Genomic DNA, 55,539 nt, shown 5'->3' on the forward strand with positions numbered 1-55,539 from the left:
AACGACGGCGCGGCTGCCGTGCTGCTGATGAGCGCGGACAAAGCCAAGGCGCTCGGCTTGCCAGTGCTGGCCCGAATCGCCAGCTACGCCAACGCCGGCGTCGATCCCGCGATCATGGGCATTGGCCCGGTATCGGCCACCCGCCGCTGCCTGGACAAGGCCGGCTGGAGCCTGGGCGACCTGGACCTGATCGAAGCCAACGAAGCCTTTGCCGCGCAGTCACTGGCGGTGGGCAAAGAGCTGGAATGGGACACGGCCAAGGTCAACGTCAACGGCGGCGCGATTGCCATCGGCCACCCGATTGGCGCGTCAGGCTGCCGTGTGCTGGTGACCCTGCTGCATGAAATGATCAAGCGTGACGCCAAGAAAGGCCTGGCCACCCTGTGCATCGGTGGCGGGCAAGGTGTAGCCCTGGCCCTTGAACGCAGCTGATTTCAAAGAGCAACATGGAAAAGGCCCGGTTCCACGAAAACCGGGCCTTTTCTTTATCGGTCAGTCCCGCGCCTGGGGCACCGCAAACACCGCATTTGCCCGCACCACCACCTTCTCCCCGACCTGCACGCTGACCGTGGCAAACGCCATCTGCCGCCCGCGCTTGTGATGCTCCAGACGCACCTCGACCCACTCCCCTACCTGCACCGCGCCGAGATAGTCCAGGGTCATGCTCGCCGTGATCAACGGCAGCGGCGGCTCGCTGGAAAACGCCATGGCGTAGCCCATGCCCACATCCGCCAGGGTGGCCAGCACGCCACCGTGCACGGTGCCGCGTCCGTTGGCGTGGCGGTTGTCGGCGCGCAGGCCGATTTCCAGCTGCAAGCCTTCACCTCGGCTATACACCGGGCCAAGCAGGTCCAGGAGTGGGCTGCTTCGACGCAGCGGGGTAAAGCCTTCGGGGATGGCATGGGCAGTCATGTCAGGTTCTTCCTTGGGGACAAGGCTGGAGGTGTATCCCACCGCAGCCATCCGGACCATCAACATCAGCCCGGTAAATCCCCGGTGATAAGCCTAACGCTTCATGCAACGCTGATAACGCTCATCCACGCGCTTGGCGAACCAGGCGGTGGTGAGGTTGCGGGTGATCTTCGGGCTTTTCAGCACGATGCCCGGCAGGATCGCCCGCGGCACCGGTTTGCCGGCGGCCTTGTCGGCCAGGGCGAACACCCGCTGGTACAGGGTGGTGTCTTCAAAATCCAGGCGCTCGCCCTGCTCCAGCTGGCTGCGGATGCTCGGGTTGCGCATGTCCAGCGCCTTGCCCAGTGAGCGCACTGCCAGCTCGGTGGTGCCTGGCAGGAACGAGCCGTAGTTGATCAAATCACCGTCCAGCGCCAGCGTGGTACCCGAGACCCGGCTGACCGCTGCCTGGAATGCGGCGTTGCGGCTGGCGTACCAACCGGCATTGAAATCGGCGAAGCGGTACAGCATCTGGTCGTAATTCACCGGGTAGCCCAGCAGATGGGTGATGCCAAAGTACATGCCGCCTCGGCGGGTAAACACTTCCCGGCGGATGCTGCCATCCACGGTGTAGGGATAATCCCGGGCCTGCTTCTGTGCGAAGTCGATGCTGACCTGCATCGGGCCTGCGGTATGCACCGGGTTGAAGCCGCCAAACAGCGTATTGCCCAAGGGCACGACACTGATGAAGTCGTCAAAGATTCCACTCAAATCCCGCTCGGTGCGCGCAGCGTTCAAGCGCTCGGCGTAGGACTTGCCGGTGGGCGAGCGCAGTTGCAGTGCCGTGCGCACCAGCACCGCCGGCACGTGGACTTTAGCGGCGCGGCGCAGGATTTCGTCCTGGGCGATCTTGCCCATGTTCGGGACCGGCGGGTCGACCTGATAGGTGGACTCCTGCTCGGTCACGGCCAATACCGCGCAGATGTTCTCCGTACCGGGGTAGATTTTCTGCGTGTTGAAGGCGGTGTAGATGTCCTGGGCCCAGCCGCCACGATCCGGCACGCTGGCCGGCATCAGCCGCACGATCTGCGCTTTCACCTCGGCTTCGCTGCGCTCCGGCAGTTGCTGGGTGCGCTGGCTGGAGCAGCCGGCCAGTACCAATAAGGTGGTAAGGCACAGGATGAGGCGAGATGAACGCATGGGGCTTCCTTGGGCGACAATGGGCCAGTCTTGGCAGATATCGACCGGTAAGTCTAACCGGGGTTCGCCGACCTGCCGCACTCGCCAAAAAAACCGCAACGTGAAAGGATCAGGCTCCCGTCGTTCCTACAAGGAGTTTGAATGCCATGCTTAGCCTGAACTTCCTGATCACCTGCCTGATCGTCGTGCTCATTCCCGGCACCGGCGTGATCTTCACCGTGTCCACCGGACTGACCGCCGGCAAGCGCGCCAGTGTGTTCGCCGCGCTGGGCTGCACCGCCGGGATCGTCCCGCACTTGTTGGCCTCCGTGCTTGGGCTGTCCGCCCTGCTGCATACCAGCGCCCTGGCGTTCGAAGCCCTCAAGTATGCCGGCGCCGCCTACTTGCTGTACCTCGCCTATGCCACCTGGCGGGACCGCTCGGCCTTTGCCATGAACGACGCACCGACGATTTCCAGCGCCCACAGCCTGATGGTGCGAGGCCTGTTGCTGAATATTCTGAACCCCAAGCTGACGATTTTCTTCCTTGCGTTCCTGCCGCAATTCGTCACCCCGGGCGCGGGCGCACCGGCCCTGCAAATGCTGTTGCTGAGCAGTGTATTCATGGCGATGACGTTTGCGGTGTTTGTGATTTATGGCCTGCTGGCCAATGTGTTCCGCCACGCGGTGATCGAATCGCCACGTGTACAGAACTGGCTGCGCCGCAGTTTTGCAGCGGCGTTTGCGGGGTTGGGGCTGAACCTGGCGTTTGCCCAGCGCTAAGTTTCAAGCAGCCGCGAACAGCCTTCTGTGGCGAGGGAGCTTGCTCCCTCGCCACAGGTTACTTAGATCCCGGCAAGTGCCAGGTCCATCGCGAAGTAGGTGAAGATCAAGTCCGCACCGGCGCGCTTGATCGAGCCCAGGGTTTCCCGCACTACGCGGGCTTCATCGATCGCACCCGCCTGGGCGCCGAACTTGATCATCGCGTACTCGCCGCTGACCTGGTACGCCGCCACCGGCAAACGCGAGGCTTCGCGGATGTCGCGGATGATGTCCAGGTACGCGCCGGCCGGCTTGACCATCAGCGCGTCCGCACCTTCTTGCTCATCCAGCAACGATTCGCGCACCGCTTCGCGGCGGTTCATCGGGTTCATCTGGTAGCTCTTGCGATCGCCCTTCAGCGCGCTGCCGCCGGCTTCGCGGAACGGGCCGTAGAGCGCCGAGGCGAACTTGGTGGAATAAGCCATGATCGGGATATGGCTGAAGCCTGCTTCATCCAGGGCCCGGCGAATGGCCTGGACCTGCCCGTCCATCGCGGCAGACGGCGCGATCAAATCGGCACCGGCACGAGCGGCAGCCACAGCTTGCTTGCCAAGGTTGACCAGGGTGCGGTCGTTGTCGACTTCGGCGCCGTGCATCACGCCGCAATGGCCGTGGTCGGTGTATTCGCAGAAACAGGTATCGGACATCACGATCATTTCCGGCACCGCATCCTTGATGATCGAGGACATGCGCGACACCAGGCCACGCTCTTGCCAGGTGTCACTGCCCGAGGCGTCCAGGTGGTGGGACACACCGAAGGTCATCACCGACTTGATCCCGGCTTTCGCATAGCGTTCGATCTCGCCGGCCAGCTTCGACTCGGGAATGCGCTGCACCCCGGGCATGCTGGTGATCGGCACGAAGTCGTCGATTTCTTCTTCAACGAAGATCGGCAGCACCAGGTCATTGAGGGTGAATTCGCTTTCCTGGAACAGGCCACGCAACTCCGGGGAGCGGCGCAGGCGGCGTGGACGGGCTTCGGGGAACTGGCTGGACATTGATGCTCCTGAAAAAAGGCAGGCCAAAAATCTTTGGGGCGAAAGCTTATGCCTCGTGCACCGCAGAGCACAAACGCCAAGTGCGGAACAGTTTATTGCAGGCTTGGTAACAATTGCATTGATCTAGAGCTGTAGACGGCCTTCAATGCAAACGGCAACCGCGCCGCCGACCCAGATTTCCTCGCCGCTGTGTTCAATGCGGATTCGCCCGGCGCGGCCCATGGCGGTGCCCTGGCTGACCACATAGCGGCTGGGCGCCAACCCCTCGCCCAGCAACCACTGGGCGACACCGGCGTTCAGGCTGCCGGTGGCCGGATCTTCCGGAGCGCCGTCGCCGGCAATAAAGGCCCGCACCTCAAACTGCGCCTCATCGCCATCCCGCTCGGGGTTCCACGGGGCGATCACGCCCACGGCCAAGCCCTGCAACTGCGAATAGTCCGGCCGCAGTGCCAGTACCTGCTCGCGATCCGCCAGCATCACCGCCAGCCAGCCCGCGCCGTTATCCACCCACTGGCTGCGCAAAATCGCACCGGGCTCAAGGTCCAGGGCCCGACGCACGCGCTCGACCAATTCAGCTTCCAGCGGGCCGGAACGCAGCAACGGTGGCGCGATAAACGCCAGTTCATCGCCCTGGCGGCGGATGCGCACCAGGCCGATCTCACACTCCTGGATGATCTCCTCCCCAGCGGGTTGGCCACCGGCCAGCAACCAGGCATGGCAACTGCCCAGGGTCGGATGGCCGGCAAACGGCAATTCCTTGAGGGTCGTGAAGATCCTTACGCGGTAGTCCGCTCGTGGATCACGGGGCTTGAGCAGGAAGGTGGTTTCGCTGAGGTTGGTCCAGTTGGCGAAATCCGCCATCTGCTGGTCGTTCAGGCTGTCGGCGCCCAGCACCACGGCCAACGGGTTGCCCTTGACGGCCACGCTGCTGAAAACGTCCAGTTGTTTGAAGTCGAAAGAAGCCATGCCGGTCCTTATGCTGGGATGTTCAAGCCACGGATCACCGCCGGCCGGGCGACAAACCCGTCCAGGGCCCGCAGTACGTTCGGGAAGTCGGTAATACCCACCAGGTCGCCGGACTCATAGAAGCCGATCAGGTTGCGAACCCACGGGAAGGTGGCGATATCGGCGATGCTGTACTCGTCACCCATGATCCAGGTGCGGCCCAACAGGCGCTTTTCCAGCACGTCCAGCAAGCGGCGCGACTCGGCGACGTAGCGGTCGCGCGGGCGCTTGTCTTCGTAGGCCGCGCCGGCGAATTTGTTGAAGAACCCCACCTGGCCGAACATCGGCCCGATACCGGCCATCTGGAACATCAGCCACTGGATCGTCTCGTAACGCATCGCCGGGTCTTCGGGAAGCAATTCACCGCTCTTCTCGGCGAGGTAGATCAGGATCGCGCCCGACTCGAACAGGCCCAGCGCCTGGCCGCTCGGGCCATTGGGGTCGATGATCGCCGGGATCTTGTTGTTGGGGTTCAGCGACAGGAACTCGCTGGAAAGCTGGTCCTGGGTCTCGAAACTGACCTTGTGCGCCTCGTAGGGCAGGCCGATTTCCTCGAGCATGATCGACACCTTGACCCCGTTGGGCGTGGGCAACGAATACAGCTGCAGACGCTCGGGATGCCGGGCCGGCCATTTGGCGGTGATGGGGAAGTCTGAAAGTGAGTTCATCATGGGACTCCTGATAAAAGTAGGAGAGTAGTGGTTCAGTGCCTATCGTGCATCCGTCTTAATTCAGCAACATCTGCGGGTTAATCTCCTGCACACGGCAAGGATGCCGCCCCATCTCCCCCGCGAAACGAACCAAACTGCCTTGGGGGACTCTTAAAGAGCGCCCGATGGCTGGGCTTGCTTGCCCTGAATCCCTGCACCGAGACTTAGAACCATCATGACCATCAAGCCTCTGTGCCTTGCGAAACGCTTCAAACGCTACTCCTACATCCTGCTGCCGGTATTGCTGGTGAGCGCCGCGGTCGGCCTTAGCCTGGAATCGCGGGTCAGCCGCGCCCAGCCGGTCGACGGCGTGCAAACCCTGGTGTTCCTGCGCCATGGCGAGAAACCTGCCGGGGGCCTCGGCCAACTCAACTGCCAAGGCCTTAACCGTGCGATGAACCTGGCCACCGTGCTGCCGGAAAAATTCGGCAACGCCAACTACGTGTTCGCACCCAACCCGACCCGCAATGTCGAGGAAGGCGAGAAAGACAACTCCTACAGCTACATCCGCCCGTTGATGACCATCAGCCCCAGCGCGATCAAGCTCGGGTTGCCGGTCAACATCAAGTTCTCGGCCAATGACACCAGCGCCCTCGCTGACGAACTGGTGGAGGACAAATACCACAACGCCGTCATCTACACTGCCTGGTCCCATGGGTATCTGCCGGACTTGATCAACAAGGTGGCAAGCGAGGCCGTCGGTGAAAAACATGTGATTACCGACGATTGGTCCGGCAGCGATTTCGATAGCTTGTATGTGTTGACCCTGACCTGGCACAACGGCAAGGCCTCGCTGCTCAGCCGCAACTACAAGCAAGGCCTGGACAATGGCCAGCAGACTTGCCCGGACGCAACGCAAGTCAGCGCCGATATCTGACCGCCCCCGAAGACCCGTGGCGAGGGAGCTTGCTGTGGCGAGGGAGCTTGCTCCCTCGCCACAGCAAGCTCCCTCGCCACAGTGCTTCGGAGGCGGCCTTGTACAGCGTATGATGTTGCGCTATTGACTCACCTGCGGATCATCTACATGTCCAACCTCTCCTCCACCCAGCCTGCCCGGGGCTGGTCCTTCTGGTGGAAACCAGCGCTGTTCCTGCTGGTGGCCTGCGTCGGCCTCTACTACGTGAAATGGTCGCCCTACTACGCCAAGGCGTTTATCGCGGCAGACAACCACAGTATCGGCGCCTCGATTCTCAACGACCAGCAAAGCGCGCCACTGGCCGCGGCGCTGGCCTATGCCCAGGTGTATTTCCTGGCGATCTGGAAGGCTGCGGTGCTGGCGGTCATTCTCGGCTCATTGCTGCAGGTGCTGATCCCACGGGACTGGCTGCTGCGCCTGTTTGGCCGTGCCGGGCTGGGATCTACCCTGCGTGGCGGGCTGTTCGCCCTGCCGGGGATGATGTGCAGTTGCTGCGCCGCTCCGGTGGCGGCCGGTATGCGTCGGCAGAAAGTCTCGGTCGGCGCGGCGCTGGCGTTCTGGATTGCCAACCCGGTGCTGAACCCGGCGACACTGGTGTTCATGGGCTTTGTGCTGGGCTGGGGCTTTACCGCGCTGCGGTTGGTGGCCGGGATCGTGCTGGTGGTGGGTGTTTCGCTGGTGGCGCAACGCATCGCGCGGCCGGAGCAGGTACCGGAAGCCGCGCTCGACGCCGTGGCCCAGGCCAGCCATGCCGAAACCGAACCGTTCCTGACCCGCTGGCTGCGCACCCTGTGGCAGCTGTTCTGGAGCACGATTCCGGTGTACATCCTGGCGGTGCTGATCCTTGGCGCGGCGCGGGTCTGGCTGTTTCCCCACGTGGACGGCGCCATGGCCAACAGCCTGGTGTGGCTGGTGCCTCTGGCGATTGTCGGCACGTTGTTCGTGATCCCGACCGCCGCCGAAATCCCCATCGTGCAGACCATGATGACCCTCGGCATGGGCACCGGCCCGGCCGTGGCCTTGCTGATGACACTGCCGAGCGTGAGCCTGCCGTCGCTGCTGATGCTGCGCAAGGATTTCGATGCGCGGGTGCTGGTGACCGTGGCCGGGCTGACGATGCTGATGGGGGTGGTGTGTGGGCTGATCGGGGCGTTTATCCTGTAGTGATTGGGTGAGTTTGAGGGCCTCTTCGCGAGCAAGCCCGCTCCCACATTCGACCGCATTCCTAGAGGATAAATGCGGTCGAATGTGGGAGCGGGCTTGCTCGCGAAGGGGTCGGCAAACTCAATCAATCACGTACGCCGAGCGAGCCTGTCCCGGAAATACTCCACCACCGCCGCTTGCTCTCCCGCAAACTCGATGCGTGCGCCTTTGCTTTCCCGCTGGAACGCGTACATCGGGTCGTAATACTCACGCAACAACCCCTCAATCCAGCCGCGGTGCAACTCCACCGCGCCGCTGCTGGCTTGTTCTGCCAATGCTTCCTGCATGATCGCGTGCAACCGCGCAAACCGCTCGCCGCCCAGGCGCTTGTGGATATTGCCCAGGCTCTGGGTCAGGCGCTCGGCAAACAGTTCCTGGCCAGTGTCGCCAAACACCGCGACAAACTCGGCGCAGAGGTCCACCACATAATCCTTCAGGATGCGCTCCACCCGGCCTTCAACGCTGTCTTCCAGCCAGACCATCGGGAAGCCCTGCATGCCTTTGTGCAGGGGCAACGGCAGCGCGCAGCTGCCGATCATGCGGCTCTCATCCTCGACCACAAACTGCTCGATACCGGCGGCACGCTTTTTCAGCAGGTCCACCGCCAGGCGGTTTTCGAAGTCGATGTTGGAAGGTTGCGCCGTGGCGCGTTTGCCGAAGCTGGAACCGCGATGGTTGGCGTGGCCTTCCAGGTCCAGGGCGTTGTTCAACTGGCCGAGCACTTCGGTCTTGCCGGTACCGGTCATGCCACCCAACAGTACGAAGTCGCATTGCGCGGTGGCGCTTTCAACCGTGTCGAGCAGGAAAGTCCGCATGGCCTTGTAGCCACCGCCCACTCGCGGATAGTCGATACCCGCCTCGGTTTTCAACCATTGCTGGGCAATCTGCGAACGCATCCCGCCGCGAAAGCAGTACAGCAGACCATCCGGATTGGCCTGGGCAAAACGCGCCCAGTGTTCGATACGTTCGGCCTTGATCGCCCCGGACACCAGTTCGTGCCCGAGAACAATGGCCGCCTGCTGGCCTTGCTGCTTGTAACAGGTGCCCACCCGTTCGCGCTCGTCGTCGGTCATCAACGGCAGGTTGACCACCCCGGGAAACGCGCCCTTGATGAACTCGATCGGCGCGCGGGTATCCATCATCGGCCGGTCGTTGAGAAAGATATCGCGGTAATCGGTGATGTCGATGGGCATCAGAACACCTCTACCGCGTTGGTCTGTCGCTCAACCAGTTCGCCGATCGGCTCAAGGTTCAGGCCCAGCTCCGCCGCCACGGCGAGGAATTCGGCATTGCCTTCGGAGGTGACCGCCACCAGCAGCCCGCCGCTGGTTTGCGGGTCGCACAGCACGCGCTTGTGCAGTTCGTTAAGGCGCCCCAGCTTGCTGGCGTAGCTGTCGAAATTGCGCAAGGTGCCGCCGGGGACGCAGCCCTGTTCCAGGTAGTACTCAACCCCGGGCAGGCGTGGGACTTTTTCGTATTCGATGCGGGCAGTTAATTGGCTGCCGTCAGCCATTTCCACCAGGTGGCCCAACAGGCCGAAACCGGTGACGTCGGTCATGGCCGTGACACCGGCCAGCTTGCCAAAACGGCTGCCGGGTTTGTTGAGGGTGCACATCCAGTCACGGGCCAGGCCCACGTCGGCCTCGCGCAGCTTGCCCTTCTTCTCGGCCGTGGTGAGGATGCCGATGCCCAGGGGTTTGGTCAGGTACAGCTGGCAACCGGCGGTGGCGGTGTCGTTGCGCTTCATGTGGCGCTTCTCCACCAGCCCGGTGACGGCCAGGCCGAAGATCGGCTCGGGGGCGTCGATGGAGTGGCCGCCGGCCAGGGGAATCCCGGCAGCGTCACACACGGAACGGCCGCCGCGAATCACTTCCCGGGCAATCTCCGGAGCCAGCACGTTGACCGGCCAGCCGAGAATCGCGATGGCCATCAACGGATCGCCGCCCATCGCATAGATATCGCTGATGGCATTGGTGGCGGCAATGCGGCCGAAGTCGAAGGGGTCATCGACGATCGGCATGAAAAAGTCGGTGGTGGACACCACGCCGCGCTCCTCGTCGATGGCGTACACCGCCGCGTCATCGCGCGAAGCGTTGCCTACCCAGAGCTTGGGGTCGAGGTTCTGTGCGCCACTGCCGGCGAGGATCACTTCCAGTACCTGAGGTGAGATCTTGCAACCGCAACCAGCACCGTGGCTGTATTGGGTCAGGCGAATCGGCTCGTTCATGGGTATCCCTCAAGGCGTCAAGTGGGCGGATTCTAGCAGACAGCAAAAGGCCGACTGCATGCAGTCGGCCTTTATGTTCAGCCCTTAGTGTTTGGCAGCAAGCCGTTTATGCCGGTTGCGTCGCATCATGTTCAGGCATTCGATAGCCGCCGAGAACGCCATGGCCGCATACACATAGCCTTTTGGCACATGGGCGCCGAAACCTTCGGCGATCAGCGTCATACCGATCATGATGAGGAAGCCCAGGGCCAACATCACAATGGTCGGGTTGTCGTTGATGAACTTGGCCAGCGGCTCGGCCGCCACCAGCATCACGATCACCGAGACCACCACGGCAATGATCATGATCGGCAAGTGCTCGGTCATGCCCACGGCGGTGATGATGCTGTCGATGGAAAACACCATGTCCAGCAGCAGGATCTGGCCAATCGCCGAGGCGAAGCCCAGGGTCACGCTCGGCGCGCCGGTGTCCACATGCTCCTTCTCGGGGTCCATGCTGTGATGGATCTCGGTGGTAGCCTTCCACACCAGGAACAGGCCACCGGCGATCAGGATCATGTCTTTCCAGGAGAACGACTGCCCCAGGATGTCGATGACCGGCTCGGTCAGCTGCACGATAAAGGCGATGGTGCTCAACAGGCCCAGACGCAGGATCAATGCCATGCTGATGCCGATGCGGCGGGCCTTGGCCCGGTGCTTCACCGGCAACTTGTTGGTGAGAATCGAGATAAAGATCAGGTTATCGATCCCCAGCACGATCTCCATGACGATCAGGGTGGCCAGTGCGATCCACGCGGTCGGGCTGGCGGCCAGTTGTAAAAGGTATTCCATAGGTCATTCCTGGTGTTGTGTGCGGGTATCAGGTTTCTTGGGAGGTGGACTCAGCCTTGCTGTCTTCCTGTTCCGGCTTGTCCGGCTTGCCTTGCGGCGGTGCGATCAAGCCCTTGGTCGCGTCACTCAACGCCTGTTCGGCGGCCTGGTGGGTGTCGTCAATCACTTGCTTGGCCGACTCGGTGGCCTTGCCCAGCAGTTGTTGCGCGCTTTTTTCCGCTTGGTCACAGCCACTGAGCATGACTAATGAAAGCCCAAGTAACGCCGTTGCGCCCAGGGAATTGAGTTTCATGATGCGTTCCTCGTTAGAACCGTCGGGTCCAAGTAGTGGCCCCTCGATAGCGACGCATTCTATGCAGGGGAACACTTCAGGAAAATTCGTATTTTTTTCGTTTATACTTCGGTTTTAACGAAGTATTGGCCGCCATGCTTAATTACCGACAACTGCACTACTTCTGGGTCGTCGCCAAGACCGGCAGCATCGTGCGCGCCTGCGAGCAACTGAACCTCACGCCGCAGACCATCAGCGGGCAGATCAGCCTGCTGGAACAGACCTTTGGCGTGGCATTGTTCCAGAAGGTCGGGCGCCAGCTGGAGCTGACCGAAGCCGGGCGCCAGGCGCTGCCCTATGCCGAGCAGATGTTCCAGCTGGGCAATGAGCTTGAAGCGATGTTGCGTACCCAGCCCAATGAGCAGCAGATCCTGTTCCGGGTTGGCGTCGCGGATGTGGTGCCCAAGTCCATCGTCTATCGGCTGATTGCGCCAACCATGGAGTTGAGCGAGCCGATCCGCATCACCTGCCGTGAAGACAAACTCGAACGCTTGCTGGCGGACCTGGCGATCCAGCGCCTGGACCTGGTGATCTCCGACAGCCCGATGCCGCCGCACCTGGACATCAAGGGCTACAGCCAGAAGCTGGGGGAATGCGGCATCAGTTTCTTCGCAACCCAGGCATTGGCTGACCAGCATCGCGGCGATTTCCCACAATGCCTGCAGGGTGCGCCGCTGTTGATTCCGGGGGCGGAGACGGTGGTGCGCAGCCGTTTGCTGCGCTGGTTTGCCGAGCAGCAGATCCAGCCTCGGATTGTCGGGGAATTTGACGACAGCGCGTTGATGCAGGCCTTTGGCCAATCCGGCAGCGGGATTTTCATCGCGCCGAGCGTGATTGCCGACGAGGTGGAACGCCAGTATGGCGTGGCGCTGATCGGCCAGACGGATGCGGTGACCGAATCGTTTTATGCAATCTCGGTGGAGCGCAAGGTCAAGCACCCCGGCATCGTGGCGATTACCGAAGGTGCCAGACGGGAGCTGTTCACTTCCCTGCCCTGAAGGCTCAGGCGCAGACGGCGCGGGTCTTGGCGGTCATCAGCCACAGCGCCAGCAGGATCGACAACAGGATAAAGCCCGCCGCGGCAAACCCGAGGCTGCCCAGGCCCAGGGTGTCGATCACATGCCCGCCCACCAGCGCCCCCAGGCCAATCCCCAGGTTGGCCCCGGCAATGTTCAACGAGGCGGCAAACGCCGGCGCATGGGGTGCGGCCTTCATCAGTCGCACATGGCTGACCAGAAACAATGCCGCCTGGGTCACGCCCCATACCGCCATCGCCGCCGCCAACCCGATCGTGGAATGGATGGCGGGCACCAGCGCCACCATGCCGGCGATCATGAAACCGCAGAACACCATCGACGCAATCAGCGGATGACGGTCGACCATGCGCCCGCCCAAAGAGTTACCGATCAGGCCGACCGCGCCAAAGCCCATGAGGCACCAGCCCACTACCGTGCCGTCAAAACCCGCCAGGCGTTCGAGAATGTCTGCCAGGTAGGTGTAGGCGGTGAACATCCCGCTGAACACCAGGATCGACAGCAGGATATGGCCCTGCATCAGCGGGCTGCGCAAGATCTTGAACTGCGAGCGCAGGCTGACCTGGTCGTGCTTTGCCCGGGTCTTCGGCAGGTAGATAAACAGCAGCAGGGCCTTGGCGAACGCCACCACCGCGAGAATGCCAAAGGCGGTGCGCCAGCCGAACATATCGGAAATCAGCGTGCCCACCGGGATCCCGAAGACCGTGGCACACACGATGCCGAAGCCGATTTTTTCAATCGCGCGACCGGCGAAGTCCGGCCCCACAATGTCCACCGCTGTTTCGCTGGCCAGGGCCCAGAACACCGGCAGCCCCAGTGCCGGGATCAACCGGGCCAGGGACATGACCCAGATATTCGAGGCCATCGCCGCCAGAGTGTTGGCCAGGCCGAACATGATCAGGATCGTGATAAACAGCCGCTTGCGCTCGAACCGGGCGAAATATGCGGTGAGGAACGGGCCAAACGCCGCCACGGTGAAGGCGAACAACGTCACCAGCAACCCGGCCTGGGACACGCTTACATCGAGGTCCCGGGCGATGGAAGGCAACAGGCCGACGATGATGAACTCTGTGGTCAGCACGGTAAAACCGGCTGCCGACAACAGCAGGATCGGAAACAGCATTAAAAACTCCAGAAAACAGCGACATCAACGACAGCCCGGAGGGCCCGCTGATAGAGAAGAAATAAGAGGATGGGCAATGTTAACAGAATGTGTCCCATCGTGGTGACGGAACGCCGCACCCGGATTAGACGTTTCCTACAGATGTTAGACTTCGCCCCTGCCAGATTCATGCTGCCTAGCTGCATCTATTAAAAAAACCAGAGACAACCTTTTTATGACTGCTGCCCCTTCCCTCTTTCAACGCCTGATGTCTATCAGCCTGGTCACCCAAATTGTCATCGGCCTGATCGCCGGTATCCTGTTGGCCCTGCTGTTGCCCGACGTCGCACAAGCTACCGGGTTTATTGGCAAGGTCTTTGTCTCGGCGCTCAAGGCCGTCGCGCCCATCCTGGTATTTGTGCTGGTGATGGCCTCGATTGCCAGCCACAAGCACGGCCAGGAAACCCATATCCGCCCGATCCTGTTCCTGTACCTGCTGGGCACGTTCGCTGCCGCCGTGGTCGCGGTGATCGCCAGCACGCTGTTCCCCTCCTCGCTGGTGCTGGCCACCCACGATGTGGCCGTCAGCCCTCCCGGCGGTATCGGTGATGTGTTGCAAAGCCTGTTGCTGAGCGTGGTGGACAACCCGGTCAACGCGCTGATGAACGCCAATTTCATCGGTATCCTGGCGTGGGCCATCGGCATGGGCATCGCCATTCGCCATGCCAGCGACACCACCCGCACCGTACTGGGCGACCTGTCCAACGGCGTCACGCTGATCGTGCGCATGGTGATCCGCTTCGCGCCCCTGGGGATTTTCGGCCTGGTGGCCTCGACCCTCGCCACGTCCGGCTTCGGCGCCCTGCTGGGCTACGCACACCTGCTGTTGGTGTTGATCGGCTGCATGCTGTTCGTCGCGCTGGTGATCAACCCGGCCATCGTGTTCTGGAAGCTGCGCCGCAACCCTTACCCACTGGTGCTGATGTGCCTGCGGGAAAGCGGGATCACCGCGTTTTTCACCCGCAGTTCGGCGGCCAACATTCCGGTCAACCTGGCGTTGAGCAAGCGCCTGGGCCTGCATGAAGACACCTACTCGGTGTCGATCCCGCTGGGCGCCACCATCAACATGGCCGGCGCAGCCATCACCATCACCGTGCTGACCCTGGCCGCCGTGCACACCCTGGGCATTGCCGTGGACATCCCCACCGCCGTGCTGCTCAGCGTGGTCGCGGCGGTGTGTGCCTGCGGCGCGTCGGGGGTTGCCGGGGGCTCGCTGCTGTTGATCCCGCTGGCGTGCAGCCTGTTCGGCATTCCCAGCGAAATCGCCATGCAGGTGGTGGCCGTGGGCTTCATCATCGGCGTGTTGCAGGACTCGGCGGAGACCGCACTGAACTCGTCCACCGACGTGTTGTTCACCGCTGCCGCGTGCCTGGGCAAGGAAGAACAAGCCGCGTAGACCTTGCGCGCACAAAAAAGCCCGGGGCGGTTCGTGAATGAATCGCCCCGGGCTTTTTATTACAAGGCTTAGAACGCGCCCATGTAGTCGCGCTTGCCCACTTCCACGCCGTTGTGACGCAGCAAGGCGTAAGCGGTGGTGACGTGGAAGAAGAACTGCGGCAGGCCGTAGCTCAGCAGGTACGACTGGCCGCTGAAGCGCTTCTCTTTCGGGGTGCCAGGGCGAGTGATGATCTCGATGCCTTCTTTACCGTCGACCTGGGCCGGGGTGATGGTGTCGATAAACGCCAGGACCTTGGCGATCAGCGCTTGCAGGTCGGCGAAGGTGACTTCTGTATCGTCGTATTTCGGAACTTCGATTTCAGCCAGGCGGGCAGAAACGCCTTTGGCGAAGTCGACGGCGATCTGCACCTGGCGCACCAGCGGGAACATGTCCGGGTACAGGCGTGCCTGCAGGAAGGCGTTCGGGTCGATGTTCTTGGCGGTGGCGTGGGCCTCGGCCTTGTTCAGCACATCGCTCAGGGCGTTGAGCATTTGCTTGAAGACCGGGAGGGAAGCGGCGTACAGGGAAATAGTCATGACAGTCTCGACAGTTGTGGCAGGGTTTGAAACAGCCGCGATTATAGACATGCCGACCACCGGCGCCGCTTGTCTTTTATTTTTTCAGGATTAGGCTAGTGAGCTCACTGCATTAGGGAAAGCGCGATGACCACCGAGCACGACACCACTTCCGAAGAACCGCGCCTGAACAGCACGGAAATCCGCATCCTTGGCTGCCTGATCGAAAAACAGGCCACCAGCCCTGAAACCTACCCGTTGACCCTCAACGCGCTGGTGATCGCCTGTAACCAGAAAACCAGCCGCGAACCGGTGATGAACCTCAGCCAGGGCCAGGTTGGCCAGAGCCTGCGGGCCCTGGAAGGCCGCGGGTTTACCCGGCTGGTGATGGGCAGCCGCGCCGACCGCTGGGAGCATCGGGTGGACAAGGCGCTGGAGCTGGTGCCGGCCCAGGTGATTCTCAGCGGGTTGCTGTTCCTGCGGGGGCCGCAGACGGTCAACGAACTGCTGACCCGCAGCGGGCGCATGCATGACTTTGAAGACGCCGAGCAGGTGGTGCATCAACTGGAACGCCTGATCGCCCGTGGGCTGGCGTTGTTGGTGCCGCGTCAGTCGGGGCAGCGGGAGGATCGGTACATGCACGCCCTGGGCGACCCGGCGGACATTGAAGCGATCCTGGCGGCACGTGGGAATCCGGTGGAGCGTGGTGCGGGAAGTGGGGTTTCCCTGGAGCGTATCGAAGAGCTGGAAGCGCGGATTGCGGCGCTGGAAGAGCGCCTTTCGCGGCTCGAATAATGTTTGTGGTGAGTGGACTTCTGTGGTGATGGAGCTTTTGTGGCGAGGGAGCTTGCTCCCGCTGGAGTGCGTAGCGCTCCCATTTTCTTGGGGCTGCTGCGCAACCCAGCGGGAGCAAGCTCCCTCGCCACAAAAACTCACTCTCCAAAGCAAGCTCCCTCGCCACAGCAAGCTCACTCTCCACACCGCCAGCGGTGATGCTCAGCTCCGGGCAAATGCCACCGCCGCCTGAAACTGTTCATCCGTCGGCCGCACGCCGGTGTAAAGCACGAACTGCTCCAACGCCTGGATGGCGATCACTTCCAAACCGGTGATCACTCGTTTGCCCTGGGCCCGTCCACGCAGGATCAGCGGGGTTTCCGAGGGAATCGCCACCACATCGAAGACCGTCTCGGCCGCATCAACCGCGTCAGCTTCAAACGCCAACTGATCCGCTTCCGCCCCTCCGGTCATGCCAATCGGCGTGACGTTGACCAGCATCTGCGGGCGCAAGGCACCCAACTGCGCCTGCCACTCATACCCCAGGCTCTGGGCCAGCGCCCGGCCCGCTTCTTCATTGCGCGCCACGATCACGCCCTTGGCGTAGCCGCCATCGTGCAAGGCACTGGCCACCGCCTTGGCCATGCCGCCGCTGCCGCGCAGGGCGAAGGTCGAGTCCTTGGGCACCTGGTGCTTGTGCAGCAGTTGCTCGATGGCGATGTAATCGGTGTTGTAGGCCTTCAAATGCCCGTCGGTGTTGACGATGGTATTGATTGACGCAATGGCCCGCGCCGAATCGTCCAGCTCATCCACCAGGGCAATACAGGCTTCCTTGAACGGCATCGACACGCCACAACCCCGAATGCCCAAGGCCCGAATGCCACCGACGGCGCCCGGCAGGTCCTGGCTACTGAAGGCCTTGTAGTAGAAATTCAACCCCAACTGCTCGTACAGGTGGTTATGAAAGCGCAGGCCAAAGTTCCCGGGGCGCGCCGACAGTGACATGCACAGTTGGGTGTCCTTGTTGGGGTTCATCTGCATCGGTAACTCCTTGAAGCCATTCCAGAGGCGGTTTCGGATAGACGGAATACCCGCGCCGGCGGGTTGTCATGGATCATACGCACTGTGCCCGGCCACTTGTGTAAGCCAACCGATACAGACCTTACACAACCTTTACCTATCGGCTGTGCTGTTTTTTAGAAATACGCTGTCTTAAAAGTATCCCCGCGACAATCCTTGAGTCGATTGATTGCAGACCATGAGCGCAGGGGCTAACCGAGGAATGACCATGATTCGTAAACTCCCCAAGATCGCCTTGCTGATCGGCGCACTCGCTATGGCAGGACAGGCCTCCGCCCACGGTGGTGGTTGGGGTGCTCCGCTCGCACTGGGAGCCGTTGTTGGTGCAGTGGTAGGCGGCTCGATCGTCGCCAGTCAATCGCGGCCGGTCTACGTGCAACAACCGGTGTATGTCCAGCCGCAGCCGGTGTATGCCGCTCCGCCGCCGGTCTACTACGCACCGCCACCGCCTGTGTATGTGCAACAACAGGTTTATTATCGCCCGGCGCCGGTCTACTACGGCCCACCGCGCGGCTACTACGGCCCTCCACACGGCTATTACGGTCGCGGCTGGTAAGCCTCAACTGACACACCTGAACAGGCTCCGCCCTAAAAGCGGGGCCTTTTTTTGGCCTGCAGGTCTGAATAAATCTCGCCAAGGTCGTTATAAGGACAATGGCTGTGGCCAAATCCCACATCATTGATCTCAATAGGCGCTTGCCCGAACGGGGCCTGCGCTGTCATGTTTGTGTCTCAAAAGGCTTCCACTATCAACACTGTCCGACCAATAACAACAAGGACGATTGCCCATGCCCACGCAAAACCCACATCGCACCGCCGGCCTCTGCACCTCGAGCAAGGTCTATAGCGTACTGACGGAGCTCAAGGCCCTGGAAGGCCATCGCAACGCCAAGTTCCTGTCCTTGCTGACGGAAAACCTGGTGCGCAAGGGCCTGCTCAGTGAACAGGAAGTGGTGCATATGCTCGACCAGGTGGTCGACTGACTGAGGGTCGCTCGATAACAGTGATGTCGACTATCGAGCAGGTTGATTTTCCCTGAAGGCCTACGCACCGTAATGTCACCTCCATAGCGTATCGGAGGTCATCATGCCCACTATTCAAATCATGTCTGTCATCGGCAGTGCCGTTCCCGCCTCTCTGCGGGAGCTTGGCTTGCTCGCCTGCTGGTACCTGGTACGCGATGGCGAAGCCATCAGCGGCCCACTCACTTCACTACCGGCCGCCCAGGCCCTGTCGGTCAAAATGGCGCATTGCTTTCATGCCTAAGGCAGTTGCACCCGCGGCTTGGTTTCCACAAACAGCGCCCAGCTGGACATGAACAACGCAGCAATCAGTGGCCCGATGACAAAGCCGTTCAAGCCAAAGATCGACAGGCCGCCCAAGGTTGAGATAAGGATCAGGTAATCCGGCATGCGGGTGTCCTTGCCCACCAGGATGGGCCTTAGCACATTGTCCACCAGCCCGATCACAAATACCCCGAACAACCCGAGCACCACGCCCTGCCAGATCGACCCGCTCAGCAGGAAGTACGCCGCCACCGGCCCCCACACGATCCCCGCGCCCACCGCCGGCAGCAGCGACAGAAACGCCATCAACACCGCCCAGAGCAACGCGCTGGGAATGTCCAGGAACCAGAAGATCAAGCCACCCAACGCGCCTTGCGTGACCGCTACCAGCACGTTGCCTTTCACCGTGGCACGCACCACCCGGTTGAACTTCAATTGCAGGCGACGCTTCTGCGGTTCGGCCAGCGGCACCGCGGTGCGCACCTTGCGCACCAGCTCGGGGCCATCGCGCAGCAGGAAGTACAGCAAGTACAGCATGATGAAAAAACTCACCAGGAAATCAAACGTGCCCTGGCCGAAGCTGAACGCCTGGGTCGCAAAAAACTGGCTGCCCTGCATCGCACTCTTGACGATCTTCTCCCGCAGGCCTTCCAGGTTGCCCATGCCGAAGCGGTCCAGCAGATGCTGGAAATACGGTGGCAGGAAGTTCTTGAACTGCTCGATATACCCGGCAACGTCGAGCTTGCCGCTCTCGACGTTCTTGTAAAGCGTCGCGCCCTCCTGCACCAGCAAGGCACTGGTGATGATCACCGGCAGAATCGCGATTATCAGGCACACCGTCAGGGTTGCCAGGGATGTGAGATTGCGGTTCCAGCCAAAACGTTGCTGGAAGCGCCGTTGCATCGGCGCAAAGATGATCCCCAGGATCACCGCCCAGAACACCGCGCCGTAGAACGGCAGCAAAATCCAGATAAACGCGATGGTCACCAGGGCGAGCAGTAACAGCAGGGTTTTGAATTGCAGGTTGGTTTGGTTCATGTCCGGTCCATGTCTAAAACACCAGGCGCTCATGTGCGCCTTGATGTTTAGTCCACTGCAAATCCCGCGAGTGCCCTACTTATTAGACCTGGATCAATAAACTGCGCACCCGGCCCGGCTACCCTGCCGCCCTTTTGCGACCCGAACCCATGCCTCCCGTTATCGCCCCCGAACTGCTCGCCCCCGCCGGCACCCTGAAAAACATGCGTTATGCCTTTGCCTACGGTGCCGATGCCGTCTACGCCGGGCAACCGCGCTACAGCCTGCGGGTGCGCAATAACGAGTTCGACCACGCCAACCTCGCCCTCGGCATCCAGGAAGCCCAGGCCCAGGGCAAGCGGTTCTATGTGGTGGTCAACATAGCGCCTCACAACGCCAAGCTGAAAACCTTCCTCAAGGACCTTGCCCCGGTGATCGCCATGGGCCCGGATGCGCTGATCATGTCCGACCCGGGCCTGATCATGCTGGTGCGCCGGCACTTCCCGCACATGCCGATCCACCTGTCGGTGCAGGCCAATACGGTGAACTGGGCCAGCGTCGAATTCTGGCAGGCGCAGGGCATCTGCCGAATCATCCTGTCGCGGGAGTTGTCGCTGGAGGAAATCGACGAGATTCGCCAGCAAGTCCCCGCCATGGAGCTGGAAGTATTTGTGCACGGCGCGCTGTGCATGGCCTATTCCGGGCGCTGCCTGCTGTCGGGCTACATGAACAAGCGAGATGCCAACCAGGGCACCTGCACCAACGCCTGCCGCTGGAAATACCAGGCGACGCCTGCGGTGGAAAACGCCGCCGGCGACATCGTGCAGCACTATGCGCCCGAGCCGACCCTGGGCCTCGGCGCGCCCACCGACCAGGTGTTCCTGCTGCAGGAGGCCAATCGCCCCGACGAACAGATGCCCGCCTTCGAAGATGAACACGGCACCTACATCATGAACGCCAAGGACCTGCGGGCGGTGCAGCACGTCGAGCGGCTGACGCGCATGGGCGTGCACTCGTTGAAGATCGAAGGCCGCACCAAATCCCACTTTTACTGCGCCCGCACCACCCAGGTATATCGCCAGGCGATTGATGACGCGGTGGCCGGGCGCGACTTTGACCGGGGCTTGATGACCAACCTCGAATCCCTGGCCCAGCGCGGCTACACCGAGGGTTTCCTGCGCCGGCACGTGCACGATGAGTATCAGAACTATCAGAACGGCAGCTCGGTGTCCGAACGCCAGCAGTTCGTCGGCGAACTGACCGGTGAACGGCGCGGCGAACTGGCCGAGGTCAAGGTCAAGAACCGTTTTGCCGTGGGCAATCACCTGGAACTGATGACCCCGGCGGGGAATTTCCACTTTGACCTGGGCTCATTGCACAACGCCAAGGGCGAGGCCATCGCGGTGGCGCCGGGTGACGGGCATACGGTGTATTTGCCGATCCCGGCGGAGATGGACCTGCGTTTCGGCCTTTTGATGCGCGACGTTTAACTTCGCCAGACACCTCAATGAGTGTGAGACAGCTTGTTGTGGTGTGGGAGCTTGCTCCCTCACCACAGCACTCTCCTTCACCACCACAAGCTCCTCACCACAAAAAGCAGGGCGTACGCGCACTAGGTTCATTTGCAAAGTAGAATTGGCGGTTCTGCGTACCGCCACCTTCTCTTGAGCGGTCACCCTCTTTTTTACGGAGATCGCCTTGCGTCTGTTTCATACCTCCGACTGGCACCTTGGGCAAAACCTGCACGGCCAGGAACGCGACTTCGAACACGCCTGCTTCCTCGACTGGCTGCTGGGCCAGTTGGGCCTGCATCGCCCTGACGTGCTGTTGATCGCCGGCGATATTTTCGACACGGTCAACCCGCCACTCAAGGCCCAGGAGCGGCTGTACGACTTCATCATCAGCGCCCATGAGCAAAACCCTGCACTGACCATCGTGATGATCGCCGGCAACCACGACTCCGGCTCGCGCATCGAACTGCCGGCGCCGTTGATGCGCCGCCTGCGCACCCACGCCCTGGGACGGGTGCTGTGGCTGGATGACGGACAACTGGATGTCGAACGCCTGCTGATTCCATTGCCCGGTGCCGACGGTGAAATTGCCGGCTGGTGCCTGGCATTGCCGTTCCTGCGCCCGGCCGAAGTGACCGGCGCACAACTGGGGGACGATTACCTGCGGGGCATCGGCCAGGTTCACGAGTGGCTGATTGCTGCCGCCAATGCCAAGCGCCAGCCGGGCCAGGCACTGGTTGCCATCAGCCATGCGCACATGGCCGGCGGCTCGGTGTCGGAAGACTCCGAGCGCAGCCTGATCATCGGCAATGCCGAAGCGCTGCCGGCCAGCCTGTTCGATGCCAGCGTCAGCTATGTGGCCCTCGGCCATTTGCATAAACCCCAGCGGGTGAATGGCGAGGAGCGGATTCGCTACTGCGGCTCGCCGATTCCGCTGTCATTCTCGGAAATCGGCTACCAGCACCAGATCCTCGACGTGCAACTGGACGGCGAAACCCTGGTCAGCGTCGAATCCCGCCTGATCCCGCGCTCGGTCAACCTGCAACGCCTGGAAGCCGCGCCCCTGGCCGACATCCTCAAGCAACTGACCGACCTGCCCGACATCGACCTGCTGGCCGAAACCCAGCGCCAACCGTGGCTGGAAGTGCGGGTGCGCCTCGACGAACCGCAACCCGACCTGCGCCAGCAGGTGGAAAACGCCCTGCAAGGCAAGGCCGTGCGCCTGGTGCGCATCGCCGCTGAATACGCAGGCAGCGGAGGCCGTGAAGACAGCCAGGAAGACCGCCTGATCGAACTCGACCAGCTCACGCCCCAGGAATTGTTCAGCCGCGCCTGGCAGGAAAGCTACGGCAGTGAAGTGGACGAACAGACCCTGAAGGACTTCGCCGTGCTGCTCCAGGAAGTGCAACAGGAGGGCGAACAGCCATGAAGATCCTCGCCATTCGCCTGAAAAACCTCGCCTCTTTGGCGGGTCCGTTTGAAATCGACTTTACCGCCGAGCCCCTGGCCAGCGCCGGGCTGTTCGCGATTACCGGGCCCACCGGCGCCGGTAAAAGTACCTTGCTCGATGCGCTGTGCCTGGCGCTGTTTGGCGCCGTGCCGCGCCTGGGCGATACCGGCCAGGCAAAAATGCCGGATGCCGACACCGATATTTCCATCGGTGACCCACGCACCCTGATTCGCCGGGGCACTGGCGGCGGTTATGCCGAAGTGGATTTTGTCGGCGTCAGTGGCCGTCGCTACCGCGCCCGCTGGGAAGCCAACCGCGCCCGGGACAAGGCCAGCGGCAAGCTGCAAGCCAGCCGGCAAAGCCTGATCGACCTGGACAGCGAGCAACTGCTGGCCAGCCAGAAAACCGAATACAAGACCCAGCTGGAATTGGCCCTGGGCCTGAACTTCGAGCAGTTCACCCGCGCGGTGTTGCTCGCGCAAAGTGAGTTCAGCGCGTTCCTCAAGGCCAACGACAACGAGCGCAGCGAACTGCTGGAAAAGCTCACCGACACTGCGCTCTACACCCAGCTCGGTCGCCGCGCCTTCGACAAGGCCAAGGACGCCCGGGACGCCCACAAACACCTGCAGGACCAGGCTACCGGCGTCACCCCGCTGGCCCCCGAGGCCCGCGCCGAACTCGACGAACAGCTGGCCTCCGCACAGCAACAGCTCAAGACCCAGCAGGCGCAACTCAAGCAACTCGAGTTGCAGCACACTTGGCTGAAGGAACTGCGGGAATGGCAGGAGCGCCAACAAGGCGCGGTCGAGCAACTGCAACAGGCCCAGCAACACTGGGCAAGCCAGGGCCCGCAGCGCCTGGACCTCAGCCGCCTGGAACAACTGGCGCCGCAACGTCACCACTTCGCCCGCCAGGCCGAACTGACCACGCAGCTGCAGCCCCTTGCCGCGCAGATCCAGCAGCACCTTGAGCAACAAACCGCGCTGCACACCCGCCAGACCCAACTGCAACAGCAACAGGCCGACGTGCAAGCCACCCTCGCCCAGGCCCTCAAGCAGCAGGCCGACGCTGTGCCCTTGCTGCGCCAGGCCTTCGAGGAGCAAACCACCCTCGCCCACTTGACCCGCGAGCTGGCCAAACGCAGCGAAGAGAAACAGCTGGGTGAAGCTGCCTGCGTGGAAGGCCAGGCGACGTTGACCGGCTTGCTCGACAAGCAAAAAGTTGTCGCCGAGCGCCTGCACCGGCTCGCCGCAGAGCTTGAACGCAGCGCCGCCCTCGCGCCGTTGAGCGAGGCTTGGAGCGCCTACCGCGACCGCTTGCAACAGCTGATGCTGATCGGCAATCGCCTCAATAAAGGCCAGGCCGAACTGCCACAACTGGAAGAGCGCGCCACCCGTCTCGGTGAAAAATGGACCGAGCAACGCGAAGCCCTTGACCTGCTGTACCACGAAGCCGGCGCCGAGCCCCATGCAGTGGCCGAACAGATCCAGTTGCTCGGCAGCCTGCTCCAGGACAACCGCAAGCAACATCGCGCGTTTGAAGACCTGGCGCGGCTGTGGAATAGCCATCAGCAACTCGACAGCCAGAGCCAAGCCCTGACGCAAAAGCAGACCCTCGCCCAGCAACAACGCGAACTGTTGAACCAGAGCGGCTTGCAGGCCAAGGCCGAGTTGGCCGTCGCCGAACAGACCCTGACCGTCACCAAGCAACTGCTGGAGCGCCAGCGCCTGGCCCGCAGTGCCAGCGTCGAGGAATTGCGCGGCCAGCTGCAGGATGAGCAGCCGTGCCCGGTGTGCGGCAGTGTCGAGCACCCGTATCACCAGCCCGAAGCCATGCTGCAAAGCCTGACCCGCCACGACGAAAGCGAAGAAGCCAACGCGCAGCAAGCCGTGGATGTGCTCAAGGAAAAACTCACTGACCTGCGTGGCGAAGTGGGCGGCCTGATCGCCCAGCAAAAGGAATTCCTGCAACAACAGGAGCAACTCGCCAGCCAGTTGCAGGCCTTGCTGCCAAGCCTTGAAGCCCATCCGCTGTCGGCCTCGCTGTTCAACCAGGACGCGGCCAAGCGCGACGCCTGGCTCGCCCAGCAACTGAGCCAGCTCAGCCAGAGTCTCACCCAGGACGAGCAACGCCAGAGCGCCCTGCTCAACCTGCAACAGAACGCCGGGCGTTTGCAGCAACAACTGCAAGCCGCCCAGGACGCCAGCCAACAGGCGCGCCAGTTACTGATCGACCAGCAACGGGAACTGTCCAACGACCGCGAACGCCTGGACGAAGAACTCAACGCCTTCGCCAGCCTGCTGCCCACCGAGACCCTCGAAGGCCTGCGCAGCGAGCCGGCGGCGACCTTCATGTTGCTCGACCAGCAGGTCAGCCAGCGCCTGGAACAGCTCGACAACCAAAAGGAAGAATTGGCCGAGCAGCTACAGCGCCAGCAAGCCATCGAGAAAGAGCAGGACCGCCAGCAACACCGCCAGCAGCAGCTGGAGACTTTGCACAAACAGCTCGCCGAACAGAGCGCCCTGCAACACGCGGCCGAGGAAAAGCTCGCCGGTCTGCTGGGCGAAAGCCCCAGCGCCGAGCACTGGCAACAGCAACTGGACCAGGCCGTCGAGCAGGCTCGCCAGCATGAGAGCGAGGCCAACCAGCAGTTGCAGGACACCCGCAACCAGTTGATCCAACTGGCCGCCGACCTCAAGTCGCTGCAAGAGCGCCAACAATCCCTGGACACCGAGCACCTGGCCCTCAGCACGCGCCTGAACGACTGGCGCGCGTTGCACCCGGAACTCGATGACGAAGGCCTGGCGCGCCTGGTGGCCTTCGATGAGCCGCAGGTGGCCGAGCTACGCCAGCAACTGCAACACAGCGAAAAAGCCATCGAGCAGGCCAAGGTGTTGCTGCAAGAGCGCGAACAGCGGCTCAAGGATCACCAGGCGCTGCACAACGGCAACCTCGACGCCGAGCAACTGGACAGCGCCCTGGCCGAACTCAATGCCGCGCTGATCATTGGCGAAAAACACTGCGCCGAACTGCGCGCCCAACAGGCCGACGACCAGCGCCGCCAGGATGCCAACCAGGCCTTGGCGGCCGAGATCGCCAAGGCCTACGACGAATGGCAACGCTGGGCACGCCTGAATGCGCTGATCGGTTCGGCCACCGGCGATACCTTCCGCAAGATCGCCCAGGCCTACAACCTCGACCTGCTGGTGCACCACGCCAACGTCCAACTGCGCCAACTGGTGCGCCGCTACCGCCTCAAGCGCGGCGGCAGCATGCTCGGCCTGCTGGTACTCGACACGGAGATGGGCGACGAACTGCGTTCGGTGCATTCGTTGTCGGGTGGCGAGACATTCCTGGTGTCGCTGGCGCTGGCCTTGGGCCTGGCGTCGATGGCGTCGAGCACGTTGAAGATCGAGTCGCTGTTTATCGACGAGGGCTTTGGCAGCCTCGATCCCGAGTCGCTGCAACTGGCAATGGACGCCCTCGACGGCTTGCAGGCCCAGGGCCGCAAGGTGGCGGTGATTTCCCATGTGCAGGAAATGCACGAGCGGATTCCGGTGCAGATTCAGGTCAAGCGCCAGGGCAATGGCTTGAGCACCCTGGAGGTCAAGTGAGCAAGGCCGTGTTGTATTCGTTCCGCCGTTGCCCCTATGCAATGCGGGCGCGGATGGCCCTGCGGTATTCAGGGCTGGCGGTGCAGATCATCGAGGTCAGCCTCAAGGCCAAGCCGGCTGAGATGCTGGCGTTGTCACCCAAAGGCACGGTGCCGGTGCTGAGCGTGGATGGCCGGGTGATCGATGAAAGCCTGGCGATCATGCGCTGGGCACTGGCAAAGAACGATCCTGAGGGTTGGTTGCTTGGGGATGATCGGGCGACGCAGGCGCTGATTGAAGAGAATGATCAGGGCTTCAAACATCAATTGAATCGATACAAGTATGCCGAGCGCTATCCGGAGTATCCGATGGAGCATTATCGGGCCGAGGGTGAGGTGTTTTTGATGAAGCTGGAGGGGTTGCTGGCGGAGCGGGAGTATTTGCTGGCCGGGCATTTGAGCCTGGCGGATGTGGCACTTGCACCGTTTGTGCGGCAGTTTGCCCATGTGGATCGGGAGTGGTTTGGCCAGGCGCCGTATCCGCGGTTGCGAGCTTGGTTGCAGCGGTTTCTGGAATCGCCGTTGTTCATCGCCGTGATGGCAAAAATCTGAGACTGTCGCAGGACAAAATGTGGGAGCGGGCTTGCTCGCGAAGGCGGTGTATCAGTCAGCCCATGTATAGACTGACCCGGCGCTTTCGCGAGCAAGCCCGCTCCCACATTTGATCTTCATCAGCTTCAAGATCAGTTCTGGATTTTGTGGTCCAGCGCTGCGTAGAAGTTGGCGCTTTGTTGCAGGTATTTCTGGGTGTAGGCGCTGGTGCTGGTTTTTTTGCTGCTGATTTCAACACTGGCGCTGGCTGGCAACGCTACGGTGGCGGAAACAGCGGAAGCGGCGATGATCGAGAAAAGATTGAAGTTCATGTCGGTAACCCTTGTGTTCGGTTGGCTTGGTGGCCTGTGTTGGCCTTGGAACCAAACTTACGCCCGAGGGGATAGCCTTAGAAATTCATTGAAACACTAGCCGCTATTAATAGTATTAATACAACAAGTCAGGCCCCGCACTGCGGGGCCTGTGGCTTATTGCCGCACCAGGAACTTGAGGTCGCTGGGGGCATCAATCGCCAGTTTCTGCACGGTTTTGCCCAAAAGACCGGTCTTGGGATCGCGCTCGACGACCACAATCTCGTTGCTCTTCTGGTTGGCGATCAGCAGGAACTTGCCGCTGGGGTCCAGGGCGAACTCCCGGGGATGGTCGCCTTCCACCGATCGGCGCTGGATCTCTTTGAGCTGCGCAGTGGCCGGGTCGATGGCAAACACCAACATCTGGTTGGCGGTGCCACGGTTGCTCACGTAGAGGAACTTGCCGTCGCTTGAGGTGTGCAGTGCAGCACCGGCCTTGTCGGACACCGGCTGGCCATCCGCGAAGTTGACCAGTTGCTTCTGGGTCAGCTTGCCATCGTTGTAGTCGAACACCGCCACTTGTGCGCTCATCTCGGTGGTCAGCCACGCGTGCTTGCCGTCTGCGGTGAACAGCAGGTGCCGCGGGCCGCTGCCCGGTGGCAATTGCACAAACGCAGGGTCGGCCGGGGTCAGCGGCAGTTCGTGGTTGGCCTTGGGGTCGTAGTGGTAGGCAAAGATCTTGTCCGCCCCCAGGTCCTGGACAAACACGTATTTGCCGTCCGGCGAAGACACTACCGAATGCACGTGGTTGGACGCCTGGCGCTCCGGGTTGACCCGGCTGGCCGGGTGCCCGCTCAACTGCACCGGCGGCGACAGCTTGCCCTGGGCATCTACCGGCAACACCGCGAGGCTGCCGCCCGGATCTTCCAGCACCGAATAGTTGGCCACGAACAGGTAGCGCCCGTCACTGGCCAGGCTGGAATGGGTCGGCTCGTTGCCCAGGCTCTGCACCTGGTTGATCAGGGTCAGTTGATGGTTCTTCGGGTCGATGCTGTAGCTGCTGACGCGCCCCACCGGGTCTTTTTGGCCCGGGCCGTTTTCGTTGACCACAAACAGGTGCTTCTGGTCCTTGGACAGGGTCAGCCACGACGGGTTGGCCGCCTTGGCGGCGAGCACCGGCTGGCCGTTGAACTGCCCGGTACGGCTGTCGAACTGCAAGCGGTAGATACCTTCACTGGTGCCGGCGGTGTAGCTGCCCACCAGCAACTCATAGGTGTCCACCGGCGCAGCCTGGACCGACATTGCGCCTACGCTGCCGGCCATCAGCAGGGGCCAGAATTTACGCATCATCATCCGCTTCATCCTCGTCATTATTGTTGCCGGTGACGCCGCTCATGCAGACCAGGCGGTGTTCGCCCTTGTCATCGGTAAGTGTCCAGCTTTGCAGGGTTTGATCAAAGGTCGCCGCCTTGACTTGCTCCAGGGTGAAACTCCAGCGCTTCTCGACGCGACCGTCCATGCAGATGATCGATAACGTCTGGTCATCCAGGCTGAAATCGAAGCTGTGCAGGCCATCGATTTCGACCATCTGGCAGTCTTCAAAAGCGTCGGGCAAGGTAGCGGTGTCGGCAGTCATAACCATCAATCATCAAGAGGAAAGACCTCATGATAGGTCAAATCGTTGCATCGGCCTAAGCCCGCGCAATGCAAAACGCCGTGGCACAGGCCACGGCGTTTTGGCAAACAGCGTTGGATCAGTGGGCGAACAGCGAATTGCCCTTCTGCCCCGCCAGCTTCTCGGGCTTGATCAGGAAGCGTGCCAGCGCCGGCAGCAGCCACAGCGCGCCGAACATGTTCCACAGCAGCATGAAGGTCAGCATCAGCCCCATGTCGGCCTGGAACTTGATGGCCGAGAAGATCCAGGTGCATACGCCGATTGCCAGGCACAGGCCGGTGAACAGCACGGCTTTACCGGTGGACTTGAGCGTCTGGTAATAGGCTTCCTGCAACGGCAGGCCGGCCCGCAGGAAACTCTCCAGGCGGCTGTAGATGTAGATGCCGTAGTCCACGCCGATCCCCACCCCCAGCGCCACCACCGGCAAGGTCGCGACCTTGACACCGATGCCCATGAACGCCATCAGCGCGTTGCCCAGCACCGAGGTCAGCACCAGCGGCAGCACGATGCACAGGGTCGCCGCCCACGAGCGGAAGGTGATCATGCACATGGTGGCCACGCACAGGTACACCAGGATCAGGATGGTCAGCTCGGACTCCTTGATCACCTCGTTGGTGGCCGCCTCGATCCCGGCGTTACCGGCGGCGAGGATGAATTCCAGGCCGTCCTTGTTGTTCTCTTTCGCGAAGTCCTGCACCGCATGCACCGCGCGGTCGAGGGTTTCGGCCTTGTGGTCGTTGAGGAACACCAGCACCGGCGCCAGCGAACAGTTGTTGTTATACAGGCCATCGGCACGGGCAATGGAGTTGTTCAGCACGTCCGGGTTGCGCGACAGGGTTTCCCATTTCAGGTTGCCCTCGTTCATGCCCTTGATCATCTGCTTGGACACGGTCACCAGCGAGATGGCCGACTGCACGCCCTCGGTGTTCTGCATCTTCCACATCAACTGGTCGATGGGCGCCATGGCTTCATACCGCGAGCAGCCTTCGGGCGGGGTCTTGACCATCACCACCAGCACGTCGGAGCTGGTGGAGTAGTTGTTGATGATGAAGTTGTTGTCCTTGTTGTAGCGCGAGTCAGGACGCAGTTCGGGTGCACCCTGGTCGAGGTCACCGATCTTCAGGTTCTGGCTGTACCAGAGGCCGCCACCGAAGGCGATCAGCGCCAGGGCTATCGACACCGGCGCGACCTTGGGGCTGGCGAACTTCGACAGCAGGCGCCAGAACGGGTGTTCGCGGTGCGCATCCTTCTTGCTCTTGGCGATGGCGCGCTTGCTGATGCCGACATAGGAGATCGCCACCGGCAGCAGGATCAGGTTGGTGAACACGATGACCGCCACCCCCACCGAAGCACCGATTGCCAGCTCGCGGATCACGCCGATATCGATGATCAACAGGGTGATAAAACCGACCGCATCGGCGAGGATCGCGATCATGCCCGGCAGGAACAGCTGGCGGAAGGTACGCCGGGCCGCGGTCAGGGCGTTGTCGGCATCACTGGATTGCAGGGCGATGCCGTTGATCTTCTGTACGCCGTGGGAAATACCGATGGCGAAGATCAGGAACGGCACGAGCATCGAGTAGGGATCCAGCCCGAAACCCAGGGCATGCATCAGCCCGAGCTGCCAGATCACCGCCACCAGCGTGGTGCTCAACACCGCGACGGTACTGCGCAGGCAGTTGGTGAACCACAGCAGCAGCACCAGGGTGATGACGAAGGCGATACCGAAGAACATCACCACCATCACCAGGCCGTCGATCAGGTCGCCGACCTTCTTGGCGAAACCGACAATGTGGATCTTGACGTTGGGGTTCTGCGCTTCGAACTTGTCGCGGATCTTGTCTTCGAGCTCATGGGAGAACTTGCGGTAGTCCAGGGCCAGCAGCTTGCCCTGGTCCTGGGGATCCGGGTAGGACTCCAGCAGCGGAATGTCGACGATGCTCGACTTGAAATCGTTGGCCACCAACCGCCCGACCTGCCCGGACTTCAGCACGTTGTTGCGCAACTGGTCGAGGCTTTCCGGCGAGCCGTTGTAGCTCTGCGGGATCACTTCACCGCCGGCAAAGCCTTCTTCGGTAACTTCGGTCCAGCGCACGCTGGGGCTCCACAGGGACTTGAGGCCGGAGCGGTCGACGCCGGAGATGTAGAACACCTCGTCGTTGATCTGGCGCAGGGTCTCCATGTACTCCTTCGTGAAGATGTCACCGTCCTTGGCCTCCACCGAAATGCGCACCGTGTTGCCCAGGTTCGCCAGGTCATTGCGGTGCTCCATCATCCTCTCGATGAAGGGGTGCTGGAGGGGGATCATTTTTTCGAAGCTGGTGGACGGGCGAATCAACGTCGCCTGCCAGAACAGGAAAATACTCACCAGCAGGCAGATCGTGATGACTGCCGGGCGGTTATTGAAAATCAGGCGCTCGAGAAACGTGGCCTTGTCGTTGTGATGACTGCTCATTGTGTCCCCGCCTTCTTATTGTTTTGTCGGCTCGGCGCCGGTTGGACTGGCCACGCGAACGCCGCCCTGCCCCGCCAGAATCAAGTTGCCGTTGCCCGCCGCGGTGACCGCCGACAGCGAAATGCGGTCCGGGCGATTGAATACGCTGAAGGTCAGGCCGTCGTCGTGGCTGACCACCACGCTGCCACCGTTGCCCACCACCACGATGGAACCGTCGTCCAGCAGGGTCGCCCCCGACAAACCGAATTCCAGCGCGCCACGAGTGGCGTTCAGCTCCACCGGCTCCCAGGTGCTGCCAAAATCCGTGGAGCGGAACAGGTTGCCACGCAGGCCGTAGGCCAACAGCGTCTGCGCCTGGGCGGTGCCGATCACGCCGAACAGCGAGCCCTCGTAGGGGCCTTCGAGTTTTTCCCAGGTTTGCCCCTCGTCATGGGAGCGGAACATGCTGCCCTGCTCACCGACGATAAACAGCCCGGCGTCTTTCACCTGGGCGATGGCGTTGAGGTGGTATTGGTCTTCGTTGTCGAGGCGGTCGCTGACGTCGTCCCAGGTCTTGCCCCCGTCGGTGGTTTCGATCAGCGCACCGTAGGCACCCACGGCAAAGCCGTTGCTGGCGTCCTTGAACCAGACGTCGAGCAGCGGTGCTTCGCGCTTGAGGTCCTGGAATTGTTGGGTCCAGGTCACGCCGCCGTCGGTGGTGGCGAGGATCTGTGCGTCATGGCCCACCGCCCAGCCGTGTTGGTCGTCGGCGAAAAATACGGCGGTCAGCAGTTGCCGGGTGGGGACTTTGCCTTGGGTCCAGGTGACACCCTGGTCGTCGGAATAGAGGATGTGCCCGCGATCACCGACCGCGACCAGGCGCTTGCCTGCGTGGACCACGTCGATCATCAGGCTTTTGGCGGCCTTGGGGGAGTCAATGGCGAACACCGCGGCGGCGGTGGTTTCTGTGGCGGCATGGGCCGGTGTCGACAACGCGACAACCCCCAGCAACGAGAGCGCTGTGGCCAGCAATGCGACCCTGCGCGTGGCCTTCGGGCGGAAAAACACCACACCCATGACAGGCTCACTCATAGACCTTTCTCCCATTTATTATTGTTAGGTCGTCTTGCCGTGGGGAGCCCTGAAACCTGCAATCTAGAGCGCCTTGGGCAAGCTGGGCCATCCTAGCGGGCTTTGGAATCGTCTGACAATCGGCGCTACGTTATGTTTTGTTAACTGGAGGGGTTTGGGTTGGTGCTGAATGTAGTGCTATCAGCGGCGGTGATCCGTGGAGGGGGGCTGTTGGGGTGAGGGGGCTTGCTTCCGCTGGAGTGCGCAGCGCTCCTACGCTTTTTGGGGCCGCTGCGCAGCCCAGCGGGAGCAAGCTCCCTCGCCACGGGGTGAGGTGTGGGTCTTGGAATGAATTTTTATTCCATGTGTTGAGTTTTGGGAATATTTATTCCATAAATAGGCTTCTCAATACAATAATTCGAAGGAACCCGGCTATGCGCGAACTCGGAATCGGCCTGATTGGTACAGGCTTTATGGGGCGTGCCCACGCCTTGGCGTTCAATAATGCGCGGGCGGTGTTCGAGCTGCCGGCGAAGCTCACGCTGGCCGCCCTGGCCGATGCCGATACCGAGCGCGCAATACACTGCGCCGCTGACTGGGGGTTTGCCCAGGCCCATGGCGACTGGCAGCAGTTGATTGACGATCCCAAGGTGGATGTTGTCGCCATCACTACTCCCAACCATTTGCACTACCCCATGGCCATGGCTGCACTGGCGGCAGGCAAGGCGGTGTATTGCGAGAAGCCGCTGGCGGTGAGCCTGGAGCAGGCGGCCGCGATGCGTGATGCGGCGAGCAAGGCCGGGGTGGTGACGCGGGTGGGTTACAACTATCAGCACAACCCGATGATTGGTTTGGCCCGGCAGTTGATCGCCCGCGGTGAGTTGGGGGAGATCATCAGTTTTCAGGGGGAGTTCAGCGAGGATTTCATGGCGGATTCGGCGTCGCCGTGGTCGTGGCGCTGTGAGGTGGGACATGCCGGCGGTGCGTTGGCGGATCTGGGCAGCCATTTACTGTCCATGGCGCGCTATTTGGTGGGGGATGTGGTGAGTGTGTGTGCCGATACGCAAACGGTGCACGGGCAGCGGCCTGCCACCGCCGGGAGTGAGACGCTGCGGGAGATTGCGGTGGATGACCAGGTGCATGCGTTGTTGCGGTTTGCCAATGGGGCACGGGGGACGGTGAGCAGTAGCTGGCTGAAGCATGGGTATAAGAATCACCTGAGCTTTGAGATCAGTGGCACCCGAGGCACGTTGTTGTTTGATCAGGAACGGCTGAATGAATTGCAGCTGTTTCGGGTTGGGCAGGAGGGGTTTCAGCGGGTGTTGGCGGGGCCTTCGTTGCCAGGGTATGCGGCGTTCAGTCCGGCGCCGGGGCATCAGTTGGGGTACAACGAGTTGAAGACGCTGGAGGTGCATGAGTTGGTGATGGCGTTGGCCGGCAAGGGCAGTGACGGGACGGATTTTGCGGCGGCTTGGGAGGTTGAGCGGTTGGCGGCGGCGATTCGGGTGGCGGCCAAGGAGGAGCGGTGGGTCAGGCTGAATGAGGTCTAAATGTGGGAGCGGGCTTGCTCGCGAACGCGGTGGGTCAGCCACGGCATCTGGCGACTGACACACCGCTTTCGCGAGCAAGCCCGCTCCCACATTTGATTGTCGTTAGCTTTTGGATTTGCGCATTAGCCTATATGCCGCCGGGATGACGAAGAGGGAGAGCAAGGGCGCTGTGAGCATGCCGCCAATCATGGGCGCGGCAATCCGGCTCATGACTTCGCTGCCGGTGCCGCCGCCTAAAAGGATCGGCAGCAAGCCGGCGATGATTACGGCCACGGTCATCGCCTTGGGCCGCACGCGTAATACGGCACCTTCGGTGATGGCTTCCAGCAAGGCCTGGTCCCCTCCTCCCTGGCGTTCGGCCCAGGCGTTTTTCAAATACAGCAGCATGATCACGCCGAACTCCGCCGACACCCCCGCCAACGCGATAAATCCAACACCCGTCGCCACCGACAGGTTGAAGCCCAGCCAGTACAGCAACCACACCCCACCCGTCAGCGCGAACGGCAACGTGGCGAGGATCAGCAGCGCCTCATCCACCCGCCGGAACGTCAGGTACAGCAGCACGAAGATGATCAGCAAGGTCGCCGGCACCACCAGTTTCAGGCGCGCATTGGCCCGCTCCAGGAACTCGAACTGCCCCGAGTAGCTGAGGCTCATGCCCGGTTGCAGTTGCACGTTCTGGTTGATCGCCTCGCGCAAGTCCTTCACCACCGACGCCAGGTCGCGATCACGCACGTCAATGTACACCCAGCCGGAAGGCCGGGCGTTTTCGCTCTTGAGCATCGGCGGGCCTTCGCTGACCTTGATCCTGGCCACGGTGCCCAGGGTGATCTGGCTGCCTGACGGCGTATAGATCGGCAGGTTGCTCATCGCGCTCACCGAGTCGCGCCATTCTTTCGGGTAGCGCAGGTTGATGGGAAACCGCGCCAAGCCTTCGACGGTCTCGCCGATGTTTTCCCCGCCAATCGCCCCGGAGACAATGGACTGCACATCGGTGATGTTCAGGCCATAACGCGCGGCGGCCGGGCGGTCGATATCCACGTCGATGTACCGCCCGCCCGTCAGGCGTTCCGCCAGCGCCGAGCTGACGCCGGGCACCGTCTTGGCGACCTTTTCCACGGCCTGGGTCACGGCGTCGATATCCATCAGGCTGGAACCCGCGACCTTCACGCCGATCGGGCTTTTGACCCCGGTGGCGAGCATGTCGATGCGGTTGCGGATCGGCGGAATCCAGATGTTGGTCAGCCCCGGCACCTGCACCACCCGGTCGAGTTCCTTCACCAGTTTTTCCGGGGTCATGCCCGGCCGCCATTGGTCTCGCGGCTTGAACTCGATGGTGGTTTCGAACATTTCCAGCGGCGCCGGGTCGGTGGCGGTTTCGGCGCGGCCGGCCTTGCCGAACACGTGGGCGACTTCCGGCACGCTCTTGATCAAGCGGTCGGTACGTTGCAGCAATGCGCCGGCAGTTTGCGTCGACAAACCAGGCAACGCCGACGGCATATACAACAGGTCACCCTCATCCAGCGGCGGCAGGAATTCACCGCCCAGGTGCGACACTGGCCATAGCGCACTGGCGACCATCAGCAGCGCGACCAGCAAGGTCATGCGCGGCCAGCGCAGCACCGCGTCGAGGGCCGGTTGGTAGAGTTTGATCAGGCCGCGATTCAGCGGGTTGCGTTGCTCATCGGGAATACGCCCGCGAATCCAGTAGCCCATCAGCACCGGGATCAGGGTCACCGACAACCCCGCTGCAGCGGCCATGGCATAGGTCTTGGTGTAGGCCAGCGGCCCGAACAAGCGGCCTTCCTGGGCTTGCAGGGTGAACACCGGGATAAACGACAAGGTGATGATCAGCAGGCAGAAAAACAACGCCGGCCCCACCTCCACTGCCGCATCGGTGATGACCTTCCAATGCGCCTCCCCCTTCAATTCCTGGTTCGGATGCGCGTGGTGCCAGGCTTCGATTTTCTTGTGGGCATTCTCGATCATCACCACCGCGCCATCGACCATCGCGCCGATGGCAATCGCAATCCCGCCCAGGGACATGATGTTCGCGTTGATGCCCTGGAAGCGCATGACGATAAAGGCAATCAACACCCCCACCGGCAACGAAATGATCGCCACCAGCGAGGAGCGCAGGTGCCACAGGAAGATCCCGCACACCAGCGCCACCACCAGGAACTCTTCGAGCAGCTTGTGGCTGAGGTTGTCCACGGCGCGATCGATGAGTTTGCTGCGATCGTAGGTGGTGACGATTTCCACCCCGGGCGGCAGGCTGGTTTGCAGTTGCTCCAGCTTGGTCTTGACCGCCGCGATGGCCTCGCGGGCGTTCTTGCCGCTGCGCAGGATCACCACGCCGCCCACCGCCTCGCCTTCGCCATCCAGTTCACTGATGCCCCGGCGCATGTCCGGGCCCAGCTGGATCGTCGCCACATCCCCAAGGGTCACCGGCACGTTGTGGGTGTCGAGCCGCAGGGGAATGCCGCGAAAGTCCTCCAGGGTTTTCAGGTAGCCGGACGCACGCACCATGTATTCCGACTCACCCATGTTCAGCACCGAACCGCCGGTTTCCTGGTTGGCCTTGCCGATGGCTTCCACCACCTGGGCCTGGGTGATGCCGCGACTGGCCAGGGCCAGCGGATCGATCTGCACCTGGTACTGCTTGACCTGGCCGCCGATGGTCGCCACTTCGGCGACATTGGGCAGGGTCTTGAGCTCGAACTTGAGGAACCAGTCCTGCAACGAGCGCAGTTGCGCCAGGTCGTGTTTGCCGGTGCGGTCCACCAGCGCGTACTGGTAGATCCAGCCGACACCGGTGGCATCCGGGCCCAGCGCCGGCTTGGCCGATGCCGGCAAACGCGCCTGCAACTGGCTAAGGTATTCCAGCACCCGCGAGCGCGCCCAATACAGGTCGGTGCCTTCGTCGAACAGCACGTAGACGTAGCTGTCGCCGAAGAACGAAAAGCCGCGCACGGTCTTCGCCCCCGGCACCGAGAGCATGGTGGTGGTCATCGGGTAAGTGACCTGGTTCTCGACAATCTGCGGGGCCTGGCCCGGGTACGGCGTGCGGATGATCACCTGCACATCCGACAGGTCCGGCAAGGCGTCCACCGGGGTGTTCTGGATCGACCACAAACCCCAGGCCGTCACGAATAAAGTCGCCAACAGCACTAAAAAGCGGTTGGCCACCGACCAGCGAATCAACAGGGCGATCATGGCCGGGCTCCCGGTTGCATGCTCATGCCGTCCATGGCCCCCTCACCTGAAAAACCACCGGACGATTGAGTGGTAATTCCCTTCAAACTTGCTTCGGAGTCCAGCAGAAATTGACCGGAGGCCACCACCTGCTGGCCTTCCTGCAGGCCGGCGAGGATGACGGTGTTGTCCTGGTTTTCTGCACCTACCTGGACTTCTACCGGGCGATATCGCCCGCCCTCCTCGGCCACCATCACCAGCACGCGTTTGCCGGTGCGAATCAACGCCTCGCTCGGCAGCAACAGCACCGATTGGCCGCTGGATTGGGCCAGGCGCACCTGGGCGGTCATACCGGGGCGCAACATACCGTCAGGGTTGGGCAGTTCGACCCGAACCTGCACGGTGCGACTGTCCATGGCGGTTGCCGGCAGAATCGCGGCGACGGTGCCTTTGACGACTTGTCCCGGCAACCCGACAAAACGGCTCTCGACCGTTTGCCCAACGGCCAGCGCGGCGCCCTGGGCTTCAGGCACGGCGACCTGCAGCCACACGGTGCCCAGGCCATTGACCCGCGCCAGGGTTTGACCCGCCGCGACGGTCATGCCTTCGCGTACGTCGAGGGTTTGCAACGCGCCGCCCAGCGGGGTGGTGATGGTCATCACCGATTGCACCCGGCCGCTGCGCTCCATCTGCGTGATCAACCCGGCAGGCATTCCGCTCAAGCGCAGACGCTGGCGGGCGGCAGCCAACAAACCCGGATCGCTATGTCGCAGAGCAAGGAACTCTTCCTGAGCGGCGGCCCATTCCGGCACCAGAATGTCCGCCAGGGGCGCCTGAGCCTTGAGCACATCCCCCGGCGCACGGGCGTAAACCCGCTCGACAAATCCGGCAGCGCGCGCCTGCACCACCGCCACATCGCGGTCGTTGAAGGCGAGGATTCCCGACAGCTCAAGACTCGACGCCAGCACCCCACGGCTGACGCTCGCCAGGCGCACGCCGATGTTCTGGGTCAGGCTGGGGTCGATCTGAATCGCCGCACTCTCCTCGGCGCCACCGGCGTAGCGCGGCACCAGTTGCATGTCCATGAAGGGCGACTTGCCCGGCTTGTCGAATTTTTGCTGCGGGTACATCGGGTCGTACCAGTACAGCGCCTTTTTCTCGTCCGGCGCCTGCATCGTCCCGGCCGTGACCGGCTGTGCCTCGCGCATCTGCGCCAGCCAATAGCCGCCACCCAGACCCAGCAGCAGGACGCCGCCCAACAGGGCCATATTCACGATTCGGTTATTCATTGGCGGGTTCCCCGTAAGCAAAATACAGCTGGGCGCCGGTCAGGGCACGCTGCTCAATGGCGTCAATCTGTTTGAAGCGCGCCTCGACCCACTCGCGGCGGGCGCTGACCACGCTCATCAGGTCGCCCTTGCCCGCGCGATACCCCGCCAGGCTCAGCGACAATTTCTCCTCGGCCAGCGGCACCAGGCTGTCCTGGCTGCGCTGCACGGCGCGGTCCAGGCGCTGGTAGTTGGCCAGGTCGTCTTCGAGTTCCTTGGTATGTTCACGGGTCTTGGCTTCGCGTTCGGCGTCCAGTTGGTCGAGTTCGGCCTGCTTGGCGGCGATACCGGGGTTTTGTCGGCGACCGGGGAAGATCGGCAAATCGAAGGTGAATTGCAGGCTGACCATGTCGCCGTACTCACGGCCTCGGTGCTGGTAGTCCACTTCCCAACTCCAGTCCGAGGTCTTTTGCGCCCTGGCCTCGTTCAGCCGGGCTTCGGCCTCGCGGGTGCGCGGTGCAAAGGCTTGCAGAACCGGGTGCTGGTGCAGGTTGTGGGTGAAGCCGGTGGTGTCGATTTTCCAGTTCGGCAATTGCCCGCTGGGGGCTTCGCTGGCGGCCGGGCCGATCCAGCGCTTGAGGGCCGCCCGGGCCTGGGCGCGTTGCTGGATCAGCTCATCCTCGCGCTCGGCCAGGTCAGCCGCTTCCTGCTTCGGGATCACAGCGTCGGAAGGCTGCCCGCGACCGCCGGCCAGTTGCGCACGCACGGTGTCTTGCAGCAGGCGATTCTGCTGATAGAAGTCCTTGAACAGTGCCTCTTTGCGCTCCACCGCATAAGCGCGAATCCACGCCTGGGCGGTGGCCTGACGCACATTCAAGCGCTCGATCCGGCCTTCGGCGGCAGCCGTGTCCACGCTGGCCGACGCCAACTCAACCCGTGCCTTGCGCTTGTCGCGGCTGGGCACTTGTTGCTGGATGCCGATCATTTGCTCGGTCATGTCATCGCCATACAACGTGCCGCGATTGGGCCCGCCGACGGGGAAATTTTGCAGGCCTACTACCAGTTTCGGGTCCGGCAGTTCGCCGGCCGAAATCGCCGCCTGGGTCGCGGCCTGCAATTTGGAGGATTCAGCCGTCAGCGACGGCGCGTTGTTTTGCGCCAGGCGCAAGGCCTCATCCAGGGTCAGCGCAGACGCCAGCGTCGGCCACGCCAGCACGCCCATCACCAGGGCACGCACGCATAGGAAATTCATCTTGAAGTGTCCTGTTCTGTTGCGCTGTGCACCGCTTTACGCGGCCCACAGCAAGGCCGTCCCGGTTCAGGGACGAGTCTTCAGGTGCAACAGGATTCAGCGACGGGGCGGGCGCCAGACGCCGGACGGCGTGCGGTCGGGAATGAAGTCGGAAGAGACGCTGACGACCAGCGCATTGGAGGCAGTTACCGGGGCCTTGAGCACCGGCATCGACAATTGCAGCATGCCGCCGGTCTTGCACTCCTGGCCGGGCTTGCAGCTTTTGCTGTGATCGGCGGCTGCGCCGTCCTGGCAACAGTCAGGGGCCATGTCGCTCATCATCTGCATGTCGGACATCTGCATCGGGCACGGCTCGGTGCTCGACGGCACACCCGCCATCCCGGTCAGGGGAAGCGCAAGACTCAACATCAGCACCAGGAAAAAACGCAGATAGCGGCTCATGGGACGGGAGCTTAGCCAAAAGGCGGTTAAGCAACAATTAACAAAATCCGGAGATTTCGCCTTCGCCCGGAATGCAGCAACGACACAAAACAAAATGTGGGAGCGGGCTTGCTCGCGAAAGCGGTGTATCAGCCAGTTCATATGTGACTGATACACCGCTTTTTTCGCCAGCAAGCCCGCTCCCACATGAGGACCGAGCAAGCCTGAGGATCAGTGCATGAAGATCGCGATCAGGATAATGACCGGGATAGGCACACCGAGGAAAAACAGCAGTAATGAGCGCATGACGTTCTCCTTGAATTAACGAACGGAAGTGGTGTGGGGAGTGGTTTCCAGATACACCACGGCATCCCGGCGACGACCACCAAAGGTTGCAGCGAGGCTGGCAAAAAACGCACCGATCAACAGCGCCACGAAGGTCCACAGCGACGTGTAGGCAGCCACTTTTGCAGCCGTGTCGGCAGCCTGCTTGGCTTTCAACTTGGCGTCATCCAGGGCTTTTTGAGCCTGTCCATAGACCTGGTCAACACGCGCCTCGGCATCGGCCTGGCTGAGGTTGGTCCGCTGGCTGATCAACTGTGCAAGGTACGCACGGTCTTCAGGTGCCAGCTGACCATTGTTGCTCACGGTACGAGCGAAGATGCGAGCGACCACACCATGCACCGCGTCATCACTGACGGCGGCCGGGCGATCATCACGGAACAGGCTGTCGACGTAGTAGCCAAAGTCTTCGCCCTTGGAGGCAGCGCCAGCCACCTGGCTCATGCCACTGACGGCACCCGAGGCCACACTGGCACCGGCCTTCACACCACCGCTGACCACACTGCTGACCGAACCGACGATCAGCACCGCCGTCACCAGTGTCGCCACGGCCCAGGCCAGGAAGCCATGGGCGGTGTCGCGAAAGTACACCTCATCGCCGTGCATATTGGCCCATTTCACCCGCAGGCGACCGGCGATGTAACCGCCCATCCCCGACGCGATGATTTGCGTAACCGCCAGCCAGACAATGGTAGAAATGCCAAGCCCTTTGGCGCTGATGCCACTGTCGGCCCACGGCGACACCGCCGAAAAGCCCAGGCCGAAGCCCAGCAGTACCAGAATCAAGGACAGCGCAGCCGCGGCAGCGGCCCCGGCAAAGATCGCGCCCCAGGAAACCCCGGAGAGCGTGCTCGACTCTTGCAGCGTGGATGAGGATGTAATCATTGTTGTTTTGCTCCAGGCATGAAAAATAGTGTTACAAGTCTCAAAAGGGACAGTGCAGGCGACGTGCCAGAAGCTCGAAAATTAAAACTTCATATATTTCAACAACTTAATTAAGTTGAACTAATTTGAACCATGCAACTTGCAAGAAATGGCCCGGAGCGGCGGGCGTATTGCATTCCTCGTAGGAAATAACCCGTACGCCCCCCATGGCATGCAAAAAATCCTACACACACAGCGTTCGTTCAGATTCAGCGGGTTATGGTGAATTGTGTCGTTTGTGCCTACATAAATTTTTATTTAGGAAGCGGGCTATCATTTCTTGGCAAAATGCCCGCACTTCAGTGTGAATCGCTCACCAGGTAATCCTTATGACCCGCATTTTGACCATCGAGGACGACGCCGTAACGGCCCGCGAGATCGTTGCCGAGCTGAGTAGCCATGGACTGGACGTAGACTGGGTAGACAATGGCCGCGAAGGCCTGGTCCGTGCCGTCAGCGGTGATTACGACCTGATCACCCTCGACCGCATGCTCCCGGAACTGGATGGCCTGGCCATCGTCACCACCCTGCGCACCATCGGCGTATCCACGCCGATCCTGATGATCAGCGCCCTCTCCGATGTGGATGAACGGGTACGTGGCCTGCGGGCCGGTGGTGATGACTACCTGACCAAACCGTTCGCCTCCGACGAAATGGCCGCCCGCGTCGAAGTGCTTCTGCGGCGCAAAAGCACGGTCAAGGAGTTTGAAACTGCCTTGCGCGTAGCGGATCTGGAACTGAACCTGATCAGCCGTGAAGCCAGCCGCGCCGAACAGCCCCTGAGCCTGTTGCCGACCGAATACAAACTGCTGGAATTCCTGATGCGCAACACCGGGCAAATCCTCTCGCGGATGATGATCTTCGAGGAAGTCTGGGGTTATCACTTCGACCCGGGCACCAACCTGATCGACGTGCACATCGGTCGCCTGCGCAAAAAAATCGACCCGCCGGGCCTCACGCCGCTGATCCGCACGGTACGAGGTTCCGGGTATGTCATTGCTGAACCCCTCTAAAGGCTGGCGCTCTTCCAGCAGCCGGCTGCTGGCGCTCTACAGTTCGTTGTTCGTGGCCTGGAGCTGCATCCTCATGGGCGTGCTGTACTACGAGGTGTCCGGTTACCTGGGCGACCTCTCGCGCCACTCCCTGATGCAGCGCCAGCACCTGTTCCAGCGGTTTGACGGCGAAGAGCTGGTGGAAGCCCTGACCACCAGCATGACCTTCGACATGAAGGGCGTTGACGCCTACGGCCTGTTCGACAATCAGTTCAACCCCATCAGCGGCCCGATCCGCGTGATACCGCCCGACCTGCCAATGGACGGGCACATCCACGCCCTGGCCAACTGCATCGACTCCGACGACCCGAAACTGCCGCGCGACAGCTGCGACGCCGTGGCCACCCACACCGAAGACGGCCGCTGGCTGATCCTGGTGCGCGCCAACGGCTCGCTGTTCGGCGTGACGCGGATCATCCTGCACGCCTTGCTGTGGGGCATCACCCTGACGATCATTCCCGGCGCGGCCGGCTGGCACCTGCTCAGGCGGCGCCCGTTGCGGCGGATTCGCGGGATCCAGGCGAGTGCCGAAGCCATCGTGGCCGGCGACCTGACCCACCGTCTGCCATTGTCCGACCGCCGCGACGAACTGGACATGCTGGCGGCCATCGTCAACGCGATGCTCGACCGTATCGAGAAGCTGATGAACGAGGTCAAGGGCGTGTGCGACAACATCGCCCACGACCTGCGCACCCCGCTGACCCGCCTGCGGGCGCAGCTGTACCGGATCCAGCAACAGGCTGATGAAGACGCACCCCACGCCCTGCAACTGGACGCGGCCATCGCCGAGACCGATACCTTGATGGCGCGTTTTCGCGGCCTGCTGCGGATTTCCGAACTGGAAGACCATCAGCGCCGCTCGGGCTTCCTGGTGCTTGATCCCCTGCCCTTGCTGCAGGAACTCCACGACTTCTACCTGCCCCTGGCAGAAGAAGGCGAGATGGAACTGCTGCTGCAAGTGCCGGACTCATTGCCCTGGATCACCGGTGACCGCGCGCTGCTGTTCGAAGCCCTGGCCAACCTGCTGAGCAACTCGATCAAATTCACCCCGCCGGGCGGCGAAGTGATTTTGCGCGGCGTGAACGATGCCGGCAGCACCCGCATTGAAGTCCTGGACTCCGGCCCCGGGATTCCCGCAGCTGAACGTGCCGCGGTGTTCCAGCGGTTTTACCGGGTGGACGAAGGCAATCAGCAACAAGGCGGGTTTGGCTTGGGGCTGTCGATTGTGGCCGCGATCATCAACCTGCACGGGTTCAAACTGGAAGTCGGCAGCAGCGAACGAGGCGGTGCGAAGCTGATCCTCGAATGCCGCCAACAACTGATGCCCGAAGCCTGAAGCCTGAAGAACACCACAAAACCAATGTGGGAGCGGGCTTGCTCGCGAATGCGGAGTGTCAGTCAACCCATCTGGCACTGATCCACCGCATTCGCGAGCAAGCCCGCTCCCACATTTGATCTTCATTCAGCCCGGAAAATTACCCCGCAACGCATCCAGCCCACCGCTGTAGACACCGCTGAACAACTCCTCCACCGCCGCATCCGTCACACCGGCCACCGGAGTAAACACGCCCGACCAGGTCACCTTCGCGGAGCTGTCACCCAGCGCCTCAACCTTCAACGTCGCCAGATACTCACTCACCGGAAACGGCGACTCGCTGATGGAGTAGCTGTAAGTACGCGCCGCATCATCAAAGCGTTGCAACCGTTCCACCACCACCCCGCCATCCGCCGTTTGCAGGTGGCGCACGCGCCCGCCTTCACTCGGCTCGCTCTTGACGATAAAGGGCAGCCAGTCCGGCAGCGAATTGAAGCCGCCGACCAATTGCCAAACCTGTTCGGCCGAAACCGGGATTTCAATAACAGCAGATGCTTTTGCCACGATTAACACTCCAAACCATTCAAGAAAAATCAGATCGCCATGCTGTCGACAACACCGCCGTCGACCCGCAACGCGGCACCGGTGGTGGCAGAGGACAACGGTGAAGCAATGTACGCCACCAGATTCGCCACTTCATCCACATTCGCTGCGCGCTGGATGATCGACGTCGGCCGCGCATTGCGCACAAACACATCCGCCTCGTCCCGCGCACTGCGCCCGGACTTGGCCACGGCGTCCTTGAGCATGTGCTCCAGGCCATCGGTAAAGGTCGGCCCCGGCAGGATCGCATTGACCGTCACCCCGGTGCCCGCCAGGCGTTTGGCCAAGCCATGGGACACCGCCAGGTTGGCGCTTTTGGTCACGCCGTAATTGATCATGTCAGCCGGCGTTGCCACCCCGGATTCCGACGACACAAAGATCACCCGGCCCCAGCCCTGCTCGACCATGCCCGGCGTGTAATGCCGCGACAAACGCACACCGGAGATCACGTTGACCTCGTAGAAACGCGTCCACTCGCTGTCGGGGGCGTCGAAGAAATCGACGTCGTTGAAGATCCCGAGGTTGTTCACCAGGATGTCGGCGCGCGGCTCGGCGGCGAACAGCTTTTCAGCGCCCTCGGCCGTACCGAGGTCCGCCACCAGCCCACGCAGATCCGCGCCGGGCACGGCCTGGCGAATGGTCGCCAGCGCCTCGTCGACCTTGCCCGATTCACGCCCGATCACCACCACCGTAGCGCCGGATTGCGCCAGCGCCTGGCTGATGCCCAGGCCTATGCCGGCGGTGCTGCCACTGACGATTGCGACTTTGCCACTGATATCAATTTTCATGTTCGCGTTCCTGTGGTTAGAGCGGCAACGGTGCACGGGCCGAAATCAATCGGGCCTCGCGCAGGGCCTGCCAAAAGGCTGCGGGAATCTTCTCTGACAACGCCGCGACGTCTTCAGCAATGCGCCCCGGACGACTGGCACCCGGAATCACTGCCGCCACTGCCGGGTGAGCCAGGGAGAATTGCAGTGCAGCGGCTTTCACACTCACGCCATGGGCCGCGGCAATCGCCTTGATCTGCTCGACCTTGCTGATGATCGCCGGGCTGGCTTTCTGGTACTCAAAATGTGCGCCGCCCGCCAGGATCCCGGAGCTGTAAGGGCCACCGACCACGATCTCGACGTTCTGCGCCTGGGCTGCCTCCATCAAGCGCTGCAAGGCGCGTTCATGGTCGAGCAAGGTGTAGCGACCGGCAAGCAGGAAACCGTCGGGCTGGGCTTCGGCCAGGTCCAGGGTCAACTCGCAAGGCTCGACCCGATTGACGCCCAGGCCCCAGGCCTTGATCACGCCTTCTTCACGCAGGCGGGTCAGTACTTTGAAAGCACCGGTGCGCGCCTGATTGAAGTAGTCCAGCCATTGATCACCGTAGAAGTCCTGGGCGATGTCGTGAATCCACACGATGTCGAGGCGGTCGGTTTGGAGGCGGTTGAGGCTGTCTTCGATGGAGCGCAGGGTGGCATCGGCGCTGTAGTCGTTGACCATCTTATTCGGCCGGCCATGTTCAAACACGCCGCTTTTCTCGCCGAGGTCGCGGGCGCTTTCTTCCACTTCATCCAGGATCACCCGGCCGACCTTGGTGCTGAGCACATAGTCGTCACGGTTGTACTTGGACAGGGCCTGGCCCAGGCGGATTTCAGAGAGGCCCGAGCCGTAGAACGGTGCGGTGTCGAAGTAACGCACGCCCTGGTTCCAGGCCGCTTCAACGGTGGCTTGCGCCTCCTCTTCAGGAATCGCACGGAACATGTTGCCCAAGGGGGCGGTGCCAAAACCCAGCACGCCGGGCAGTTTGTCTTTCAAGCTCATGGGGTAAATCCTCAAGATTGTTCAAGGTCGCTGTGTTGACCGTTGAGCAGATCGTAGATTGCAGAGATCGGACCGTCCAAGACATACTGCGACCAACTTGAGTCCCTTAAGGTCTGACATGATCGACTTCCGCCAATTGCGCTACTTCGTTGTAGTCGCTGAAGAAGAACACGTGGGGCGTGCTGCCGAACGGTTGCACATCTCCCAATCGCCCCTGAGCCGGCAGATTGCCCAATTGGAAGAACGCCTGGGCCTGACCCTGTTCGAGCGCAGCCAACAGCGCATCCGCCTGACCCGCGACGGCCAGACGTTCCTCGCCGAAACCAAGGCGCTGCTGACCCACGCCAACCGCCTGGAGTCATTGGGCCGGCGATTGGGTAAAGGCGAAGAAGGCGGACTGTGCATCGGCTACATCGAAAACGCCATGCACGCGGGGGTGCTGCCCAACGCCCTGAAGGTACTGCGTGACGCGCGGCCCAACGTGCATATCGCCCTGTACAACCTGCCCTCCATCGAGCAACTGGAAGGCCTGCGCCAACGCAGCCTGGATATCGCTCTGGTGGGTGAACCACCGGCGGCGGATGACCCGGACCTGATGGCATTGCAAGTGTTGGACGATCCGATGCTGCTGGCGCTGCCCGAGCAGCATCCGCTGGCCAGCGTCAGCGAGTTGCTGCCTGAGCATCTGGCCGAGCAGCAATGGATTGGCGTGCAGCGCAAAGCGGGTGCAAACCCGGCGGATGACTTTGTTGCGGCGTGCATTCGGGCAGGGTTTACCCCGCAGATTCCGATGGAGGCCAGCGAGCCGTTTACCGCGTTGGGATTGGTGGCGTCGGGGCTAGGTATCGCGATGGTGCAAAAGGGCTTGAGCCGCAATGCACCGCCGGGCGTTGTGCTGCGAGAACTGCCGTGGCTGACCTACACCACGCCGCTGTGGGCGGCGTGGCATCGGATCAACTTGCGGCCGTTGGTGGAGACGTTCAGGAAAGTCCTGACAGAGCCCCTATCACCTGTGGGAGCCGGGCTTGCCCGCGATGCAGGCACCTCGGTCTGTCAGTAAGACCGCGGTGATGCCATCGCAGGCAAGCCAGCTCCCACAGGGTTTCGGTGTCGCCGTTGAACGTGTGGTGGATCAGTACCGCCAATGCCCCGGCACCCATAACCACTGCCCGTTCCCCCAGCGATAGTGCCCCCGCACCCACTGATACCCTGGCGCCGGCGCCACCGGCACCACCTCGACCAAAGGCGGCGGACGCCGCGGATGAACAGGCTCGACAATACAACCGGACAACGCAGCCGCCATCAACGTGGCGGCCAGCGTAGCTTTGAATAGGCGGGACATGGCACGGTTCCCCAATGAGATTGGCCTTCGCCTGAGTGGCGGGCCTACCCGGGTTAAACGCCGCCACCCGGGAAAATCCGTCGCCCGTCTCGGTTATTAATGCTCGTTCCCACGCTCTGCGTGGGAACGCATCCCGTGACGCTCCGCGTCACCACTGCGCAAGACTTGGACCTTGCATCGCCAATTGGACGCAGAGCGTCCGGGGCGGCATTCCCACGCAGAGCGTGGGAACGATCTTCAGTGGCTCTTGGCGACCTTGCCCTTCGCCTGCCCCTTCATATACAACGCCTCCACCAACCGCTGGCGCTCATCCCGGGGCAAGGTGCTGGCGAACTGCGCCAGGGTGTTGTCCACCAGCGCCCTGAGCGCCATGTCCGCCTCCCGGGCCTTGCCCAAATCCGTCACCAACGCCTCACGGTCGAGAGTCGGCGCCTCCAGTTGCTTGATCACGTCCAGCCGCGCCTCGCGCCCGGCAAGTACCAGCGGCTGGCTGTCGGCGCGGTTCTGGCGCAACAACTGGCGCAGTTCCTTGCGCCGTTCCGGCGGCAGCTTGACCATCGCCTGGCGCAGGCCATGCTGGTTAACCACGGCCTCGGCGGGCTTGGTGTTCGCCAACCAATGGTACAAGCCACCGCCGACACCGCCGATCAAAAACACGTTGAACAACACCGACACAACCAGCAGCGGCTTCAGGTACTTGGGTGACGGGGTCATTGCTCGCTTTCCTCGGCGTTGACGGTGAAGACGACTTCGGCGTCGCCCTGGTCGAAGACACTCGGCAGTACTTCAGGGCCAAGCATGGGCAACGGCACGCTCAACGACGCCACCAGGATTCCGGCGGCGACCCCGGCGATGCCCACGCCAACAAAACCGGCCGGCGACAGCCAGCCGGCGTAGCGCGCCCAGAAGGACTGGCGCTGGGGAAACGATTGGCGAATCTGCCGCGCCAGCGCCGGGTCGACGGGTGCCAGTTGATAGCCGTCCAGCTGGCCGTCGAGCCATCGCGCCTGATGCAGCACCTCAAGGAGGCTGGCATCGCCTGCATCCAGCAGGGCCTGGGCCTCGGCCTGTTCGGCGCGCGGCCAACGGTGCAAGTGGCCGCCGTAAGCCTCGGCCAATTGGGCAAATCGTTCAGGCGTCATGGTTTTCCCCTTCCTGGGCGGGCGGGCCCGGGTGTGTCGTCAAGGTAACTGCGCAGGTTGCGCCGGGCCCGTGACAGCAAGCTCTCCAGTGCCTCGACGCTGATGTTCATCAGCACCGCGGCGTCGATATTCGACAGCTCTTGGTAATACTGCAACACAATCGCCTCACGCTGGCGATCAGGCAGCGACGCTAACGCCGCCGCCATGTGCTCACTGCGGGCGGCCGCTTCCAGCTGTTCATCGGGCGCAGGCGCTGTGTCGACCACCTCGCTCATCGCCTCCTCATCGTGCAGCGGGCGCTCCTTGCGCCGACGCAAATGGTCGTGGCACAGGTTGAGTGCCACGCGGTGCAGCCAGGTGTCGAAACGCGCTTCGCCACTGCGCCAGCTTGCAGCCTGGCGCCAGATACGCAGGAAGCTTTCCTGGGCCACGTCCCTGGCCTCGTCGGCATCCCCGAGGATCCGACTGGCGAGCGCGAGCAAACGCGGCAGTTTGCGCGTCACCATTTCGTTGATGGCCGCCGGTTCGTTGTTACCGATGCGGGCCAACAGCTCAACGTCCGGATCAGTGTCTTTCAATAGGGCAAGTCTCGGTCCGGTGGCTAAGGGTCAGGTTGACGGAATGCTCAGCGGATCCAGTGCCCTTCTCTCCAGTACCAGTTGGGGCCGCGCGACTCCCAGTGGCCAGGTTCCCAACGGGCGTTGCGCATCACCGGCTGCCAGTGGCCCGGTACCCAGGCATAACCGCGCCCTTCGTAGCGCCAGTGCCCGCGATCCCACACATAGCCAGGGCGTTCGACGGGAACGGCCTCGACGCGCATCGGCGGTGGCGCTTCGCGGATGATCACTTCGGTCTGGGCAAACGTCGGCGTGCTGACCAGGGCGGCCAGTGCCAGCGGGATCAACAGGGCATAACGTAATTTGGCCAGCGGTCGTGCAAGTCTCATGACAACTCCTTCATCGGCGATCGCCAGTGATCGCAGTTGTAGGGTTGAACGGCAGGTGTCCGAAAATCCGTCGCAACAAAAAGAACTTTTTATCGCGACCGCTCAGGACGGCAGGCAGGGCCAGTATTGCCCAGGGTTTGCGGGGAGTTGATGAAATTGTTGAAAGGTCGCGACGGATTTATCCATATTGCCGCGTTCAAGGGTTAACCGTTGGTAATCGACAGGCGCGTTCTGTTGGTTGGCGACGCCCATCACCTTGAGGAAATCACCATGTCTCGTCGAATTTCACTGCTGGTTGCCGCCGTCCTGCTCATGAACCTTGGCGGCTGCGTGTTCCTGCCGGGGCACCGCGAGCATTGCTGCTGGCGCGGTTACGGGGTAGTGACTACCCCGACGGCACAAGCGATCTCCTGATCCGCTAACTGACCGCTGCAAAACCCCTGCGCCCGGCCTTGATCTCGGTGCGCAGTTCGCCAATCAGGTTTGAGATGGAACGGATGCTGTCCAGACCCTGGGGCGACACACGGGGCAGCAGCAGGTCGACGCGCCCGGAGGCCGGGTCGAAGATGTTGATGCGCAGCGAACCGTCGCTGTTCAATGAGCAGTCACAGGCGAGGGGCAGGAAGCCCGACTCCATGATGTGGCGAAACTCGGCGATCGAAATCATGCGGGCACCCTTCCCTGTACGGGGCTCGGAGGACGTGATCCGTCTAGGGTAGATGAGCTTTTTCAAACTGCCCGGGAATTAATTCAAAAGTGATACTTGGTGCGCATTTCGGCTAAAACCGCTGGCCGGCTGACGCCAGAAAAACCACACAGCCCCCCTCTTATCCGATGCCACGCGAAGGGCTTGCTTCCTGGCGATGATGGCCAGATGCTCTGGTTTTTTCCGACACCGAGAGCACCCCGCATGAGTATCGAACCTTTGATCGAACCCGACAGTGCTGTGTACAAGACGTTGCTGGAATCGACCAAGGCCATCCCCTGGCGCATCGACTGGCCGACCATGACCTTCAGCTACATCGGCCCGCAAATCGAGGCGCTGCTGGGCTGGACGCCACAGAGCTGGGCCACCGTGGACGACTGGGTGGAACGCATGCACCCGGATGACCGCGAATACGTGGTCAACTTCTGCGTCTCGCAGTCCCGGGCCGGGGTCGATCATGAAGCCGATTACCGGGCGCTGACCGCCAGCGGTGAGTACGTGTGGATTCGCGACGTGGTGCACGTGGAGCGCAAGGACGGCGAGGTGCAGGCGCTGATCGGCTTCATGTTCGACATCAGCGAGCGCAAGAAGACCGAAGAACACCTGATTCGCCTGCAGAAGCAGCTGGAGGAGTATTCGTTCCAGGACGGCCTCACCGGCATCGCCAACCGGCGCATGTTCGATACCGTGCTGGCGCGGGAATGGACCAGCGCCCAGCGCAGCCAATTGCCGCTGTCGTTGATCCTGTTGGATATCGACTATTTCAAGCAGTACAACGACCTCTACGGGCATATCAAGGGCGACGAATGCCTGCGCCAGGTGGCACGCACGCTGTCGCAGGCGGCCAACCGGCCACGGGACTTCATTGCGCGCATCGGCGGCGAGGAATTTGTGTGGTTGTTGCCGGAAACCGATGCCGAGTCGGCACGGCGCGTGGCCGAACGCTGCCTGCACTTGATCCGCCAGCAGCAGATCGCGCATGAGCACTCGGCGGTGTCGGACCTGCTGACACTGAGCCTGGGCGTAGGCACTTGCACGGTAACGCCGGGCGGCGCGGCGCTGGCCTTTGTCGAAGCCGTCGACAAATTGCTGTACCAGGCCAAGCGCAATGGGCGGATGCGCGCAGAGTTTGCCGACGTAGAGGATTGATACAACGCTCAAATCGCGGGCAAAAAAAATCCCAAGTAGCTGATGGAAACTTGGGATTTAAAAATGCATAAACCGTGGGAGGTGAACGCCCGGCTATATTACCCAGCGGGAAAACTTGTAACAAGATAATTTTCAACCTTTCGTCGGATTAAAACAGCGCTAAGTCATTCAATAACCACACTTTTTTAATGGATCCGATTATTGGAAATGCCACTTTTTGGTGCAATAACAGCGCATCGTTAAACAAACTTCGCTGTTTAATTCCGCGATAAAAATAAGGTTATTGATTAAAAGTGCGTGGGCTTCTTCAAATAGTGCTGATACAGGTGTTTGCACGGATCCACCAACACAAGTTCGTCCTGGGGCGTGGCGCGCGAAACACTGGCTGCCTGACGGCATAACGCCAGGCGCTCCGCCGCCTCTTCCCGCTGCCGGTCGACCTGGGCATTGAGCCGAACGAAATAGGTCCCCAACAACACCGCGACACATAGAACGCCGACGCCAAAATAGCGCAAGGCGTTGGATTGAGGGAGTTCCAGCTCACTCATACACTCATTGCACCTTGTGTTTCTGATAGCGAACATCGTCGCCCTCGGCCGTGTCGACCACTGCCCAGCCAAGCCGCTGGTAAAAACCGTTGGCACGGATCTGATCCCGCCCATCCGTGATCAGGAAGAGCGTGTCGTGGTGCTCGAACAGCGCGGCCTCGGCCACTGCCATCAATTGGCGGCCCAACCCAAGGTTCTCGTGAGACGGCAATACAAACAGGGCGAACACCTCGCCTTCGGCAAGATCAACCATTGCAAACGCGACAGGCCTGCCGTCCAGTTCGGCAAGCCATACGCAAGGCGCCTCGCGCATGCTGTCGGCGACGACTTGCGGGGTAATGCCCAGCTCAGCCATCTGCTCGCGGCTTAAGTGGTTCTGCACCACGGCGGTGCGAATGTCGAAAATGGCATTGATATCGCCCGGAGTTGCCAACCGTATAACCGAACCCATGTGCACCGCCTCCCGATGAGACGCTCAATTGTATGTAAATTGAAACACATCGGTTGTGGTGGATTTGTAAAACAGTCAGCCGTATTGCGCGTTAATCCTGCTCACGCCGCCTGAACTGCCCCGGCGCCAGCCCGTGGGCCTTGCGGAAACACCGGGAAAAATACGCCTCGTCGGTAAACCCGCAACGGCGCGCAATCGCGCCGATCATCTGCGGGCTGTTGAGCAGCAGCGTGCGCGCCAGTTGCATGCGCCGGTCGAGCACCAACTGGGAGAAGGGTTTGCCGGTTTCCTTGCGCAACAGGTGGGTCAGGTAGTTGGGCGACAGGAACGCCGCCGCCGCGGCATCCGTCAGGTTCAGCGACGGCTCGTGCAAATGCTCGCGGATGTAGCCTTGCACCCGGGCCAGGGCATCCTTGCGCCCACGCCGGGTGGCGTTGTTGGCGGCGAACGCCTGGAGCGGTTCGGCGTACTGTTGGCACACCAGCCCGATCAACTGGAACAGGTAACCCTTGAGCCGCTCCCGGGCGCCGAAGCTGCGGTGGGCGTCCAGGCTACGCATGTGTTCCAGCCAGGTTTTGACTTCTTCGAAGGCCGCGTCGTCGAGGATGAAGTCCAACTGCTCCTGGAAGCGGAACGGCGACAGCTCCGGCGCCTGGCCGATGGGGATGTCTTCGAGGTCCAGCGGGTCGCAGGTCAGTTGCGGCAGGAAAAAACCCTGGCTGAAATTGATCAGCATGAAGTCGCCGTCTTCAGGATGGGGAATCACATGCAGGCGATGGGGCAGGATAAAGGCCAGGGCCTTTTTCGGGAACGGGCGCACCGCACCGCCGATGTGCTGCACGGTGTCGCCACCCAGGTTGATCTGGATCTGGAAATATTCGTGGCGATGGGGACTGGTCAGCGCCGCCCTGCCCCGCTTGTCGCGGATGTAGAAGTCGGAGCGGTCGCTGCGTTGTTCCATGCCATAGGTGGTGATGCGGGTGCCGGGCATACACGTTTCTCGGGGGGCCTGGGCACCACTGTAGCGTCAACCCTGGCCGAGGGTGAAGCTCAGTTCGGCCAGGCCGTCGATCCCGGCGGTCACCACATCGCCCGGTTGCAAGGCGCCGACGCCCGCCGGGGTGCCGGTAAAGATCAGGTCGCCGGCTTTCAGCGCCACGGATTTGGACGCGTGGCTGATCACCTCACTGACCGACCAGATCTGGTCTGCCAGATCGCCCACTTGACGTTGCTCGCCATTCACCTTGAGCCAGATTCGCCCAGTGCCCGGGTGGCCGACGGCACTCACCGGCCGCAGCGGAGTGCAAGGTGCCGACTCATCAAAGGCCTTGGCCCATTCCCACGGCCGCGACAGCTTTTTCGCCTGGGCCTGGAGGTCGCGGCGGGTCAGGTCGATGCCCAAGCCGTAACCCCAGATATGCGCAAACGCATCTTCCGGGGCGATGTCCACGCCGCCCTTGCCGATGGCCACCACCAACTCGACTTCATGGTGCAGATCGGCGGTCAGCGGCGGATAGGCGATCACGCCCTCGGCGGGCACCACGGCATCAGTTGGCTTCATGAAAAAGAACGGTGGCTCGCGGTCGGGGTCGTGGCCCATTTCGCGGGCATGTTCGCTGTAGTTGCGCCCGACACAGAACACCCGGCGCAGCGGGAAGCGGGCGTCGTCGCCGTGGATGGCAAGGGACGGGGTTTCGTTGGGGGTGATGACGTAGCGGGTCATGGCATGTGCCTCTTCGATTACCTGGGGCCAGTATGCGGACGGGCTCCGGGGCGAAGTTGGACAGGCTTACGCAGATTTTGTACTGGGCGGTGCATCGGTCACTTTGCCGAGCGAACCCAACACTGCTAGCCTCATCGCGCTTTCAACCCCTGATCCCGCAGAAAGGACTCTGATGAACATCATTCGCGCCGTCGCCCTCTTCGCCGCCTCATTGTTCTCGATGAACACTTCAGCCAAGGCCCCGCTTCCGGGATTCCAGTTGCCCAAGGCAGATTCGGAATATGACGAGAAGGTGTTGGCGGATATCAAGAAGATCGGCTGGCACCATGTGCATGTGCGGGCTGAAGACGGTGAGCCTTCGTTCGCCTACTCCCTGGGGTTCTACGCCAACTTCGGCCAACCGGAAATCATCGTATTCGGGCTGCCCCCGGAGATTGCCCAGCAGTTGCTGAACATCGCCGCGATCCGCTTTGCCGGTGCAAAAGCCGCCTATGAAACCTACAAGCCCTATGACGATATTGCCGAAGGCATGCGCATCGCCTTCATTCCTGTAGACCGCAGGCACTACCGCGAGTACCTCGGTTATGCCGGCTGGTTCTACGCCTCGATCAAAGCTGATTTCCCTGCGTTGCAAATGGTCTGGCCGGACAAACAAGGGCGCTTTCCGTGGGAGCCCAACTACGACCAGTCGTTCTCAAGGCTCCAATTGCTGCTGGATAAATAAGGGTTATTTACGCGCCAGCTTGTAGCGCAAACAGTCCTGATAAAAACTCTGGCGAATCACCTCGGGCTTGACCCGCGAACGGCTGTCGTAGGTCTGTTCGGTGATGCCCATGGCCATCATGTGCATCCAGGGTTTCTTGAACTGGTAGGTCTTCAGCTTCTGCCGCGCGGCGTACAGCGAGACGCCCGACAGCTTCAATTCCTGGGCCCGGGCGGCGGTGCCAGCCCCCCAACTGCACATGTACTTGTCGTTGTCCCGCAGCTCCCGTGCCTCAACCGAAACCGCCCCACCCGCCAGGGAACAGGCGATCAGCATGATTCCAACATTGCGCATTTGCATCCCGCCTAACCACCTGAAAATAAAAGTGATTTTGGCGAGGATTTTGTTACAAAGGGGCCAGCAAATTGCCTTATCGGTGAATTTTCCGACCTGAAACCGAACCGAGTAACAGCGTTGCCATTCAGGCATTTTGCCACTGTTGGTTGCCGATGGCCCATTGCCTGACGATAATCGCGGCGCTCTCCCACACTCACGCAAGGAAACGCCGTGAAAAAGCTTCTACTGTTGACCCCATTGCTCGCGCTGCTGTTGCAAGGCTGCGGCGTCACCATGACGCAATACGAGCCGAACTTCGATAACGTCCAGGTCCTCAAGCAGGCAGCGCCGCTGCAACCCGTCAGCAATGCCCAGGTGACGGCCGCGTCGGGCGAAGGCTCGTTGTCTGTACGTGCCAACCCGATCCGCTCGCCCAGTGGCAGCATCCCGGCGCATATCCAGGCTGCGATCACCCAGGAACTGCAACTGGCAGGCCTGCTGAACCCGCAAGCAGAACGTCATCTGCAAGTGCTGGTGGTGAAGAATTCGCTGTCGGCAGGCATGGGCTCCGGCAACGGCACCCTGGCCGCGCGGTTTACCCTGCTCAAGGGCAATGACGTGGTGTACGACGCGACCAAGGAAGTGAATCACACCTGGCCCAGTTCGTTCTTCGGGTTCATTGCGATCCCGAATGCCGCCAACGCCTACAA

Annotated in this window: 59 protein-coding genes (2 of these 59 running past the window's edge); 22 read left to right on the top strand and 37 right to left on the bottom strand. The window is 61.8% G+C overall.

What is annotated here, in order from left to right; genetic code table 11:
• Positions 1–432, top strand: the 3' portion of a protein-coding gene (locus HX815_RS20195) for an acetyl-CoA C-acetyltransferase (RefSeq protein WP_177028774.1). Its footprint begins 750 nt before the window's first position; the window shows 432 of its 1,182 coding nt (coding positions 751–1,182); its start codon lies beyond the left edge, outside the window; the stop codon is at positions 430–432.
• Positions 433–492: 60 nt separating this feature from the next.
• Here HX815_RS20195 and HX815_RS20200 read toward each other — a convergent pair whose 3' ends face one another.
• Positions 493–912, bottom strand: coding sequence for a PaaI family thioesterase (locus HX815_RS20200; protein WP_003211628.1), 420 nt, complete (start codon positions 910–912; stop codon positions 493–495).
• Positions 913–1,005: 93 nt separating this feature from the next.
• A complete protein-coding gene (locus tag HX815_RS20205) occupies positions 1,006–2,091 on the bottom strand; it encodes a DUF1615 domain-containing protein (RefSeq protein ID WP_008435895.1) in 1,086 nt (361 codons plus the stop codon).
• Between the two features lie 146 nt (positions 2,092–2,237).
• On the opposite strand from HX815_RS20205, the gene HX815_RS20210 reads away from it, so the two are divergent.
• Positions 2,238–2,852, top strand: coding sequence for a LysE family translocator (locus HX815_RS20210; protein WP_177028775.1), 615 nt, complete (start codon positions 2,238–2,240; stop codon positions 2,850–2,852).
• A 62-nt stretch (positions 2,853–2,914) separates the two neighbouring features.
• Here the strand turns inward: HX815_RS20210 and hemB are convergent, their stop codons facing one another.
• From hemB to HX815_RS20225, 3 genes are all read right to left on the bottom strand, one after another.
• Positions 2,915–3,889: a porphobilinogen synthase gene (gene hemB, locus HX815_RS20215; RefSeq protein ID WP_177028776.1), complete on the bottom strand. Its 975-nt coding sequence runs from the start codon at positions 3,887–3,889 to the stop codon at positions 2,915–2,917.
• Positions 3,890–4,012: 123 nt separating this feature from the next.
• The gene (locus HX815_RS20220; protein WP_177019734.1) at positions 4,013–4,855 is read right to left on the bottom strand and encodes a PhzF family phenazine biosynthesis protein; all 843 of its coding nucleotides are present in this window, start codon (positions 4,853–4,855) and stop codon (positions 4,013–4,015) included.
• A gap of 8 nt (positions 4,856–4,863) precedes the next feature.
• A complete protein-coding gene (locus tag HX815_RS20225; protein WP_087694098.1) occupies positions 4,864–5,562 on the bottom strand; it encodes a glutathione S-transferase N-terminal domain-containing protein in 699 nt (232 codons plus the stop codon).
• 217 nt (positions 5,563–5,779) lie between these two features.
• Between HX815_RS20225 and HX815_RS20230 the strand changes: the two genes are divergently transcribed.
• Positions 5,780–6,481, top strand: coding sequence for a histidine phosphatase family protein (locus HX815_RS20230; RefSeq protein WP_102604857.1), 702 nt, complete (start codon positions 5,780–5,782; stop codon positions 6,479–6,481).
• Between the two features lie 147 nt (positions 6,482–6,628).
• Entirely contained in the window at positions 6,629–7,684 is a 1,056-nt protein-coding gene (locus tag HX815_RS20235; RefSeq protein WP_003211251.1) for a permease, read from the top strand.
• Positions 7,685–7,812: 128 nt separating this feature from the next.
• Here HX815_RS20235 and mnmH read toward each other — a convergent pair whose 3' ends face one another.
• The 4 genes from mnmH to HX815_RS20255 all read right to left on the bottom strand — a co-directional run bounded on the left by mnmH (position 7,813) and on the right by HX815_RS20255 (position 11,073).
• On the bottom strand, positions 7,813–8,916 hold the full coding sequence (gene mnmH / locus HX815_RS20240; protein ID WP_008435919.1) for a tRNA 2-selenouridine(34) synthase MnmH: 1,104 nt from the start codon (positions 8,914–8,916) through the stop codon (positions 7,813–7,815).
• Positions 8,916–9,950: a selenide, water dikinase SelD gene (gene selD, locus HX815_RS20245; RefSeq protein WP_177028777.1), complete on the bottom strand. Its 1,035-nt coding sequence runs from the start codon at positions 9,948–9,950 to the stop codon at positions 8,916–8,918. The genes mnmH and selD overlap by 1 nt, the downstream gene beginning before the upstream one ends.
• An 84-nt stretch (positions 9,951–10,034) precedes the next feature.
• Positions 10,035–10,781 (bottom strand): TerC family protein, encoded by a 747-nt coding sequence (locus HX815_RS20250; RefSeq protein WP_003211245.1) that lies wholly within the window; start codon positions 10,779–10,781, stop codon positions 10,035–10,037.
• Positions 10,782–10,809: 28 nt separating this feature from the next.
• Complete coding sequence (locus HX815_RS20255) at positions 10,810–11,073, bottom strand: hypothetical protein (protein ID WP_177028778.1); 264 nt, start codon at positions 11,071–11,073, stop codon at positions 10,810–10,812.
• Positions 11,074–11,207: 134 nt separating this feature from the next.
• Here HX815_RS20255 and nhaR point away from each other — a divergent pair, with 134 nt between their 5' ends.
• Positions 11,208–12,110, top strand: coding sequence for a transcriptional activator NhaR (nhaR, locus tag HX815_RS20260; protein ID WP_003211241.1), 903 nt, complete (start codon positions 11,208–11,210; stop codon positions 12,108–12,110).
• Between the two features lie 4 nt (positions 12,111–12,114).
• Here nhaR and HX815_RS20265 read toward each other — a convergent pair whose 3' ends face one another.
• Complete coding sequence (locus HX815_RS20265) at positions 12,115–13,269, bottom strand: MFS transporter (protein WP_177009760.1); 1,155 nt, start codon at positions 13,267–13,269, stop codon at positions 12,115–12,117.
• Positions 13,270–13,483: 214 nt separating this feature from the next.
• Between HX815_RS20265 and sstT the strand changes: the two genes are divergently transcribed.
• The gene (sstT, locus tag HX815_RS20270; protein WP_087694103.1) at positions 13,484–14,704 is read left to right on the top strand and encodes a serine/threonine transporter SstT; all 1,221 of its coding nucleotides are present in this window, start codon (positions 13,484–13,486) and stop codon (positions 14,702–14,704) included.
• A 68-nt stretch (positions 14,705–14,772) separates the two neighbouring features.
• Here the strand turns inward: sstT and HX815_RS20275 are convergent, their stop codons facing one another.
• Complete coding sequence (locus HX815_RS20275; RefSeq protein ID WP_003211233.1) at positions 14,773–15,282, bottom strand: DUF1993 family protein; 510 nt, start codon at positions 15,280–15,282, stop codon at positions 14,773–14,775.
• Positions 15,283–15,408: 126 nt separating this feature from the next.
• Between HX815_RS20275 and HX815_RS20280 the strand changes: the two genes are divergently transcribed.
• Positions 15,409–16,056, top strand: coding sequence for a YceH family protein (locus HX815_RS20280; protein WP_003211232.1), 648 nt, complete (start codon positions 15,409–15,411; stop codon positions 16,054–16,056).
• Positions 16,057–16,257: 201 nt separating this feature from the next.
• On the opposite strand, the gene HX815_RS20285 is transcribed toward HX815_RS20280, so the two are convergent.
• Positions 16,258–17,076, bottom strand: coding sequence for a shikimate 5-dehydrogenase (locus HX815_RS20285; RefSeq protein ID WP_177028779.1), 819 nt, complete (start codon positions 17,074–17,076; stop codon positions 16,258–16,260).
• Between the two features lie 241 nt (positions 17,077–17,317).
• Here HX815_RS20285 and HX815_RS20290 point away from each other — a divergent pair, with 241 nt between their 5' ends.
• The 3 genes from HX815_RS20290 to HX815_RS20300 all read left to right on the top strand — a co-directional run bounded on the left by HX815_RS20290 (position 17,318) and on the right by HX815_RS20300 (position 18,381).
• The gene (locus HX815_RS20290; RefSeq protein ID WP_008435927.1) at positions 17,318–17,671 is read left to right on the top strand and encodes a hypothetical protein; all 354 of its coding nucleotides are present in this window, start codon (positions 17,318–17,320) and stop codon (positions 17,669–17,671) included.
• 232 nt (positions 17,672–17,903) lie between these two features.
• Complete coding sequence (locus tag HX815_RS20295; protein WP_003211226.1) at positions 17,904–18,098, top strand: hypothetical protein; 195 nt, start codon at positions 17,904–17,906, stop codon at positions 18,096–18,098.
• A 103-nt stretch (positions 18,099–18,201) separates the two neighbouring features.
• The gene (locus tag HX815_RS20300) at positions 18,202–18,381 is read left to right on the top strand and encodes a hypothetical protein (protein ID WP_003211225.1); all 180 of its coding nucleotides are present in this window, start codon (positions 18,202–18,204) and stop codon (positions 18,379–18,381) included.
• Here HX815_RS20300 and HX815_RS20305 read toward each other — a convergent pair.
• A complete protein-coding gene (locus tag HX815_RS20305) occupies positions 18,378–19,439 on the bottom strand; it encodes an AI-2E family transporter (protein WP_003211223.1) in 1,062 nt (353 codons plus the stop codon). The two genes, HX815_RS20300 and HX815_RS20305, sit on opposite strands and share 4 nt — an antisense overlap.
• A gap of 149 nt (positions 19,440–19,588) precedes the next feature.
• On the opposite strand from HX815_RS20305, the gene yegQ reads away from it, so the two are divergent.
• From yegQ to HX815_RS20325, 4 genes are all read left to right on the top strand, one after another.
• The gene (yegQ, locus tag HX815_RS20310; protein WP_008435935.1) at positions 19,589–20,908 is read left to right on the top strand and encodes a tRNA 5-hydroxyuridine modification protein YegQ; all 1,320 of its coding nucleotides are present in this window, start codon (positions 19,589–19,591) and stop codon (positions 20,906–20,908) included.
• A gap of 208 nt (positions 20,909–21,116) precedes the next feature.
• Positions 21,117–22,358: an exonuclease SbcCD subunit D C-terminal domain-containing protein gene (locus HX815_RS20315; protein ID WP_177028780.1), complete on the top strand. Its 1,242-nt coding sequence runs from the start codon at positions 21,117–21,119 to the stop codon at positions 22,356–22,358.
• Complete coding sequence (locus HX815_RS20320) at positions 22,355–25,993, top strand: AAA family ATPase (protein ID WP_177028781.1); 3,639 nt, start codon at positions 22,355–22,357, stop codon at positions 25,991–25,993. The genes HX815_RS20315 and HX815_RS20320 overlap by 4 nt, the downstream gene beginning before the upstream one ends.
• Positions 25,990–26,583: a glutathione S-transferase gene (locus HX815_RS20325; protein ID WP_177021647.1), complete on the top strand. Its 594-nt coding sequence runs from the start codon at positions 25,990–25,992 to the stop codon at positions 26,581–26,583. Before HX815_RS20320 ends, HX815_RS20325 begins: the two co-directional genes overlap by 4 nt.
• Before the next feature lie 131 nt (positions 26,584–26,714).
• On the opposite strand, the gene HX815_RS20330 is transcribed toward HX815_RS20325, so the two are convergent.
• From HX815_RS20330 to HX815_RS20350, 5 genes are all read right to left on the bottom strand, one after another.
• Positions 26,715–26,894: a hypothetical protein gene (locus HX815_RS20330; protein WP_003211212.1), complete on the bottom strand. Its 180-nt coding sequence runs from the start codon at positions 26,892–26,894 to the stop codon at positions 26,715–26,717.
• A 156-nt stretch (positions 26,895–27,050) separates the two neighbouring features.
• Positions 27,051–28,226, bottom strand: coding sequence for a lactonase family protein (locus tag HX815_RS20335; RefSeq protein WP_003211210.1), 1,176 nt, complete (start codon positions 28,224–28,226; stop codon positions 27,051–27,053).
• Positions 28,213–28,509, bottom strand: a complete 297-nt coding sequence (locus HX815_RS20340) for a DUF5629 family protein (RefSeq protein ID WP_003211207.1) — start codon at positions 28,507–28,509, stop codon at positions 28,213–28,215. The genes HX815_RS20335 and HX815_RS20340 overlap by 14 nt, the downstream gene beginning before the upstream one ends.
• 118 nt (positions 28,510–28,627) lie before the next feature.
• Complete coding sequence (locus HX815_RS20345) at positions 28,628–31,003, bottom strand: RND family transporter (protein ID WP_003211205.1); 2,376 nt, start codon at positions 31,001–31,003, stop codon at positions 28,628–28,630.
• A 15-nt stretch (positions 31,004–31,018) separates the two neighbouring features.
• Positions 31,019–32,059: a YCF48-related protein gene (locus HX815_RS20350; RefSeq protein ID WP_256347045.1), complete on the bottom strand. Its 1,041-nt coding sequence runs from the start codon at positions 32,057–32,059 to the stop codon at positions 31,019–31,021.
• A gap of 428 nt (positions 32,060–32,487) precedes the next feature.
• Here HX815_RS20350 and HX815_RS20355 point away from each other — a divergent pair, with 428 nt between their 5' ends.
• Complete coding sequence (locus HX815_RS20355; RefSeq protein WP_177028783.1) at positions 32,488–33,603, top strand: Gfo/Idh/MocA family protein; 1,116 nt, start codon at positions 32,488–32,490, stop codon at positions 33,601–33,603.
• 102 nt (positions 33,604–33,705) lie between these two features.
• Here HX815_RS20355 and HX815_RS20360 read toward each other — a convergent pair whose 3' ends face one another.
• From HX815_RS20360 to HX815_RS20380, 5 genes are all read right to left on the bottom strand, one after another.
• Positions 33,706–36,819, bottom strand: coding sequence for an efflux RND transporter permease subunit (locus HX815_RS20360; RefSeq protein WP_177028784.1), 3,114 nt, complete (start codon positions 36,817–36,819; stop codon positions 33,706–33,708).
• Positions 36,816–38,087 carry an efflux RND transporter periplasmic adaptor subunit gene (locus tag HX815_RS20365; RefSeq protein ID WP_177028785.1) on the bottom strand — a complete coding sequence of 424 codons (1,272 nt, stop codon included), beginning with the start codon at positions 38,085–38,087 and terminating at the stop codon, positions 36,816–36,818. Before HX815_RS20365 ends, HX815_RS20360 begins: the two co-directional genes overlap by 4 nt.
• Positions 38,080–39,318: a TolC family protein gene (locus HX815_RS20370; RefSeq protein ID WP_177028786.1), complete on the bottom strand. Its 1,239-nt coding sequence runs from the start codon at positions 39,316–39,318 to the stop codon at positions 38,080–38,082. Before HX815_RS20370 ends, HX815_RS20365 begins: the two co-directional genes overlap by 8 nt.
• A gap of 96 nt (positions 39,319–39,414) precedes the next feature.
• Positions 39,415–39,759, bottom strand: a complete 345-nt coding sequence (locus HX815_RS20375; RefSeq protein ID WP_177028787.1) for a hypothetical protein — start codon at positions 39,757–39,759, stop codon at positions 39,415–39,417.
• Positions 39,760–40,059: 300 nt separating this feature from the next.
• Complete coding sequence (locus HX815_RS20380; RefSeq protein ID WP_003219728.1) at positions 40,060–40,965, bottom strand: hypothetical protein; 906 nt, start codon at positions 40,963–40,965, stop codon at positions 40,060–40,062.
• A gap of 368 nt (positions 40,966–41,333) precedes the next feature.
• Between HX815_RS20380 and HX815_RS20385 the strand changes: the two genes are divergently transcribed.
• Both HX815_RS20385 and HX815_RS20390 read left to right on the top strand, forming a co-directional pair.
• A complete protein-coding gene (locus tag HX815_RS20385) occupies positions 41,334–42,017 on the top strand; it encodes a response regulator transcription factor (RefSeq protein WP_003219726.1) in 684 nt (227 codons plus the stop codon).
• Positions 41,995–43,392, top strand: a complete 1,398-nt coding sequence (locus HX815_RS20390; protein WP_008435962.1) for a cell wall metabolism sensor histidine kinase WalK — start codon at positions 41,995–41,997, stop codon at positions 43,390–43,392. The genes HX815_RS20385 and HX815_RS20390 overlap by 23 nt, the downstream gene beginning before the upstream one ends.
• A 126-nt stretch (positions 43,393–43,518) precedes the next feature.
• Here HX815_RS20390 and HX815_RS20395 read toward each other — a convergent pair whose 3' ends face one another.
• The 3 genes from HX815_RS20395 to HX815_RS20405 are packed head-to-tail and all read right to left on the bottom strand — an operon-like array spanning position 43,519 to position 45,783.
• Positions 43,519–43,935, bottom strand: a complete 417-nt coding sequence (locus tag HX815_RS20395; RefSeq protein WP_102369400.1) for an SRPBCC family protein — start codon at positions 43,933–43,935, stop codon at positions 43,519–43,521.
• A gap of 29 nt (positions 43,936–43,964) precedes the next feature.
• The gene (locus HX815_RS20400; RefSeq protein WP_003219722.1) at positions 43,965–44,762 is read right to left on the bottom strand and encodes an SDR family NAD(P)-dependent oxidoreductase; all 798 of its coding nucleotides are present in this window, start codon (positions 44,760–44,762) and stop codon (positions 43,965–43,967) included.
• Positions 44,763–44,778: 16 nt separating this feature from the next.
• Positions 44,779–45,783 carry an aldo/keto reductase gene (locus HX815_RS20405; RefSeq protein WP_177019750.1) on the bottom strand — a complete coding sequence of 335 codons (1,005 nt, stop codon included), beginning with the start codon at positions 45,781–45,783 and terminating at the stop codon, positions 44,779–44,781.
• Between the two features lie 118 nt (positions 45,784–45,901).
• Between HX815_RS20405 and HX815_RS20410 the strand changes: the two genes are divergently transcribed.
• Positions 45,902–46,843 (top strand): LysR substrate-binding domain-containing protein, encoded by a 942-nt coding sequence (locus tag HX815_RS20410; RefSeq protein WP_177028788.1) that lies wholly within the window; start codon positions 45,902–45,904, stop codon positions 46,841–46,843.
• Positions 46,844–46,915: 72 nt separating this feature from the next.
• Here the strand turns inward: HX815_RS20410 and HX815_RS20415 are convergent, their stop codons facing one another.
• The 5 genes from HX815_RS20415 to HX815_RS20435 form a co-directional block, all read right to left on the bottom strand.
• Positions 46,916–47,125 carry a YXWGXW repeat-containing protein gene (locus HX815_RS20415; protein ID WP_080673247.1) on the bottom strand — a complete coding sequence of 70 codons (210 nt, stop codon included), beginning with the start codon at positions 47,123–47,125 and terminating at the stop codon, positions 46,916–46,918.
• 237 nt (positions 47,126–47,362) lie between these two features.
• Positions 47,363–47,839 carry a periplasmic heavy metal sensor gene (locus HX815_RS20420; RefSeq protein WP_003219717.1) on the bottom strand — a complete coding sequence of 159 codons (477 nt, stop codon included), beginning with the start codon at positions 47,837–47,839 and terminating at the stop codon, positions 47,363–47,365.
• Complete coding sequence (locus HX815_RS20425; RefSeq protein ID WP_003219715.1) at positions 47,836–48,267, bottom strand: hypothetical protein; 432 nt, start codon at positions 48,265–48,267, stop codon at positions 47,836–47,838. Before HX815_RS20425 ends, HX815_RS20420 begins: the two co-directional genes overlap by 4 nt.
• Entirely contained in the window at positions 48,264–48,845 is a 582-nt protein-coding gene (locus HX815_RS20430) for an RNA polymerase sigma factor (protein WP_177028789.1), read from the bottom strand. The genes HX815_RS20425 and HX815_RS20430 overlap by 4 nt, the downstream gene beginning before the upstream one ends.
• Before the next feature lie 47 nt (positions 48,846–48,892).
• Positions 48,893–49,213, bottom strand: a complete 321-nt coding sequence (locus tag HX815_RS20435; RefSeq protein ID WP_003219711.1) for a YXWGXW repeat-containing protein — start codon at positions 49,211–49,213, stop codon at positions 48,893–48,895.
• 270 nt (positions 49,214–49,483) lie between these two features.
• Here HX815_RS20435 and HX815_RS20440 point away from each other — a divergent pair, with 270 nt between their 5' ends.
• A complete protein-coding gene (locus HX815_RS20440) occupies positions 49,484–49,627 on the top strand; it encodes a hypothetical protein (protein WP_166742173.1) in 144 nt (47 codons plus the stop codon).
• 4 nt (positions 49,628–49,631) lie between these two features.
• Here HX815_RS20440 and HX815_RS20445 read toward each other — a convergent pair whose 3' ends face one another.
• Complete coding sequence (locus HX815_RS20445; RefSeq protein ID WP_008435982.1) at positions 49,632–49,880, bottom strand: DUF1652 domain-containing protein; 249 nt, start codon at positions 49,878–49,880, stop codon at positions 49,632–49,634.
• 243 nt (positions 49,881–50,123) lie between these two features.
• Here HX815_RS20445 and HX815_RS20450 point away from each other — a divergent pair, with 243 nt between their 5' ends.
• Complete coding sequence (locus HX815_RS20450; RefSeq protein ID WP_003219704.1) at positions 50,124–51,068, top strand: sensor domain-containing diguanylate cyclase; 945 nt, start codon at positions 50,124–50,126, stop codon at positions 51,066–51,068.
• Positions 51,069–51,355: 287 nt separating this feature from the next.
• Here the strand turns inward: HX815_RS20450 and HX815_RS20455 are convergent, their stop codons facing one another.
• The 4 genes from HX815_RS20455 to HX815_RS20470 all read right to left on the bottom strand — a co-directional run bounded on the left by HX815_RS20455 (position 51,356) and on the right by HX815_RS20470 (position 53,790).
• Entirely contained in the window at positions 51,356–51,616 is a 261-nt protein-coding gene (locus HX815_RS20455) for a hypothetical protein (protein ID WP_177028790.1), read from the bottom strand.
• Positions 51,617–51,620: 4 nt separating this feature from the next.
• Positions 51,621–52,067, bottom strand: coding sequence for a GNAT family N-acetyltransferase (locus tag HX815_RS20460; protein WP_003219700.1), 447 nt, complete (start codon positions 52,065–52,067; stop codon positions 51,621–51,623).
• Positions 52,068–52,158: 91 nt separating this feature from the next.
• Positions 52,159–53,058: an AraC family transcriptional regulator gene (locus HX815_RS20465; RefSeq protein WP_177028791.1), complete on the bottom strand. Its 900-nt coding sequence runs from the start codon at positions 53,056–53,058 to the stop codon at positions 52,159–52,161.
• 36 nt (positions 53,059–53,094) lie between these two features.
• On the bottom strand, positions 53,095–53,790 hold the full coding sequence (locus HX815_RS20470) for a fumarylacetoacetate hydrolase family protein (RefSeq protein ID WP_177028792.1): 696 nt from the start codon (positions 53,788–53,790) through the stop codon (positions 53,095–53,097).
• Positions 53,791–53,962: 172 nt separating this feature from the next.
• Between HX815_RS20470 and HX815_RS20475 the strand changes: the two genes are divergently transcribed.
• Positions 53,963–54,514 (top strand): DUF4262 domain-containing protein, encoded by a 552-nt coding sequence (locus HX815_RS20475; RefSeq protein WP_177028793.1) that lies wholly within the window; start codon positions 53,963–53,965, stop codon positions 54,512–54,514.
• 3 nt (positions 54,515–54,517) lie between these two features.
• On the opposite strand, the gene HX815_RS20480 is transcribed toward HX815_RS20475, so the two are convergent.
• On the bottom strand, positions 54,518–54,847 hold the full coding sequence (locus HX815_RS20480) for a hypothetical protein (RefSeq protein WP_023658946.1): 330 nt from the start codon (positions 54,845–54,847) through the stop codon (positions 54,518–54,520).
• Between the two features lie 213 nt (positions 54,848–55,060).
• Here HX815_RS20480 and HX815_RS20485 point away from each other — a divergent pair, with 213 nt between their 5' ends.
• Positions 55,061–55,539: the 5' portion of a hypothetical protein gene (locus tag HX815_RS20485; protein WP_003219695.1), read on the top strand. 67 nt of this gene lie beyond the right edge of the window; the window shows 479 of its 546 coding nt (coding positions 1–479); its start codon is at positions 55,061–55,063; its stop codon lies beyond the right edge, outside the window.

The sequence above is a fragment of the Pseudomonas sp. E6002 genome, from assembly GCF_013385565.1.
In the GTDB taxonomy this organism is placed as follows: Bacteria; Pseudomonadota; Gammaproteobacteria; order Pseudomonadales; family Pseudomonadaceae; genus Aquipseudomonas.

Coding starts and splice junctions, on each gene's coding strand:
- HX815_RS20200 (WP_003211628.1), bottom strand. CDS start 912: ATGACTGCCCATGCCATCCCCGAAGGCTTTACCCCGCTGCGTCGAAGC.
- HX815_RS20205 (WP_008435895.1), bottom strand. CDS start 2,091: ATGCGTTCATCTCGCCTCATCCTGTGCCTTACCACCTTATTGGTACTG.
- HX815_RS20210 (WP_177028775.1), top strand. CDS start 2,238: ATGCTTAGCCTGAACTTCCTGATCACCTGCCTGATCGTCGTGCTCATT.
- hemB (WP_177028776.1), bottom strand. CDS start 3,889: ATGTCCAGCCAGTTCCCCGAAGCCCGTCCACGCCGCCTGCGCCGCTCC.
- HX815_RS20220 (WP_177019734.1), bottom strand. CDS start 4,855: ATGGCTTCTTTCGACTTCAAACAACTGGACGTTTTCAGCAGCGTGGCC.
- HX815_RS20225 (WP_087694098.1), bottom strand. CDS start 5,562: ATGAACTCACTTTCAGACTTCCCCATCACCGCCAAATGGCCGGCCCGG.
- HX815_RS20230 (WP_102604857.1), top strand. CDS start 5,780: ATGACCATCAAGCCTCTGTGCCTTGCGAAACGCTTCAAACGCTACTCC.
- HX815_RS20235 (WP_003211251.1), top strand. CDS start 6,629: ATGTCCAACCTCTCCTCCACCCAGCCTGCCCGGGGCTGGTCCTTCTGG.
- mnmH (WP_008435919.1), bottom strand. CDS start 8,916: ATGCCCATCGACATCACCGATTACCGCGATATCTTTCTCAACGACCGG.
- selD (WP_177028777.1), bottom strand. CDS start 9,950: ATGAACGAGCCGATTCGCCTGACCCAATACAGCCACGGTGCTGGTTGC.
- HX815_RS20250 (WP_003211245.1), bottom strand. CDS start 10,781: ATGGAATACCTTTTACAACTGGCCGCCAGCCCGACCGCGTGGATCGCA.
- HX815_RS20255 (WP_177028778.1), bottom strand. CDS start 11,073: ATGAAACTCAATTCCCTGGGCGCAACGGCGTTACTTGGGCTTTCATTA.
- nhaR (WP_003211241.1), top strand. CDS start 11,208: ATGCTTAATTACCGACAACTGCACTACTTCTGGGTCGTCGCCAAGACC.
- HX815_RS20265 (WP_177009760.1), bottom strand. CDS start 13,269: ATGCTGTTTCCGATCCTGCTGTTGTCGGCAGCCGGTTTTACCGTGCTG.
- sstT (WP_087694103.1), top strand. CDS start 13,484: ATGACTGCTGCCCCTTCCCTCTTTCAACGCCTGATGTCTATCAGCCTG.
- HX815_RS20275 (WP_003211233.1), bottom strand. CDS start 15,282: ATGACTATTTCCCTGTACGCCGCTTCCCTCCCGGTCTTCAAGCAAATG.
- HX815_RS20280 (WP_003211232.1), top strand. CDS start 15,409: ATGACCACCGAGCACGACACCACTTCCGAAGAACCGCGCCTGAACAGC.
- HX815_RS20285 (WP_177028779.1), bottom strand. CDS start 17,076: ATGCAGATGAACCCCAACAAGGACACCCAACTGTGCATGTCACTGTCG.
- HX815_RS20290 (WP_008435927.1), top strand. CDS start 17,318: ATGACCATGATTCGTAAACTCCCCAAGATCGCCTTGCTGATCGGCGCA.
- HX815_RS20295 (WP_003211226.1), top strand. CDS start 17,904: ATGCCCACGCAAAACCCACATCGCACCGCCGGCCTCTGCACCTCGAGC.
- HX815_RS20300 (WP_003211225.1), top strand. CDS start 18,202: ATGCCCACTATTCAAATCATGTCTGTCATCGGCAGTGCCGTTCCCGCC.
- HX815_RS20305 (WP_003211223.1), bottom strand. CDS start 19,439: ATGAACCAAACCAACCTGCAATTCAAAACCCTGCTGTTACTGCTCGCC.
- yegQ (WP_008435935.1), top strand. CDS start 19,589: ATGCCTCCCGTTATCGCCCCCGAACTGCTCGCCCCCGCCGGCACCCTG.
- HX815_RS20320 (WP_177028781.1), top strand. CDS start 22,355: ATGAAGATCCTCGCCATTCGCCTGAAAAACCTCGCCTCTTTGGCGGGT.
- HX815_RS20330 (WP_003211212.1), bottom strand. CDS start 26,894: ATGAACTTCAATCTTTTCTCGATCATCGCCGCTTCCGCTGTTTCCGCC.
- HX815_RS20335 (WP_003211210.1), bottom strand. CDS start 28,226: ATGATGATGCGTAAATTCTGGCCCCTGCTGATGGCCGGCAGCGTAGGC.
- HX815_RS20340 (WP_003211207.1), bottom strand. CDS start 28,509: ATGACTGCCGACACCGCTACCTTGCCCGACGCTTTTGAAGACTGCCAG.
- HX815_RS20345 (WP_003211205.1), bottom strand. CDS start 31,003: ATGAGCAGTCATCACAACGACAAGGCCACGTTTCTCGAGCGCCTGATT.
- HX815_RS20350 (WP_256347045.1), bottom strand. CDS start 32,059: ATGGGTGTGGTGTTTTTCCGCCCGAAGGCCACGCGCAGGGTCGCATTG.
- HX815_RS20355 (WP_177028783.1), top strand. CDS start 32,488: ATGCGCGAACTCGGAATCGGCCTGATTGGTACAGGCTTTATGGGGCGT.
- HX815_RS20360 (WP_177028784.1), bottom strand. CDS start 36,819: ATGATCGCCCTGTTGATTCGCTGGTCGGTGGCCAACCGCTTTTTAGTG.
- HX815_RS20365 (WP_177028785.1), bottom strand. CDS start 38,087: ATGAATAACCGAATCGTGAATATGGCCCTGTTGGGCGGCGTCCTGCTG.
- HX815_RS20370 (WP_177028786.1), bottom strand. CDS start 39,318: ATGAATTTCCTATGCGTGCGTGCCCTGGTGATGGGCGTGCTGGCGTGG.
- HX815_RS20375 (WP_177028787.1), bottom strand. CDS start 39,759: ATGAGCCGCTATCTGCGTTTTTTCCTGGTGCTGATGTTGAGTCTTGCG.
- HX815_RS20380 (WP_003219728.1), bottom strand. CDS start 40,965: ATGATTACATCCTCATCCACGCTGCAAGAGTCGAGCACGCTCTCCGGG.
- HX815_RS20385 (WP_003219726.1), top strand. CDS start 41,334: ATGACCCGCATTTTGACCATCGAGGACGACGCCGTAACGGCCCGCGAG.
- HX815_RS20390 (WP_008435962.1), top strand. CDS start 41,995: ATGTCATTGCTGAACCCCTCTAAAGGCTGGCGCTCTTCCAGCAGCCGG.
- HX815_RS20400 (WP_003219722.1), bottom strand. CDS start 44,762: ATGAAAATTGATATCAGTGGCAAAGTCGCAATCGTCAGTGGCAGCACC.
- HX815_RS20405 (WP_177019750.1), bottom strand. CDS start 45,783: ATGAGCTTGAAAGACAAACTGCCCGGCGTGCTGGGTTTTGGCACCGCC.
- HX815_RS20410 (WP_177028788.1), top strand. CDS start 45,902: ATGATCGACTTCCGCCAATTGCGCTACTTCGTTGTAGTCGCTGAAGAA.
- HX815_RS20415 (WP_080673247.1), bottom strand. CDS start 47,125: ATGTCCCGCCTATTCAAAGCTACGCTGGCCGCCACGTTGATGGCGGCT.
- HX815_RS20420 (WP_003219717.1), bottom strand. CDS start 47,839: ATGACCCCGTCACCCAAGTACCTGAAGCCGCTGCTGGTTGTGTCGGTG.
- HX815_RS20425 (WP_003219715.1), bottom strand. CDS start 48,267: ATGACGCCTGAACGATTTGCCCAATTGGCCGAGGCTTACGGCGGCCAC.
- HX815_RS20435 (WP_003219711.1), bottom strand. CDS start 49,213: ATGAGACTTGCACGACCGCTGGCCAAATTACGTTATGCCCTGTTGATC.
- HX815_RS20440 (WP_166742173.1), top strand. CDS start 49,484: ATGTCTCGTCGAATTTCACTGCTGGTTGCCGCCGTCCTGCTCATGAAC.
- HX815_RS20445 (WP_008435982.1), bottom strand. CDS start 49,880: ATGATTTCGATCGCCGAGTTTCGCCACATCATGGAGTCGGGCTTCCTG.
- HX815_RS20450 (WP_003219704.1), top strand. CDS start 50,124: ATGAGTATCGAACCTTTGATCGAACCCGACAGTGCTGTGTACAAGACG.
- HX815_RS20455 (WP_177028790.1), bottom strand. CDS start 51,616: ATGAGTGAGCTGGAACTCCCTCAATCCAACGCCTTGCGCTATTTTGGC.
- HX815_RS20460 (WP_003219700.1), bottom strand. CDS start 52,067: ATGGGTTCGGTTATACGGTTGGCAACTCCGGGCGATATCAATGCCATT.
- HX815_RS20465 (WP_177028791.1), bottom strand. CDS start 53,058: ATGCCCGGCACCCGCATCACCACCTATGGCATGGAACAACGCAGCGAC.
- HX815_RS20470 (WP_177028792.1), bottom strand. CDS start 53,790: ATGACCCGCTACGTCATCACCCCCAACGAAACCCCGTCCCTTGCCATC.
- HX815_RS20475 (WP_177028793.1), top strand. CDS start 53,963: ATGAACATCATTCGCGCCGTCGCCCTCTTCGCCGCCTCATTGTTCTCG.
- HX815_RS20480 (WP_023658946.1), bottom strand. CDS start 54,847: ATGCGCAATGTTGGAATCATGCTGATCGCCTGTTCCCTGGCGGGTGGG.